A 57002-nucleotide genomic window follows, 5' to 3' on the forward strand; every position below is an offset into this window, starting at 1 on the left:
TGGAAATGCAAAGTCAGCGTGTTCTGGTGGACCAACGCTATTCTGGCCGTGCTCAGCCTGGCGATGTTCTTCCTGCCAATTCACGGCAGCGTCATTATGTTTATCTTCATCTTTGTTATCGGCGTACTGCATCAGCTGGTGACGCCAATTCAGTGGGTCATGATGTCTGACACTGTCGATTACGGAGAATGGAACGACGGCAAACGTCTGACCGGCATCAGCTTCGCCGGTACGTTGTTTGTTCTGAAGCTGGGCCTGGCACTTGCAGGCGCGATGATCGGCTGGATGCTGGCCGGAGCGGGTTATCAGTCCGGCGCGGCAACGCAAAATACCGCCACCATGACCTGTATCATTGCGCTGTTCACGCTGGTTCCCGCTATCTGTTATCTGCTGAGCGCCATCATCTGCAAACGCTATTACATTCTGCGCACACCGCTGCTGCGCCGCATTCTCGACGAAGTCGCACAGGGTATCCGCCGCAATCAGCAAGAATTCATGAAATAAATTGGGTTTAGAAGAAGTTTAAAAGGAGAACGACATCATGAAGATCAGTGATGGTAACTGGTTGATCCAGGAAGGTTTAGCACTCACTCACCCGCTACAGGTGTTTGAAGTGCAGAGATCCGGTAACGAGCTGGTGATTTATGCCGCGCCGAAAGATGCGTCAGAGCGCGCCAGTCAGCTTGATTCGCCGCTTTTTACGCTGCGCTTTTTCTCACCACAAACGGGCGTAATTGGCGTACGGATCACCCATTTTGACGGCGAAACTCACAAAGGCCCGCACTATCCGTTATTACAATCCGACACGCCGGAACTGCGCTTTGAGGACAATGACGACTTCGCAGCATTGCACAGCGGCGAGCTCAGCGTGCGCGTCACCAAAGGCAATGACTGGACGCTGGATTTCCTGCGTAATGGCCGCAGGATCACCGGCAGTGTTGCCAAATCTAACGGCTATGTGCAGGATTCGAAAAACCAGAAAAACTACATGATGGAACGTCTGGATCTGGGGGTGGGCGAAACCGTATACGGGCTGGGCGAACGCTTCACTGCGCTGGTCAAAAACGGTCAGACTGTCGAAACCTGGAACCGCGATGGCGGTACCAGCACTGAGCAATCCTACAAAAACATTCCATTCTACCTGACCAACCGCGGCTACGGCGTGCTGGTGAACCATCCGGAATGCGTGTCATTTGAAGTCGGCTCTGAAAAAGTTTCCAAAGTACAGTTCAGCGTGGAAGGCGAATATCTCGAATATTTCGTCATTGATGGCCCGACACCGAAAAAAGTTCTCGACCGTTATACCCGCCTGACCGGCCGCCCTGCGCTGCCGCCCGCCTGGTCATTTGGCCTCTGGCTGACCACATCGTTTACCACCAATTACGATGAGGCGACGGTCAACAGCTTTATCGATGGCATGGCCGAACGCCACCTGCCGCTGCACGTTTTCCACTTCGACTGCTTCTGGATGAAAGCTTTCCAGTGGTGTGATTTCGAATGGGACCCGCAAACCTTCCCGGATCCGCAGGGCATGTTGCAGCGCCTGAAAGCGCGCGGGCTGAAAATTTGCGTGTGGATTAACCCGTACATCGGGCAGAAATCGCCTTTGTTCCACGAAGGCAAAGAGAAAGGTTATCTGCTCAAACGGCCTGACGGGCGCGTATGGCAGTGGGATAAATGGCAGGCCGGAATGGGCATTGTCGATTTCACCAACCCGCAGGCCTGCGAATGGTATGCCGGTCATCTGAAACGTTTGGTCGATATGGGCGTGGACTGTTTCAAAACCGATTTTGGCGAGCGAATTCCGACTGACGTGGTTTGGCTCGACGGCTGCGACCCGCAGAAAATGCACAACCACTACGCGTTTGTGTACAACAAACTGGTGTACGAAACATTGCAGGACAAACTCGGCGCGTCCGAAGCCGTGCTGTTTGCCCGTTCAGCCTCCGTGGGCGCGCAGCAGTTCCCGGTTCACTGGGGCGGCGACTGTTACGCCACTTACGAATCGATGGCGGAAAGCCTGCGTGGTGGCCTTTCCATCGGGCTCTCTGGCTTTGGTTTCTGGAGCCACGATATCGGCGGTTTCGAAAATACTGCGCCGGCACATATCTACAAACGCTGGTGCGCCTTCGGCCTGCTGTCGAGCCACAGCCGCCTGCACGGCAGTAAATCTTACCGTGTACCCTGGGTTTATGACGACGAAGCCTGCGACGTGGTGCGTCAGTTCACACAGCTGAAATGCCGTCTGATGCCGTATCTGTATCCGGCGTCTGCGCAGGCCGCGAGCCACGGAACACCGGTAATGCGCGCCATGATGCTTGAATTCCCGGAGGATCCGGCCTGCGATTATCTTGACCGGCAGTACATGCTGGGCGATAACCTGCTGGTCGCGCCGGTCTTCAGTGAACAAGGCGACGTAGATTTCTATCTGCCGCAGGGCCGCTGGACACACCTGCTCAGCAACGATGTCGCCGAAGGCTCACGCTGGCACCGGCAGCAGCATGGCTTTGACAGCCTGCCGTTGTATGTGCGCCCGAATACGCTGCTGGCGCTAGGCAGCAACAGTGAAAAGCCGGATTACGATTACAGCGAGCGGCCGGAATTCCACCTCTTCGAACTTGAGGACGGGGCGGTGGCGCAAAGTGTGATCACTGACCTGAATGGGAAAGTCGTTTTCAGCCTGAAAGCCCATCGGGCTGAAGGGCTGATTACGATAACTCATGAGGGGCAGGCGCGGGGATGGACGCTGTGCTTGCGTAGCCTGAACACAGTCAGGGAAGTGAGCGGTGCGGCCCACAAACCGGTGGAGATGGGGCTGATGCTGACACCTTCAGCAGGTTCAGGCTCTCTGGTGATTACGCTGTAGTAAATCAACCAATATCGCTGTTATAGCTGCCCTGCTTAGAGATAAGCAGGGCATTTTTTATAGTCTGGTTACAGCTCCTGATAGACGCTTTCACCGTGAATACTGCGGTATTCTTTGGGCGTCATTTCATACCCTTTGCGGAAAACCGAATAGAAATATTGCAATGACGGATATCCGCACATTTGGGAGATCTCGTTAATTGAAATCGACGTGGCCGCCAGCAGATTACGGGCACGGTCGAGTTTTTCTTCGTGGATCACACCGTGAATCGTTTGCCCGGTTTCATCCTTAAAACGTTTCTCCAGGTTTGATCGCGACATCCCGATAGCATCGAGAACCTGTTCTACTTTGATGCCTTTGCAGGCGTGGTAACGGATGTAATGCATCGCCTGAATGACCGCCGGATCACGCAGTGAACGGAAGTCCGTTGAACGCCGTTCTACAACCTTAACCGGTGGAACCAGAATACGTTGCAACGGCAGGTCACGCTGGCCCAGCAACTGATGCAAAAGCTTTGCCGCGCGATAACCCATCTGACGAGTGCCCTGCACCACGGATGACAATGCCACGCGGGAGAGATAGCGGGTCAACTCTTCGTTATCGATACCAATGACGCTAAGTTTTTCGGGCACGGGTATGTTCAGGTGCTCGCAAACCTGCAATAAATGGCGGGCACGGGCATCAGTGACGGCGATAATTCCAGTTTGCTGCGGCAGGGTTTGCACCCAGTCTGCCAGCCGGTTCTGAGCGTGTTGCCAGTTCTCCGGTGCCGTTTCCATTCCCTGATATACGACGCCCTGATATTGTTCGGCAGATACCAGTTTCCGGAATGCAAATTCACGCTCCTGCGCCCAGCGTTTTCCGCCAGCATCCGGTAAGCCGTAAAAGGCAAAACGATTGATGCCCTTTTCTTTCAGATGCATAAAGGCCGCTTCCACCAGCGCGTAGTTATCCGTCGCAATGTAATGCACCGGCGGATAATCCTCTTCACGATGATAAGAGCCCCCTACGCCAACGATAGGGACATTCAGCCCTTTCAGTAAGGTTTCAATTTCCCGATCGTCAAAATCGGCGATCACACCGTCCCCTAACCAGTCTTTTATGTTGTCTATGCGGCAGCGAAAATCCTCTTCAATGAAGATATCCCAGTCACTCTGTGAGGCTTGCAGATATTCACCAACACCTTCCACCACCTGACGGTCGTAGACTTTGTTGGCATTAAATAACAGTGTGATCCGATAACGTTTTTCAAACATGCCTGTTTCTCACTGGTAATCAAATAAGCTAAAGCCTCATTCATTAAGGCAAATGAATGAGGCTGATTGCGTTGGTCAATAGCACAACACCGTGGCTGGCGTAGGTTTAGCATAGTGAATATGTGAGGATCCTCAGGTTTTCCTGGGGAACTGCCTATAAACACCTCACCTTTTGCCGGTTTTATGCCCGCCTTTTGGTTGCGGAATCCATCCACACTGCCAGCAATAAAATTGCGCCTTTTACGATGTACTGCCAGAACGTCGGGACATCCAGCATGCTCATGCCGTTATCCAGGGAGGCCATGATAAATGCCCCCATAACCGCACCCGCAACGCTACCGACACCGCCCGCCAGACTGGTTCCACCAATCACGCACGCAGCGATGGCATCAAGCTCGGCAATATTCCCGGCTGAAGGCGAACCTGCCCCCAGACGGGAGCTGAGGATCAGCCCGGCAATCGCCACCATCAGGCCATTAATAGCAAAAACAGCCAGCTTACTGCGCTCAACGTTGACACCTGACAGGCGGGCGGCTTCGATGTTGCCGCCAATGGCGTAGATACGTCGGCCAAATGCCGTGCGGGAGGCCATAAACATGCCACCCAGCATCAGCGCCACCAGAATCAGCACCGGCGTTGGTACCCCCCGGTAATCGTTAAGCAGGTATATGGCACCCAGCGCGATAACAGCCGTCAGTGCCTGACGGGTCACATCATTTCTGGCTGCACTCAGCGATAACCCCAGCGCTGCGCGCTGTTTACGACGACGCCATTGCCAGCCAATAAACAACACCAGCGCGAGAGCGCCGAGACCAAAACCGAACGAATCCGGCAGGTAACTTTGCCCGATTAATGACATCGCCGGAGTGGTCGGAGAAACCGTTGTGCCACTCGTAATACCGATCAAGATGCCACGAAACGCCAGCATTCCGGCCAGTGTCACGATGAAAGACGGCACTTTTCTATAGGCCACCCACCAACCATTCCAGGCCCCCAGCAACAGCCCAAGCACTAATGTCACCACAATAGTGAGCGGCAATGGCCAGCCCAGCCAGACATCAAAAATTGCCGCCACACCGCCCAGCAATCCCATCATTGACCCGACGGACAAATCGATTTCTGCTGAGATAATGACAAATACCATACCGACCGCCAGAATGCCGGTGATGGCCGTCTGACGCAGCAGGTTTGAAACGTTACGGGCGCTGATATAGGCACCTTCAGTGGCCATGCTGAAAAAGATAATAATCACGGCGATAGCCGCCAGCATGACGAAGACTTGCAGGTTTATGCTTTTAAGTTTCTCTACAGGCAATTTGGTATTGACCTCACCACCGTCTGCGGATGCCGGCGTAGCACCTGGCTGGGGAAATTTAGACATAATCTTCACTCCTCAAAGCGGCTTCCATGACCTGCTCCTGACTTAAATTGTTGTTATCCAGACAGGCTTTCACCTGCCCCAGATGCATTACTACTACCCGATCGCTGAGCCCCAGAACTTCCGGCAGTTCGGATGAAATGACGATAACCGCCATCCCCTGCGAGGCCAGTTGGCCAATGAGTTTGTAGATTTCATGCTTTGCCCCCACATCAATGCCCCGGGTCGGCTCATCAAGGATCAGAATTTTGGGGTTGAGTAGCAGGCAACGCGCCAGAATGGCCTTTTGTTGATTACCTCCGCTCAACCGTCCGATGGGCATTTCAGGAGTGGGTGTTTTAATTTTGAGCTGTTTTACTGATTCGCTGATGGTGTGTTGCTCCTGCGCTTCACGCAAAATACCCCCACCACTGAACTGGCTGAGTGCCGCCAACGTGATGTTGCTGCCTACCGCCATAACCGGCACGATCCCGTCGCGTTTACGATCCTCCGGCACCATCGCCAGCCCCTGACGCATCGCATCACGGCAATCCGTAATCTCTGTTTTGCGCCCTTCCAGCCAGATATCCCCGGACCAGCGCCCGGGATAGACGCCAAACAGGCACTCCATCGTTTCGGTTCTGCCTGCGCCGACCAACCCCGCTACGCCTAACACTTCGCCCTGGCGCAAGGTAAAACTGGCGTTATCCACACGCCGGATATGTCGGTTAACCGGATGCCATGCGGTAAGATTCTCAACACGTAAAATCTCCTCGCCGATCAGGCGTTCACGCGGAGGAAACAGCTCCGTCAGTTCACGGCCAACCATCATGGCGATAATCTCTTTCTCCGACGTACTGTCCGCACTACAGGTTGCAATTTGCCTGCCGTCGCGGATAACGCAAAGCTTGTCGGAAATGGCTTTAACTTCAGTGAGCTTGTGAGAAATATAAATACAGGCAATATCGTGATGCCGCAGGTCGCGGATAATATCGAGTAAAATGGCTGTTTCACTTTCCGTCAGTGATGCGGTCGGCTCATCCAGAATCAGCAGCCGGACCTGTTTGTTCAGCGCTTTGGCAATTTCAACCAGTTGTCGCTGGCCCAGGCCCAGGTCACCGACCAGGGTGTGCGGGTCAATATTGAGTTTTACTTGTGCCAACATACGCTGGCAGCGCAGGTACATTTTATCGGTATCGAGCATGCCATACCGGCCCCACTCGTTGCCCAGAAACATATTCTCCAGCACGCTGAGTTGCTTCACCAGAGCCAGTTCCTGATGAATAATTGCAATCCCTTTTTGTTCAGTGTCACGGATCCCTTTCGCAGTAAGCCTCTCTCCTGCAAAATAAATATCACCGTCAAAGGTTCCATGCGGGTAAATACCGCACAGTACTTTCATTAACGTTGATTTCCCTGACCCATTCTCCCCACACAGTGATAATACCTCACCGGCTGACAGCGTCAGGCTGATATTATCGACAGCTTTCACCGCACCAAATTTTTTGGTGATATTACGCATATCCAGCAAGGGTAATTTTTCATATTGTTCTGGCATTTTGACCTCCACCAGAAACAACACCTCGCATGGAAGTGTTGTTTCGGAAGAAAATATTGAAAAATTACAGATCAGTTTTCTTATGGAATCCGTCAGCCACCACGGTGCTTTCAATATTATTTTTATCAACCTGAATAGGCGTCAGCAAATATGAAGGCACTTCTTTTTTACCATTATTAAGTGTGGCATTCGATTTCGGTGTTTCGCCGTTTCCTAACTGTACGGCAATTTCTGCAGCGTCATTCGCCAGTTTTGTAATCGGCTTATAGACCGTCATCGTTTGTGTGCCAGCTTCAATACGCTTAATTGCAGCAAGGTCAGCATCCTGACCCGAAATCGCCACTTTACCCGCCAGGCCTTGCGCGGACAGAGCCTGAACGGCGCCACCGGCGGTGGCGTCATTTGAGGCCACGACGGCGTCGATCTTGTTGTTATTCGCGGTCAGCGCATTCTCCATGATTTTTAAGGCATTTTCAGGCAGCCAACCGTCCGCCCACTGATCGCCGACGACCTTAATTTTTCCGTCTTTAATTAGCGGGTTAAGAACTTTCATCTGACCTGCGCGGAACAACTTGGCGTTATTGTCCACCGGTGATCCGCCCATCAGGAAATAATTCCCCTGAGGGACCCGCTCAACCAGGCTTTTCGCCTGAAGTTCACCCACTTTTTCATTATCAAAAGAGATATAAAAATCGATATCCGCGTTATTAATCATACGGTCATAGGCCAGAACTTTGATCCCTTCCCGCTTAGCCTCCGCGATCACATTGCTCAGTACTTCACCGTTATAAGGAATGATCACCAAAACATCGACACCGCGGTTAATCATATTTTCGATTTGCGCCATCTGCGTTTCTTCGTTGCCGTTGGCGGATTGCACAAAAACATCTGCACCCAGCGTTTTGGCTTTAGCCACAAAGATATCGCGGTCTTTTTGCCAGCGCTCCAGGCGTAAGTCATCAATAGCCATACCAATTTTAATTTCTTTTGCAAACCCTGACTGGCTAAATAGCACTAATGCGGCACAGGCAGAAAGAATTATTTTATTCATTTTCATCATGTAGACCTTTTATAAGAATAAGTAGAGGCAGAGAAATTCGTACAGCAATGACACAAAGATTGTTGTCGCTGGGTAATTAATCGGCAATTGCAGATTTTAATCCCTGCATTACGATTTTTTGTTTATTTCAGGAACTATGATGGGGATCATGGTTTGATGTTAATACACACAGGATGAATACTTTTATTATCGAGACATCACGAAAAATGAATAAAAAATGGCAATAAAAAGGGGTATTTATGAGATCTGCCGCACACTTAATAATTCTATTAAATTGAGTGTGAAATAACGTAATTGTTAGATGAAACATCAACTCCGAAGATAGAGCCTCAGCCTCCCAGTCCCGCTGGGCCCGTTTTCAAGGAGTTTTCAATGCACGCATATTTCGACAAGCTCGACGCCGTTCGTTACGAAGGTGCTAACAGCACTAACCCGCTGGCATTCCGTCATTACAACCCTGAAGAAGTGATCCTCGGCAAAACCATGGCTGAGCATCTGCGTTTCGCCGCGTGTTACTGGCACACATTCTGCTGGAACGGTAATGATATGTTCGGGCCGGGCGCGTTTGTTCGCCCGTGGCAACAGCCTGGCAATGAACTCGAACTGGCAAAAAGCAAAGCTGACGTGGCTTTTGAGTTTTTCCAGAAACTGAATGTACCTTATTACTGCTTCCACGACGTGGATGTATCGCCTGAAGGCGCATCGATCAAAGAATATGTGAACAATCTGGCCGTCATGACCGACGTCCTGGCACAAAAGCAGGAATCCACCGGCGTTAAGCTGCTCTGGGGTACAGCAAACTGTTTCTCTAACCCACGCTTTGGTGCGGGCGCGGCAACGAACCCAAACCCGGAAATTTACACCTGGGCCGCCACGCAGGTGGTCAATGCGATGAATGCAACCAAACGCCTGGGCGGAGAAAATTACGTTCTGTGGGGCGGCCGTGAAGGTTACGAAACCCTGCTGAACACCGATCTGCGTCAGGAACGTGAGCAACTGGGCCGCTTCATGCAAATGGTCGTTGAACACAAACATAAAATTGGTTTCCAGGGGACATTGCTGATCGAACCTAAACCACAGGAACCGACCAAACATCAATATGATTATGATGTGGCCTCTGTGTACGGTTTCCTGAAACAGTTTGGGCTGGAAAAAGAAATCAAAGTGAATATCGAGGCAAACCACGCTACGCTTGCGGGTCATTCATTCCACCATGAAATTGCCAACGCAATTGCACTCGGAATCTTTGGTTCGGTCGACGCCAACCGTGGCGATCCTCAGTGTGGTTGGGATACCGATCAGTTCCCAAACAGTGTTGAAGAAAACGCATTGGTCATGTACGAAATCATTAAAGCAGGTGGTTTCACGACGGGTGGCCTGAACTTTGACTCCAAAGTCCGCCGTCAGAGCACGGATAAATACGACCTGTTCTACGGCCATATTGGCGGCATGGACACGATGGCTTTGGCCCTGAAAGTTGCTGCTCGCATGATTGAAAGCCGTGAGTTGGATAAAAACATCGCGCAGCGTTATGCCGGCTGGAATACAGAATTAGGCCAGCAAATTTTGCAAGGTAAAATGTCACTCGAATCCCTGAGCCATTACGCACAGCAAAATGCCATTAATCCTCAGCATCAGAGCGGTCAGCAGGAGCGTCTGGAAAATCTGGTTAACCGCTATCTGTTTGGTTAATTCGCAAAAATGTGTTTACGCCCTGCCCCGTCTGATGCGGATTTGCAGGGCGTAAATCGTTTAAAAAGACAGGTTGATAGATAAGGGAAACATCATGTATCTCGGTATAGATCTCGGCACCTCCGGCGTCAAAGCCATATTACTTAGCGAAGAAGGCCAGGTTGTTGCCAGCCACAGCGAGGCACTCACCCTTTCCCGTCCACATCCGCTGTGGTCTGAACAAAACCCTGCCGACTGGTGGGCTGCCACAGATCAGGCGATCTCTGCATTGGCACAACAATGTTCCCTGCAAAACGTCAAAGCGATTGGCCTGACGGGCCAGATGCATGGCGCAACGCTGCTGGATGCGCAACAACAGATTTTACGTCCGGCCATTTTATGGAACGATGGCCGCAGCTACAGACAGTGCCAGAAACTGGAAGCGACCGTTCCCGGTTCGCGCCAGATTACCGGCAATCTGATGATGCCCGGTTTTACTGCGCCCAAACTCCTCTGGTTAAGCGAAAATGAACCCGAGCTGTTTGCCAAAATCGACAAAGTTTTACTCCCAAAAGATTATTTGCGCTGGCTGATGACCGGCGTTTTCGCAAGCGATATGTCAGACGCGGCGGGGACGATGTGGCTTGATGTGGCTAAACGTGACTGGAGCGACGAGTTATTGCACGCAACCGGGCTGGCGCGCGCACAAATGCCAGCACTCTTCGAAGGCAACCAGATTACCGGTAATTTACTGCCTGCGCTTGCCTCGCGCTGGAACATGGATTCCGTACCGGTTATTGCGGGGGGTGGCGACAATGCTGCGGGCGCCGTGGGTGTCGGGCTTTATAAAACCGGGCAGGCGATGCTTTCGCTGGGGACTTCTGGTGTTTACTTTGCCGTCAGCGAGGGTTTCCTCAGTAACCCGCAACAGGCGGTGCACAGTTTCTGCCATGCCTTGCCGGATACCTGGCATCTGATGTCCGTCATGCTCAGCGCGGCCTCTTGCCTGGACTGGGCGGCGAAACTGACCGGCACTGCCACCGTGGCTGAACTGATCAATCTGGCTGAAAATACCCAACCCGCTGATTCCCCGGTCTGGTTCTTACCTTATCTCTCTGGCGAACGCACGCCACACAACAACCCGAATGCCAAAGGCACATTATTTGGCCTGACGCATCAACATGGCCCCGCAGATATTGCCCGTGCCGTGCTTGAAGGTGTCGGTTTTGCTCTCGCCGATGGAATGGATGTATTACACGCCACAGGTTTGAAACCTCATAGCATTACCCTCATTGGCGGTGGCGCACGCAGCCCTTACTGGCGACAAATGCTGGCCGATATCAGTGGGGAAACGCTGGAGTACCGTACTGGTGGTGATGTCGGGCCGGCACTTGGCGCAGCGCGGTTAGCACAAATCGCGATGAATGAAGACAGGCCGTTGTCGACATTTTTACCGCCACTGGAATTGGAACAGGTGCATAAGCCTGATGTGCAACGACATGCTGAGTATATGAAGCGGCGGGAAGTCTTCAGGGAATTGTACAAACGACTCGAAGATCTGATGTGAGAAGTGGTCTGTTTCGGGCTGGTTTTACTCCTTCACCAATGAGGGTGAAGGAGTAAAACGGTTCGGCAATTATTTAACGCTTGCCATCGGCGGATCGATCGCCACTTTGCCTTTCACCGCTTTGTTCTTCACTCTTCTCGACCACATAGCCGTCAAAATCGGCACTAATATCGATGTCACGATCACAGAGGTCGCGACCAGCGCAGTGGCGGCTGGAGCGATCGGCTTAAACTGTGGCACCATTTCTGCGATCAGCACCGGCGTCGCTACGGCAGCCCCTGCAGAGCTGGATGCTGCAATCCCTGCGGTACCATCACCGCCGCCGATGAATTTATCCGCGAGGATCAACGGAATGCCGGTGATGATAATAACAGCGACGCCCAGCATCACACCCAGCAGACCCGTTTGAGCAATCACACTCAGGTTGATGGTGTTACCCAATGCAAAGGCGAAGAATGGGATCAATGTTTGTACCGCTTTACTGAAGAATTCACGCAACTCGGGGTCCAGGTTCCCTAATCCAAAACCGACCAGGAATGGCAACACTGCGCCCACAAATACGTGGGGTTCGAAAGAAGCAATGCCAGCCGTGCCGAGAATGATCATCGTCATCAGCGGACCGGATTCCAGAGACATCAGCACGAATGCGCCCGCCTCTTCTTTCGTGCCGTACTGTTGCATGACCGAGGCATACAGGCCGCCGTTGGTCATATCCATTGCGGCGACCAGTGCCAGGACGGAAAGCCCGGCGAAGAAGCCAAACTCAACACCATTTTCGGGCATAAATCGCGATGCCACCGCGGCCACAACCCATGCAACGGCGATTTTAGTCACCACCAGCGTCCCGGATTTACGCAGCACAGTACCGGTGGCACTGAGCTTGATTGAGGCCCCCATGCAGAAGAACCAGACGGCCAGAATCGGTACAGTCCCGGTCATCAGCCCATTAGTGAATGAACCGAAATATTTACCCGAATCCGGCGCAAATGTATGGCACAGCGCACCAAGGAAGAGAGGGACTAACATCATTCCGCCAGGGATTCTTTCTATCGCTCGTTTAATGTGCATAATTTTTCACCTGATTTTAAAGTATAGGGCTTCTGAATTTCGCTACGATATCCATTTACCAGGTGTATAAAAGTGATCCGCTGCATAAAATGAAACGATGTTTCTATTTTTTAGATCTCCGGTTTTAATAAAAACCGCAGTCAATATTTAATTTCAGACCGAAATCACAATTCCGAATCATTTTCGGATTACACAGGCAAACTGCCTGAGCCATAAAACAAAAAACCCGCAACAGTGGCCTGTGCGGGTTAGGTAATATCCAGGGGAATATCAGTTGATAGACAGGCTGCTGAATGCCTGACGCCAGTCGGTATCAAATTTTTCCACTGCTGATTTTACTGCTGGGGTATCAAGCAGTTGCTCGGCAACATCAACAGGTAAAGTGATCGACTGGCAGCCCGTCAGCAGGCACTCAATCGCCTGACGTGGCGTTTTGAAACTGGCGGCTAACACTTTCGATTGCGGGGCATGCAGGCTAAGCAATGTCTGTAATTCCCTGACTGTGGCAATACCGTCCCCACCCTGCGCATCCAGACGATTCACGTAAGGGGCAACATACTCTGCACCGGCCAGCGCGGCTAAGAGCCCTTGTCCTGCGCCATAAACGGCCGTGCCCAGTGTCGGAATAGTCAATCCTTTTAATTTTTTTATCGCGGCCAGGCCTTCGCTTGTCACCGGGATTTTTACCACTAATCCGGGGATCCGCTGCGAAAGCAGCAAAGCCTCCGCGACCATTTGCTCAGCATCAGAAGCCATCACTTGTGCAAATAATTTGCCGTGACCGCCCAGAGCATCGCGCAGCGCAGGCAGTACTTCCCATAACGATTTCCCCTCTTTAGCGACAATACTCGGGTTAGTCGTCACGCCTTGCAGCGGCAGGATGCGTGACAGACGTTTTACCGCAATAACATCGGCAGTATCGAGATACAGCTCCATAACTCTCTCCCGGAAACTTGTGAGTGAATGCAAAGTTCAGAGAGTGTACGCCTGCAAGCCCGTTGTTTGTTGATCGCTGTCAAAATCACTTTCATATGAAAGAATATAAATTACGAAGGAAGAAATCTAAGAAAGGACTTCAAAATGATATTTAATGTGCAGCGTTATTCCACCCATGACGGCCCGGGGATCCGCACTGTCGTATTCCTGAAAGGATGTTCTCTTCGCTGCACGTGGTGCCAGAACCCGGAAAGTCAATCGTTAGCACCTGACGTACTCTTTGATTCCCGTCTGTGTACTCCGGGGTGTAGGGAATGCGCAATACACTTCCCACATGCCGTCACCTCAGAAAACAACGGGATCCGGATCCATCGGGAAAAGCTTCTTGTGAGCGATTTGTGTCAGATAGAACAAACCTGCCCGGGCGGCGCGCTCAGTGTTTGTGGTGATGAGACGGAAATGGGCTCACTCATGCAGCAAATTTTACGCGATACCCCCTTTTATCAGCGCACAGGCGGCGGTGTAACGCTCTCAGGTGGCGAACCTTTCATGCACCCACAAACGGTGCTGGCGTTGTTGCAACGTTGCCAGCAGGCAGGGCTGCATACTGCCGTGGAAAGCTGTCTTCATGTGCCATGGAAATATATCGCGCCTTCTCTTGGCGCACTGGATTTACTGCTGGCGGATTTAAAACACGTCGCCGATAAGCCTTTCAAACGCCTGACCGGTGGTTGCGCAAAACGGGTAATGGACAATTTTCGCCGTCTTGCCGCTGCCGGGCAAAAGCTCACCGTTCGCGTCCCGCTGATCCCCGATTTTAATGCAGACCGGGCTTCAATCCGCCAGATCGTCGATTTTGCCGCTAATGAAACCGGTTGTGAGGACATTCACTTTTTGCCCTACCACACACTCGGCATCAATAAATATGTCCTGCTTGGGCAACCCTATCTGGCTCCGCGCCAGCCATTAAATGACCCCGACCTGCTGACGTTCGCCGAAGAATACGCCATCGGAAAAGGGCTCCGTGTACAGCTAAAAGGATAAAAACATGACCCTGCTGAATCTCAATACCCTGTCTGCGCGCATCCGGTCACACAAAGAGGCCCTGATTCATATTGTGAAACCGCCGGTATGCACCCAGCGGGCACAACATTACACACACATTTATCAGCAGAATGCCGACAAACCGCTGGCTGTGCGCCGGGCACTCGCGTTGGCGGAGCATCTGAGTAAACGCACTATTTGGATCAAACACGATGAGCTGATCGTCGGTAACCAGGCGAGCGAAGTGCGGGCCGCGCCCATTTTCCCGGAATATACCGTCGGGTGGATTGAAAGTGAGATTGACGCGCTTGCCGACCGTCCGGGCGCAGGCTTTAGCGTCAGCGAAACCAACAAAAGCATTTTGCATGAAATCTGCCCGTGGTGGCGCGGGCAAACGGTGCAGGATCGCTGTTACGGGATGTTTACCGACGAACAGAAAGCCCTGCTCGACAGCGGTATTGTGAAAGCAGAAGGTAATATGACGTCCGGCGATGCACATCTGGCCGTCAATTTCCCGCTGTTGCTGGAGCTGGGATTAGATGGCCTGCGCGATAAAGTTGATGAACGCCGCAATCGTATTCAACTGACCGACTGGGAGGATTTGCATAAAGAGCAACTGCTGAAAGCCATCGATATCACTCTGTCAGCCGTCAGCGACCACATTGCCCGTTTCGTGCAGCTGGCAAGAGAAATGGCTCAAACAGAAACACGCGAAAAACGCAGGGATGAGCTGCTGGCGATGGCTGCAAACTGTGAAGTGATTGCTCATCAGCCACCAGAAAATTTCTGGCAGGCATTGCAGTTGTGTTATTTCATTCAGCTGATATTGCAGATCGAATCCAACGGTCACTCTGTCTCATTTGGCCGCATGGATCAGTATTTGTATCCTTTCTACCGCCGTGACGTGGAACTTGAGCAGACGCTTGAGCGCGACCACGCCGTTGAGCTGTTACAAAGCTGCTGGCTGAAATTACTGGAAGTGAACAAAATCCGTTCCGGCACACACTCCAAAGCATCCGCAGGCAGCCCGTTGTATCAAAACGTCACCATCGGTGGCCAGTGTTTGCATAACGGCGTGGCGTCTGATGCCGTGAATCCGCTTTCTTACGCTATTCTGGAATCGTGCGGTCAGTTGCGCTCTACCCAACCGAACCTCAGCGTGCGGTATCACGCTGGCATGAGCAGTGATTTTCTGGATGCCTGTGTGCAGGTGATCCGCTGCGGCTTTGGGATGCCCGCGTTTAATAACGATGAAATTGTCATTTCGGAATTCATCAAGCTTGGGGTAGAAAAACAGGATGCCTATGACTACGCGGCCATCGGTTGTATCGAAACGGCCGTCGGCGGCAAATGGGGTTATCGCTGCACCGGGATGAGTTTCATCAACTTTGCCCGCGTGATGCTGGCGGCGATGGAGCAAGGCCGGGACGCAAAAAGTCAGTCCCGCTTCCTGGCGCAGGAACGCGGTTTGTCACAAGGAAATTTCGAAAGTTTCGAACAAGTCTTTGCACAATGGGATGCGCAGATCCGCTATTACACACGTAAATCCATCGAAATTGAATGTGTCGTCGACACCGTGCTGGAAGAAAATGCCCCCGATATTCTGTGTTCTGCGCTGGTCGATGATTGTATTGAACGCGGAAAAACCATTAAGCAAGGTGGTGCAAAGTATGACTGGGTTTCCGGCTTACAGGTCGGGATTGCCAACCTCGGCAATAGCCTTTCCGCAGTGAAAAAACTGGTTTTTGATCAGGGGATTGTCGGGCAGCAGGAACTGGCCGCCGCGCTGGCATCAGATTATGCCGGGATAGACGGCGAGCGGTTGCGTCAGCGCCTGATTAATGGTGCAGAGAAATACGGTAACGACCATGACGAAGTCGATCACCTGTTGGTTCGCGCCTATCAGTGTTATATCGACGAATTATCAAATTACCACAATACTCGTTTTGGCCGCGGTCCGGTCGGCGGAACATATTACGCGGGCACATCGTCTATCTCTGCGAATGTCCCCTTCGGGGCGGCCACTACCGCCACACCGGATGGCCGCAAGGCCTTTACACCCCTGGCAGAAGGTGCCAGCCCGGCTTCGGGTACTGACCATCTCGGGCCGACAGCGGTCTTTAACTCACTGGGCAAATTGCCGACTGAAGCCATTCTCGGCGGCGTATTGCTGAACCAGAAGCTCAATCCGGCGTCATTGGAAAATGAAGGTGACCGTCAGACATTAATGTTGATGCTGCGGACATTCTTTGAACATCATCACGGCTGGCATGTGCAGTACAATATCGTTTCTCGCGAAACGTTACTAAAAGCGCGCAAAGAACCCCAAAACTATCGCGACCTCGTGGTGCGTGTGGCGGGGTATTCCGCGTTCTTTACGGCCTTATCGCCGGAGGCGCAGGATGATATTATCGCCCGCACTGAACATTCGCTTTAATGTTCGCATCTGACATTTACCTTTAAGGGCGGTTCTGGCCGCCCCTCTTTTCAGGCAATCATGAACGACAGACAGCAAATTATTCTGCAGTGGGTTAACGATAAACAACGGATCAGCGTCAGCGAGTTGTCACATATTTGTCAGGTTTCTGAAGTCACAATCCGGCATGACCTTAACCTGCTGGAACAGCGGCATTATCTGCGCCGGGCGCACGGTTTCGCCGTCGCAATTCAGACCGATGATGTTGATACCCGAATGATGTCGAATTTTGCACAAAAGCAGAAACTGGCTAAGTTTGCTGCCTCGTTAATTCGCGACGGAGAAACGGTATTTTTCGAAAGCGGCAGCAGCATCGCTCTGCTCGCGCAATATCTCGCCGACAAAAAAAACCTGACGGTGATTACCGTCAGCAGTTATGTGGCATCGCTACTGAAAAGCATGCCGTGTGAGGTCGTACTGCTAGGTGGAATGTACCAGAAAACCAGCCAGACCGTGGTCGGCCCGCTGACAAAACTGTGTCTGCAGCAAATGAATTTCAGCAAGGCCTTCATGGGGATTGATGGTTTTACCGATACCACCGGCTTTACCGGGCGTGACATGCTGCGTGCGGATGTCGTCAATTCGGTTGTCGCAAAAGGGGCAGAAAATATTGTACTAACGGATTCATCAAAGTTCGGCCAGATTAACCTCAATCCGCTTGGACCTGTCAGCGCATTCAACCATGTGATTACCGATGACAGGCTCCCAAATGAATATCAGCGGCAGCTGGAAGCCGCGGGTATGAAAGTCAGCCTGGTTGGCTGACTGCCTCATTTTATCCTCTGCGTGCCGCTTGGATTACTGGCCGTAGTAAGCATTCTTGCCGTGTTTGCGAAGGTAATGTTTATCCAGCAACTGCGGCTGCATATCCGGTAATTGCGGTGTCAGTTGGCGGGAGAATATCCCCATATAAGCGATTTCTTCCAATACCACGGCATTATGCACCGCATTCTCCGCATCTTTTCCCCAGGCAAAAGGGCCGTGCGAATGAACCAGAACCGCAGGGATATCCGCAGGCGACAGATTCCGCTCTGCAAACGTTTTGACAATCACTTCTCCGGTTTCCCATTCATAACGACCTGCAATTTCCTCGTGGGTCATCAGGCGTGTGCAAGGAATGTTACCGTAGAAATAATCGGCATGCGTTGTGCCCCACGCAGGTATGTCTAATCCCGCTTGTGCCCAGATGGTCGCGTGTCGCGAATGGGTATGCACAATGCCACCAGCCTGCGGGAAATTCAGGTAAAGCACACGATGGGTATCGGTATCAGAAGACGGCTTTTTACTACCTTCAACAATTCTGCCGGTTTCCAGCTCCACCACCACCATATCGTCCACGCCCATATGATCGTATTCAACACCAGAAGGTTTGATAACAACCAGCCCTTGCTGACGATCAACCGCACTGACATTCCCCCAGGTAAAGGTCACCAGATTGTGGCGCGGCAATGCCAGATTGGCTTCCAATACCTGCTCTTTCAGTTGTTTAAGCATCTTGGTTCCCTCTTTTACGATGCTTTATTGTCTGGTCGGCGGAAGATCGCAGGTATGGGGCAAATCGCTAAAGAGTGCGTACAGATCTGCTGCAAACGTAAAAGTGCCCATTCATCCCACAAACAGTGAAATGCCTGCCCGGCTTTTTAGTTTTTTGTGTGGTGAGAAGACGGGCTCGTGGTGAATTAAGATTATTCACCTAGTGAATGAATATCAATTTCACTATTTTTAATTAACGGATGCACAACTGCGTCTGGATAGGAGAAACATAATGATGATTGTAAATAAACGCGTTGCCGGTATTGCACTGGTTCTGACTTTGGCGATGTCTGTTACCGCTTGTGGTAATTGGTCTAAACGTGACCGTAATACCGCAATTGGTGCCGGTGCCGGTGCGCTGGGTGGTGCAGTGCTGACGGACGGCAGCACGTTAGGGACATTAGGTGGTGCGGCTGTCGGTGGTATTATCGGGCACCAGGTCAGTAAATAAAACGGCCGGTGATAATAAGTTCTATTGAGTCGCATCAAAAACGTCAGCGTAAGCAACGAATAAAGCTAAAAATAGGATTTGGCAGTTTTTCAGGTCAACTTTATTGCCATGGAATGAATGGCAAACAACGTAAGTTAGCGTTGTGATATCTCGAAAGGTAAAGCAAGATGCTGCACCGTCATGGATGCAGCATCTTATTGTTTATAGCCAACGTCCAATAAATAAATCAGCCACCCGCAAGTTTGACTTTCATCCCTTTGGCTTCAAGCAGTTGTTTCAGCAAATCACGCTTATCACCCTGGATTTCAATCACGCCCTCTTTCACCGAACCACCGCAGCCGCATTTCTTTTTCAGTTCAGCAGCCAGTTTATCCAGCGCCACGTCGTCAAGATCAACACCGGCGATCAGACACACGCCCTTGCCTTTTCGTCCGCTGGTCTGGCGCTGAATACGAACAATGCCGTCGCCTTTCGGGCGGGCCACAATCGCTTTCGGCTCGTCAATTCTGCCCGTGTCGGTCGAATACACTAAGCGGCTGTTGCTGTCATTATTCATGCATTTATCCTCAATCGCGCAAAGAGGCACGGATTTCACGCAAGGTTTGCGCCGGTTCGGCTGATTGCGTAATAGGACGTCCAATCACCATGTAATCTACGCCTGCGGCCAATGCTTCCTGCGGCGTCATCACACGGCGCTGATCGTCAGCTTTACTGCCTGCAGGGCGGATACCCGGCGTCACCAGTTTGAACTCCTGCCCCAGCGCTGATTTAAAGCGCGTGGCTTCCTGTGCGGAACATACAACGCCGTCCAGCCCGCAGTCACGGGTCAGGCGCGCCAGACGTTCGGCGTAATCTGCCGGAGATAAAGTGATGCCCAGATCCGCCAGATCGCTGCCTTCCATGCTGGTCAGCACGGTGACGGCAATCAGTAACGGCGCGTCTTTACCAAACGGTAGCAACGCTTCTTTGGCCGCCGACATCATGCGCGCACCACCGCTTGCATGAACGTTCACCATCCAGACTCCCAGATCAGCTGCGGCCGCGACAGCGCGCGCCGTGGTATTCGGGATATCGTGGAATTTCAGATCCAGGAAGACATCAAAACCACGTACCTGCAGATCTTTAACCATCTGCGGACCAAAATGGGTAAACATCTCTTTACCAATTTTCAGACGGCAATCGCGCGGATCAATTTTATCTGCAAATGCCAGCGCCGCTGACTTATCCGCGTAATCTAACGCGACAACAATAGGTGATGAACTTAAGTCTTTATTGTTAATTTTATTTTCGGACTTCATATCGTCAGCCTCGTGTCAGTTTCAATTCAGGAAGGGGAAATATTTTTTTGCCGCCCGCATTTTACATGGCAAGTCACCGAATTCACAGCTACACATAATGTGACAGTTTTATTAAATTTTTATTAAGCACTAGACGCCGATACAACGCTGGCATAACTTGTAAATTTACTCTAAGGAAAGGCTGAAAAATGAGTGAGATAACAACGCTGACCGTCAAAATTCCGGTCGAATTAAAAGAATTGATCAAAAACGCCGCCGCCGAAGCGGAACATTCATTAAGTGCAGAAGTGGCAGCACGCCTGGAAGAGAGTTTTAATCCTACAGCGCCGAAAGGTAAAAAAGCAGCAAAAGCCATCGAAGATGAAATTGACAATCAACATCTTGCAGAAGACTCTGAACCCGCGCTGACAGCAAAAGAGATTAAGAAATTGCGTACTTTGCTGAATGCCCGCAAAACCAGCAGTAAGAAGAAGTAATATTGCGTAATTTCCCCCTGATAATTCAGGTTACAGGGGGAAGTTATTGACCATCTAATCCACGTATTGGTTTTATCGTCGCCCAGCCACGGCAAGATGGGCAATGCCAGTACAGCGAGTGCGCCGTAAAACCACATTTATGACAGCGATAACGGGGTTTGGTACGAATTTGTTCGCCCACCATATCCCGCAGTAAGACCAGACTCTCTTTCGCACGCCCTTCTTCTGCATCCGCCAGATGGTAATCCATCAGGTGATGGAACACGCGCATGGTCGGATGGCGCTGAAGCTGACGATTAATGTAGTTCTGCGCGGTTTCCCGGCCTTCCTCGTCATGGATAATTTCAGCCAGCATCAGTTCTGCGGTAGCGCCGGTATTTTCATCAACGCAGCGTTTGAGGAACTCGGCCCACGCCAGCGTATCACCCAAATTCTGATAGCACTCCTGCAGCATCGGCAACGCTTCGCTGACCAGCTCTTTGTCCTGTTCCAGTACACGCTGTAACGCATCAACCGCTTTACGATATTCCCCCTGCGCCAGGAAAATACGCCCCTGCATGACAGACACGCGGGCACAGAGCTTATCAGCCGCCGCTGCTTTTTTCAGCAGGCCGGTAGCCTTATCGAAATCATCGGAAACCATGGCCTGCAGCGCCAGTTCACACCAAAAGTGCGCGATTTCTTTGCGGCGGTTTTCTTTGCCCAACTTGACCAGACGTTCAGCCACATCAATGGCGTTCTGCCAGTCACTGGTGGCCTGGTGAATGATGAGTAACTGTTCCAGAGCAAACAACTGGAAATCTTGTTCTTTCACCAGTTGATTAAACATATCTTCCGCGCGGTCATAAAAACCGGCAGCCATGTAATCACGCCCCAGTTGCTGCACGGCCAGAAGCCGCTGCTCAAAAGTCAGTGAGGCACTTTCCATCAGTGACTGATGAATACGTATTGCGCGATCAACTTCACCACGTGAACGGAACAGATTGCCCAGAGTCAGATGCGCTTCGACTGTACTGCTGTCCTCTTTCAACATTTCAAGGAACAGGTCGACCGCTTTATCCTGCTGGTTGGAAAGCAGGAAGTTAACCCCTGCGACGTATTCACGAGACAGGCGGTTAGCATTTTCCTGTTTATCCTGCTGAGAACTTCTGCGCCCCATGTACCAGCCATAGGCTGCCGCAACGGGCAACAACAGAAACAGCAGTTCTAACATAGAGGGTTATTCCTTGCTGACATCATAAGAGGCGGCTGGCGGCGTAACGGCGGCCGTGGGTGCAATTTGCTGCTCGAGACGCTTGATTTTGCGCTGTGCCCGGCCCAGTGACAAACGAACCCGAAGGTAAAACAGACCACAGATCACCCAGCCAAGAATGAAACCCGTGGCAAACAAGACGGCAAGCAATGTTGAGACGCGATAATCACCCTGTGCCAGCAAATAATTGAAGGTCACAGTCTGATCGTTATGGGCCCCCAAAGTGATAGAAATCACAACGATGACCAGTAAAAATAAAAAAATCAGCAGATATTTCACATTCATTCCTGTAATGCCGGATGTACCGGATGAATTATGCCAAAAACTCTCGTCCCGACCTAATAAGTTAGCATTTCCGAACAAAGCAGGGAAACATTGCGGTGGCTTTAAATGCACTCAGCAGAAACTTCATACGCCATGTGTGTGGTGTAACAAGCGCTGCTGTAATTTGGCCTATGGATGATAGATGGGGATGAAAAGCACTAAATTAAAGGGGTTCAGTAAGAACCCGCATTAATTCAGATGGATACCCTTCACTCACGCTCGGTGATTTCTTGTTTTTCAGCCGGTGGAGGCGTAAGTGATCCGATATAACGCTGCGTGAACCAGCAGGCTACTGTCACCAGGATCCAGCTAATCCCAACGGATGCCATCAAATCGCGTGGCCAGTGCATCCCCAGAACCAGACGGCTTCCCATGACGGTAACCGCCCACACCATCAGCACGCAGACCGTTTTGTAGTGTTTACGGCGCCACAGTAACCCGACGCCTAACAGTGCCCAGGTTGCGGCAAACATGGTGTGTCCCGAAGGAAATGCGTAGCCGGTATCATCCTGCCAGCTTTTGTTCAGCCAGTGCGGGATTTGCGTGTCACTGGCTAAAATCTCTTTAACTTGTCCGCTGCGCGCTTTGTTTTTGAGTGCATAAAACGCATCAACATTCATCTGATGTGAGGACCCCAGCCAGGCAACATAGGGCCTGGGTTCGCGCACATCATTTTTAATAATATCTTTAGCAAATTGCCCGACCAGTACCGCCACGGTAATGATAATGATTAACCCAATCGCCGGTTTAATCCGAAAACGCAGACACCAAAGGAACCATGCGCAAAGGATTACCGTCGTGATGATCCCCCATGGCTGACTCACCGTTTCAGTCACCCAGTAAAGCGGGCGCAGCAGGGTCGGGTTTTGCCCCGGCGTCCATAACCAGCCACTCACCCAGACGACTGCCGGCATCAATATTAAAAGAACCGCGCCGAATGCGGTGCGTTTGGCGATATCAAACATAGTCGTCCCTTCAGTCATTCGTAAAAAGAGTTGGAGTGTACCAATGTTGTTATGGCTTCACATTCCTTAAGCACCGGTTGTTGAGGAAACGGTGACATACCGTAATAGTGCCGGCGCGCGGACAAAGCTAACGCGCCAGCGACTTGAAATATGAAGGGGATCGTTCATAACTAATGAACGAGTTGTTCTAATATTCCCGCTAAAATATGAACCAAACTGTGGCAAAATAGTGCCCTGCTTTCATGGAAAGGCACCGATTCCCTATCCTGAGGCCGCATCTGAACGTAGGATGCGCAACAACAAGTAAAATACTCACTGTAAATAAAGACTATTTGTGGTTTTTTTGGAGCGTAAAATGCAGCTGAAACGGGTGGCAGAAGCCAATCTGCCAACACCTTGGGGCGATTTCCTGATGGTGGGTTTTGAAGAATTGGCCACCGGGCACGACCACCTGGCGTTAGTTTTTGGCGACATCTCCGGCGAAACACCTGTCCTCGCGCGTGTTCATTCTGAGTGTCTGACAGGTGATGCCTTATTCAGCCTGCGCTGTGATTGTGGTTTTCAGCTTGAAGCAGCACTGAATCATATTGCCGAAGAAGGTCGCGGGATCCTGATGTATCACCGTCAGGAAGGCCGCAACATTGGTTTGCTCAATAAGATCCGCGCTTACGCCTTGCAGGACAAAGGCTACGATACCGTTGAAGCTAACCATCAGCTTGGGTTCGCCGCCGATGAGCGTGATTTCACGCTGTGCGCCGATATGTTCAAACTGCTTGGCGTTGATTCTGTCCGCCTGCTGACCAACAACCCGAAAAAAGTCGAAATCCTGACTGAAGCCGGGATCAACATCACCGAACGTGTCCCGCTGATCGTTGGCCGTAATCCGGAAAACGAACGTTATCTGTCGACCAAAGCCGCCAAAATGGGCCACCTGCTCGATAAGTAACTTTTTCAGGATATTACAAAAATATTAAGGGCACCTTAACGGTGCCCTTTTTCATGGCTTTTTGGCAGGAAACGGATTCAGAGCATTTTGCGGATCACGTAATGCAGAATGCCGCCATTCTGGAAATACGTCAGCTCGTTGCCCGTATCAATACGGCAGCGCGCATTCACAATTTCCGCACGTCCGTCAGCAAAGGTGATATGTACTGCGACGTCCTGCCCCGGCGTCAGGCTTTGCAAACCGCGCACGCTTACCTGCTCATCACCGGTCAGTTTCAACGTTTTTCGCGTCACGCCCTGAGGGAATTCCAGCGGTAAAATCCCCATGCCGATCAGGTTGGAGCGGTGAATACGCTCGAAGGATTCGGCAATCACAACGCGTACACCCAGCAAACGCGGCCCTTTGGCTGCCCAGTCGCGACTGGAGCCTGAACCATACTCTTTACCCGCAATCACCGCCGTCGGGACATTTTCGTGCTGATAACGCATTGCGGCGTCATAAATGGCCAGCGGATCCTGCGACGGAATATGGCGGGTATAGCCGCCCTCAACGCCCGGCACCATTTCGTTCTTGATACGGATATTGGCAAATGTCCCGCGCATCATCACTTCATGATTACCGCGTCGCGAACCGTACGAGTTAAACGCCTTCGGTTCCACGCCGTGCTGTTTCAGATACAATCCCGCCGGGCTTTCAGCTTTAATATTCCCGGCGGGAGAGATATGGTCGGTGGTGACGGAATCCGCCAGAATCGCCAGAATACGCGCGTCTTTAATATCTTCCAGCGCATCAGGCTCTGCTTTCATGTCGCTGAAGAACGGCGGATGGCGGATATAAGTGGAATCCTCCTGCCAGGTGTAAGTCGGCGTGCCTTCCACCTGAATAGCCTGCCAGGTCGCATCGCCGTTGAATACTTCGGCATATTCCTTGTGGAACATAGCCGTTGTCACCTGTCCGACCGCATTGGCAATCTCTGCCGATGATGGCCAGATGTCTTTCAGATAAACCGGTTTGCCGTCAGCATCTTCACCCAACGGGTCGTGTGACAGATTGACGTTCATATTCCCGGCCAGCGCATATGCTACCACCAGCGGCGGCGACGCCAGCCAGTTGGTTTTGATCAGCGGATGAATGCGTCCCTCAAAATTGCGGTTACCAGAAAGCACCGCACCAACGGTCAAATCACCGGCTTTGATCGCCGATTCAATCGGTTCTGGCAGTGGCCCGGAATTACCGATACACGTTGTACAGCCGTAGCCCACCAGATTGAAACCCAGTTTCTCCAGCCAGGGCATCAGGCCAGCCGCATTAAGATAATCGGTCACCACTTTGGAGCCCGGCGCTAATGAAGTTTTCACCCAAGGCTTGCTGGTCAGCCCTTTTTCTGCGGCATTTTTAGCCAGCAAACCCGCAGCCATCAGCACAGTGGGGTTGGAAGTATTGGTACAGGAGGTAATCGCCGCAATCACCACCGCGCCGGTCGTGAGCGTGTCATGCTGGCCTTCCAGCGTGAAGCTTTCTTTGTCGCTGCGCCCCGGTTTGCCGTTGCTCAACTCAAGCTCGGTTGCCGCTTTAAAGGCTTTCGGCACATCGTGCAGCGTTACCCTGTCCTGCGGGCGTTTCGGCCCGGCAAGGCTTGGCTCAACGCTGCCCATATCCAGCGACAGCGTGCTGGTGAATACCGGCTCGTCGCCGGCATTGCGCCATAATCCTTGTACCTGCGAATAAGCTTTGACCAGTTCGATTTGCTCGTCGCTGCGCCCGCTGAGTTTCATGTAGCCGAGTGTGACGTCGTCCACCGGGAAGAACCCGCAGGTTGCCCCGAATTCTGGTGACATATTGGCGATTGTTGCGCGATCTGCGAGCGGTAAATCGGATAATCCGTCACCATAAAACTCGACGAATTTCCCGACGACGCCGTGCTTACGCAGCATCTGAGTCACGGTCAGAACCAGGTCCGTCGCGGTAATACCTTCACGCAGCTTGCCCGTCAGTTTGAAACCCACAACGTCAGGGATCAGCATAGAGACTGGCTGACCAAGCATCGCCGCCTCAGCTTCGATACCACCGCAACCCCAGCCTAAAATACCCAGACCGTTGATCATGGTCGTATGGGAGTCGGTGCCGACTAACGTGTCAGGATAGGCAATGGTTTTACCATTCTGTTCTTCGTGCCAGACGGTTTGCCCAAGATATTCAAGGTTAACCTGGTGGCAGATACCCGTGCCGGGCGGCACCACGCGGAAACGGTTGAAGGCTTTTTGCCCCCATCGCAGGAACTGATAACGCTCGTTATTACGCTCCATTTCCAGCCGGACGTTCTCGTCGAATGCCTTAGTGTCACCAAACTCATCAACCGTCACCGAGTGGTCGATAACCAGATCGACGGGTGACAACGGGTTCACCTGTTCGACTTTACCGCCAAGTCGCTTCACGGCCTGGCGCATGGCGGCCAGATCCACCACCGCAGGCACACCAGTAAAATCCTGCATGAGGACGCGTGCCGGGCGGTAGGCAATTTCACGGTCTGCATGACCCGTTTTTTGCCATGAAACCAGTTCTTGCAGATCACTTTCCGTGACGGTGTCACCATCAACGTGACGTAGCAAATTTTCGAGTAATACCTTGAGGGATTTGGGCAAGCGCTGGATGTCTCCCAGCGTTTTGGCCGCGAGTGGCAGGCTATAGTAGTGAAACTCCTTCTTCCGGACTGCCAGTTTATCCAGACTTCCATTACGAATATCGGACGACATAGCTTCTCCTTTTACTGCTTATTTCTTATACCAGTGTGGATTATGTAGGAATAACCCGCTGGCTTATAAGTTCATCTATAAAGATAACACAAAATATTGTTAACAATTTCATAACAGCCCAAAGTGATCATCAAACAAAAAAAATCCCCCAGAACCGGATGCCGGAACTGGGGGATAGACGCCCGCAACGTGATATGACGCTTTATTTTGTCGGCAATTTGATGTCTTTAAACATCTCTTCGATATCTTCGTTGGAACGCAGGGAAATCGCGGTATCGACCACATCGCGTGTCAGATGCGGCGCGAAACGCTGGATGAAATCGTACATATAGCTGCGCAGGAACGTGCTGCGGCGAAAACCGATTTTCGTGGTGCTGTACGTGAAGATATCCCGTGCATCGACCGTGACTAAATCTGGATCCTGAACCGGGTCGACTGCCATGCTGGCAATAACGCCCACCCCCAGGCCGAGACGAACATAGGTTTTGATAACATCAGCATCCGTCGCGGTGAAAACAATTCGCGGCGTCAGGCCTGCGCGGTTAAACGCAGTATCCAGCTCTGAACGGCCCGTAAACCCGAAGGTATAGGTAACAATCGGATAGGCGGCCAGCTCCTCGATGGTGACTTTTTCTTTACCTGCCAGAGGATGATCCGGCTGAACCACCACGGCGCGATTCCAGTGGTAACAAGGCAGCATAATCAGGTCGTCATAAAGATGCAGCGCTTCGGTTGCGATCGCAAAATCCGCGTTACCTTTTGACACGGCTTCAGCAATTTGTGTCGGAGACCCCTGATGCATGTGCAGCGAAACGCGCGGGTATCGCTCGATAAAGCCTTTAATCACATTCGGCAAGGCATAGCGCGCCTGTGTGTGCGTCGTCGCGACGTAGAGCGAACCTTTATCCGGATAAGTGTGCTCACCGGCAACAGCTTTGATGGCGTCCACTTTAGAGAGCACTTCACGGGCAATACGAATAATCTCCTGCCCTGCGGGGGTGACCTGTGTCAGATGTTTTCCGCTGCGCGAAAAAATCTGGATCCCGAGTTCATCTTCCAGCATTCGTACTTGTTTGCTGATCCCTGGCTGCGACGTGTACAGGCCTTCTGCCGTTGAACTGACGTTCAGATTGTGATTAACAACCTCCACGATGTAGCGCAGTTGCTGCAATTTCATATGTCATACCACCCTGGTTTCAAACCCTGTCACCATCCCTGTTCATCCGTTGGCTGAACAGACTGGAAATGATTTTTATTGAATGCCCGAAGTCAGTAATACATCGCTTTATGTCTCTGATGTATTAGCTTATTACATATATGAATAAAAACAAATTTCATATAACAATTATATCAAGAACTGACACATTGTATAGCCAGATAACATAAGGATTACAGCAGGCGGCAATACCCTGAGAAGATATTCGCGAGAAACCTGTCGATGATAGATCTTAATGCAATAAAAAAACCAGCCCGGAGGACTGGTTTTTTACAATCAAATAACAACAGGTTTCAGCGGGCTTCGACTAAATGATTCACGTTGCGCGAAGGCGGCAACCCGAATCATGGCAAAACTACTTCTTGCCTTCGACCCATTTGCCGTCAACATAGAACGCTGTCCAGCCAGTGGCTTTGCCGTCTTTTTCTGAAGACACGTACTGCTGCTTCGTTTTACGGCTGAAACGCACCATCGATTTATTGCCTTCCGGATCAGCAACTGGCGCATCGGCCAGATAGCTCAGTTTCTCCGGCAGACGATCTTTGAAACGCTTCAGTTCTTCCACCAGCGGCGCACGGGTTTCGCGCGATTTAGGGAAAGTATTGGCCGCCAGGAAAACACCCGCCGCGCCATCGCGTAAGACGAAATAAGCGTCAGATTTTTCACAAGGCAGCTCCGGCAACGGAACCGGGTCTTCTTTCGGCGGCGCGACGTCACCGTTACGCAAAATCTTACGGGTATTTTTGCACTCGTCGTTGGTACAACCCATGTACTTACCGAAACGTCCCATTTTGAGGTGCATCTCAGAACCACATTTTTCACACTCAACGATCGGGCCGTCATAGCCTTTGATGCGGAACTCGCCTTCTTCGATTTCGTAGCCATCACATTCCGGGTTATTACCACAGACGTGTAATTTGCGCTGGTTATCGATGAGGTAGCTGTCCATCGCCGTACCGCATTTGCCGCAACGGCGTTTAGCACGCAGAGCGTTAGCTTCCGCTTCATCACCTTCAAGAATGTTGAGAACTTCAGCATCCGCGATCAGGTTGATGGTGGTTTTGCAGCGTTCTTTCGGCGGCAACGCATAACCGGAACACCCGAGGAATACGCCGGTACTGGCTGTACGGATACCCATCGGGCGGCCACAGGTCGGGCATTCGATGCTGGTCAGAACCATCTGATTCGGGCGCATACCGCCTTCTTCAGGATCCTTCTCTGCGGTTTCCAACTGCTTGCTGAATTCGGTGAAGAATTCATCCAGCACTGCTTTCCACTCCGCTTTGTTGTTCGCGACCTGGTCCAGCCCGTCTTCCATGCGTGCGGTAAAATCGTAATTCATCAGTTCGCGGAAATTGTCTTCCAGACGATCCGTGACGATTTCACCCATTTTTTCCGCATAAAAACGGCGGTTTTCAACGTGTACATAGCCCCTGTCCTGAATGGTCGAAATGATCGACGCATAGGTAGACGGGCGACCAATGCCACGTTTTTCCAACTCTTTCACCAGTGACGCTTCGCTAAAACGTGCAGGCGGTTTGGTGAAGTGCTGGGTTGGCAGCAGTTGCTGCAACTCAAGATCGGTACCTACTTCAATTGCCGGCAGCGTTCTGTCTTCGTCGCCTTTACGCAACGCTGGCATGACTTTCGTCCAGCCATCGAAACGCAGCGTACGGCCTTTGGCGCGCAGGGAATAATCGCCCGCTTTCACCGTCAGCGTGGTCGAATCGTACTGCGCCGGTGTCATCTGGCAGGCCACAAACTGGCGCCAGATCAGCTGATACAGACGCTGCGCATCCGCTTCCATATCTTTGAGTTGCTCAGAAACAACAGCAACGTCAGAAGGACGGATCGCTTCATGCGCTTCCTGAGAGTTCTCTTTGTTGCTGTACTGCAACGGCGCTTTAGGCAGGTATTTATCGCCAAAGTTTGTGCCGATGTAGCCACGAACCATTTCTACAGCGTCCTGGCTCAGGTTGGTGGAGTCAGTACGCATATAGGTAATGTGACCGGCTTCATACAGACGCTGCGCCATCATCATGGTTTTCTTTACGCCAAAGCTCAGACGGGTACTTGCCGCCTGCTGCAACGTGGAGGTAATAAACGGTGCGCCCGGCTTGCTGCTGGTCGGTTTATCTTCACGATCCACTACGGTGTAACGCGCTTTCTCAAGCAGCGAAACCGCCGCGTGAGTTTGCTCTTTATTCACCGGTTTGAACGGTTTATCGAGGTGGTGCGTCACTTCCATTTGCAGAGCGGTTTCTTTCTTCGCCAGCAAATCAGCGTGCAATTCCCAGTATTCTTCCGGCACGAACGCTTTGATTTCTTTTTCGCGCTCAACCACCAGACGAACTGCCACGGACTGAACACGGCCAGCGGATAAACCACGGGCAATTTTCTTCCACAACAGCGGGGAAACCATGTAACCCACCACGCGGTCCATAAATCGACGCGCCTGCTGGGCATTAACACGATCGATATTCAGCTCGCCCGGTTCTTTAAACGCATTCTGAATCGCGTTCTTGGTAATTTCGTTAAATACGACGCGGCTGAAACGTTTGTCATCACCGCCAATCACTTCCCGCAAATGCCAGGCAATCGCCTCTCCTTCGCGGTCAAGGTCGGTTGCGAGATAGATGTGGTCAGCTTTTTCCGCTAACGCTTTTAACTCAGCAACCACTTTTTCTTTACCGGGAAGTATTTCGTATTGCGCTTCCCAACCATGATACGGATCGACGCCCATGCGATTAACCAGCGCCGTTTTCTCATCCTTTTTTACTTTTTTCTTTGTTTTTTCTTCGGCTGAGTCGGTGGTTTTTTTTGCAGCGGATCCACTGGTCGGTAAATCGCGGATATGACCGACGCTGGACTTAACCACGTAGTCATTTCCTAAATATTTATTAATCGTTTTGGCTTTTGCCGGGGACTCAACTATTACGAGAGCTTTGCCCATAATTACCTTTACCTGAATGATTCTTCATCATCTGAAGAAGATTTTGTCTAGTTATGCCGCGGCACAATATCACGTCTTTTTTTATATTGCGGCAGTGAGTCAGAACGTCAACTCATTTCTTTTAAAGAAGGAGCGAACTGACTTCCAGAGGTTCAAAACACTGATTCTGCGAGGGATTAACCAGACAGGGCTCAGCAGAATGTGCCCGTTTTTACGTCAAATAATGACCAAGCGTAAACAAAACATTCCACCTGAAGCCACAAAATCCCACACTCTACCTGATAAAAATCGTCACGCAAACTAATTAACACGTAAACGCCCTTTTCGCCAATGCGCTCAAAATATAAGCGAAAGGCAAAATGGATTACCCCCAGCAGATTTGCGGTTTTGTAAGCAGCAGGATTACAATAACGCCAGCAATTATAGTGGGGAGTAAATATCATGCACGAAAATACATCGGCAATTAGTCGCGAAGCTTTACTGACCGAGGCGAATAAGGTTATCCGTGAGCACGAAGATTTCATACACGGAATGCTGGCGACAGAAGTTGAGCAAAATGGCAATGTGCTGGTTTTCCGCGGGGAGTTCTTCATGGATCAGGACGGTTTACCCACCCGAAAAACCACCGCAGTGTTTAATATGTTTAAGCACCTGGCCCATCTTTTTTCAGAAAAATACCATCTCGAAGATTGAGATAAAAAAGCCGCAATAAAAGAAGGCGCAACCGGTTAGCTTTCGGAGTAAACCGAGCCGATAAAAAAAGGGACCGAAGTCCCTTTTTCTTTACGCGTTTAATGAGGTAAAGCGTTTACACTAACGGCTTCTGACTGCGCTGCAACCAGCGCAGGAACAGACGGTCTGCACTTTCAGCCGCGCTGCCGGTGAATCTGTCCATCATGCGTTTCCGACGGGCATAACGCACAGCAATCACTTCATGATTTTTCATTTCTGCAATCAGTAAATCATCACTGGTGCCGATGGCATCAATCAGGCCGTTTTCGCGTGCCTGCGTGCCAAACCAATGTTCACCGGTTGCCACAGCATCGATATCCAGCGACGGACGATTCTGATGCACAAACTCTTTGAACAGAACGTGAGTTTCATTCAGGTCTTCGCGGAATTTCTCGCGCCCTTCTTCGGTGTTTTCACCCAACAGCGTCAGGGTACGTTTGAATGCCCCCGCCGTATGCAGTTCGATATCAATATCGTTCTTTTTCAGTAAGCGGTTAAAGTTAGGGATCTGCGCAACCACGCCAATCGAACCGATAATAGCAAACGGCGCGGCGACAATGCGGTCAGCCACGCAGGCCATCATATATCCGCCACTGGCGGCAACTTTATCCACCGCCACCGTCAGGCGGATCCCGCTCTGACGCAAACGAACCAACTGTGAAGCCGCCAGGCCGTAACCGTGAACCACGCCGCCCGGGCTTTCCAGGCGCAACAGCACTTCGTCTTCCGGCGTGGCCACCGCGAGTACCGCAGAGATTTCTTCGCGCAGCGAAGTCACTTCATGCGCATCCATACTGCCTTTGAAATCGAGAACGTACAGGCAAGGTTTAGCCTTCGAGCCGCCAGCCTTTGCCTGCAACTTTTTCTGTTTGGCTTCGACTTTATCTTTTTTCTTCAGTTCTTTGCTGTGTAATTTCAACTCAGCCGGATTCATGCGTGCACTGCGCATTTCGCGCTGCATCTCACGGTACTGCTCCCCTAAATCGACCAGACGCAACTCCCCTTTATCCTGAGATTTGCGATGACGAAGACCAACCACCAATATCACCAGCGCGCCGATCGCGATCACTACGGTCACAACTTTGGCCAAAAACAGCCCGTAAAGAGAAAGTAAATCCACAAAAACCGCCTTTTCACTGTGGTCAGAAAGATGCTGAACATTCTAGACAATCGCCGCTGCGGCGTCTTGTTTGAATATGACATTGTCAATCGTACGTAAATCTGAGTGCGTCTGTGTTCCAATTTTGTTACAAAAGAGCTGTCCGTTTTGGGGTTAATCATTGAAACTCCTGCCCATTTAAGGCATATAACCGGTGATCAATTCCGAAACACCCCCAATTCACGCCAAAATGCCGGAAGGTGGTTGAGCGCAATTTCTCCCCCATCCTGCATTTTTGATACTCAGAGCGCCCGATGTGATGCCGGCCATTGCCGCCACATCTGGCCCGTATATAAGGACCGACCATGCACTATCATCCGAAATCTGATTTGCTTAATCACCGTATTATCCTGGTCACCGGCGCTGGCGATGGTATTGGTCGGGAGGCGGCGCTGACGTATGCCCGCTTTGGTGCGCAGGTGATTTTACTCGGACGTACCGAAAGTAAACTGGCCAGCGTTCAGCAGGAAATTACCGCCAGAAACCTGCGTCCCGCGTACATTTATGCACTCGATTTACTGAGCGCCAGCGAACATGATTGCCAGCGCGTCGCCAGCCAGATTGCCGAATGGGTGCCGCATCTCGACGGCGTTTTACACAACGCGGGGTTGCTGACGGAAATCACGCCAATGGCTGACATTCAGTTGCAGGACTGGATGAACGTTATGCAGGTGAACGTTAACGCGACGTTTATGCTGACGCAGGCATTGCTGCCGCTGCTGCTCAAATCGGCCAGTGCGTCACTGGTATTCACAACGTCCAGCGTCGGGCGCGAAGGCCGCAGTGGCTGGGGTGCCTACGCGGTATCGAAATTCGCGACCGAAGGCATGATGCAGGTGCTGGCGGAAGAACATAAACACACCGGATTGCGGGTGAACTGCATTAATCCCGGCGGTACGCGAACCAGCATGCGTGCCAGCGCGTTCCCGGATGAGAACAAAGACAAACTTAAGACACCGGCTGATATCATGCCGCTGTACCTCTATCTGATGGGTGATGACAGCCGTCGGAAAACCGGTACCAGCTTTGATGCCCAGCCTGGCCGTAAAGCCGGTCCAGCAGAGTAACGGAGCCGAATATGACTGAAGATCGCCACAAGCAGCGCCAGCAAAAGCTGAAAGAACAGGTTGATGCGCGCATTGATGCCGCAAAAGAACAGCGCGGCATTTTGATTGTGTTTACCGGCAACGGCAAAGGCAAAACCACCGCCGCTTTCGGGACGGTGACCCGCGCGGTCGGGCACGGAATGCGTGCGGCGGTGATCCAGTTTATTAAAGGTGAATGGCCGAACGGCGAGAAAAATCTTATGGAACCACACGGCGTTGAGTTTCAGGTGATGGCAACCGGTTTTACCTGGGAAACACAGAACAAGGAAACGGATACCGCTGCCTGTCAGGCCGTCTGGCAGCATGGGAAGCGCATGCTGGCCGATATCTCACTCGATCTCGTCGTGCTCGATGAACTGACGTACATGGTCAGTTTCGGTTATCTGGATTTGCAGGAAGTGGTTGATGCGCTGAACGCCCGTCCGGCGCACCAGACGGTGATTATCACCGGCCGTGGCTGCCACCGTGATCTGCTGGAACTGGCCGATACCGTCAGCGAACTGCGTCCGGTGAAACATGCTTTTGATGCGGGCATTATGGCGCAGCAGGGTATTGACTGGTAACACCCTGCTTTTCTTTAAAGCGTCAATCTCAGAGCGTGATCTGACACTCCTCCAGCGTCGCCATTTCATTATGAATCGCGCAGGCGGCATCAATCAGCGGTAATGCCAGCGCAGCGCCGCTGCCCTCACCCAGACGCAGGTTCAGGTCAAAATACGGCTGCAAACCCAGCGCCACAAGGGCTATTGTCGCGCCCTGCTCGGCCGAAAGATGTGACGGAATAAGATACGGTTTCAGCGCCGGTGCCATCTGACAGGCCGCCAGTGCCGAGGCGTAAGACAGGAAACCGTCCAGCACCACCGGAATTCCCGCCGCCGCCGCACCGATCATTGCGCCCGCCATACCGACAAGTTCAAACCCGCCGACTTTCGACATGACATCCAGCGCATCCGAGGCGTCCGGCTGATTCACCGCGATGGCTTTTTCCACCACGCTGATTTTATGGGCCAGCCGCTCCGGCGGAAGATTTGCGCCCAGTCCGACCGTTTGCGCAGGGGCTGCGCCGGTGAGCACCGCCACCATTGCTGCCGCTGGCGTGGTGTTTGCCATGCCCAGCTCACCGACAGCCAGCAGGGACAACCCGCTTTCCGCTTTCGCAATCACGCGCTCTGCGCTCCAGACCAGCAATGATTCCGCCTGTTCACGGGTCATCGCCGGGCCGGCTGCAATATTGCCGGTGCCTTGCGCGACTTTGTGGTTCAGCGTGCCGGGAATGTCCGGGCCGAGTATCCCGCAGTCGACCAGCGTCACCTGTGCTCCGGCGTTACGCGCCAGCACGGAAACCCCGGCTTTTCCCTGGACGATATTGATGGCCTGAATTGCGGTGACGACCTGCGGCGAAGGCGTTACGCCTTCGTGCCAAACGCCGTGATCGGCGGCCATCACAAGAATTTCTTTGCTGGGGAATTTCAGCGGTGCTTTGCCGCGAATCGACGCCAGCTGGATAGCCAGCTGCTCCAGACGCCCGAGACTGCCCAGCGGTTTAACCAGGCTGTCCAGACGTTCTGCGGCAGCCCGTGCGGCCTCTGCGTCGGGTTCAGCAATCTGACGGATGATATTTGTCAGCGAAGCCATCGGTGTTCCTTATCGTGATCAAAAAGTTAAATACCGCTGTCGTTGAAACGTTGGATAACACAGGCGCCCGGGCTTAAATCGATTTCGCACAGACAGCCTTGTTTAAACGGAAAGCGCCACATGTCAGCGGGCGCGAGTTTGAGCATCATCGCCAGCAACAGGCTGAGCGAACCCTGGTGCGCCACAATAGCCACGCGGTTTCCCTGCGGACGCAGGTGAATTTGCTGCAACGCCTGACGGATCCGCCCGGTGAATTCGGTGAAGGATTCGCCCTGAGGCACTGCCGCTTTTTGCCAGTCCTGACACCACTGCTGATAACCTTCTGCCTCCGAGGCTTCCAGCTCTTTGTGATGGCGCATTTCCCATTCGCCAAATCCCATTTCCCGGAGCAGAGGCTGGCTTTCTACAGCGATTTCACGCCCTTTAACGATAAATTCAGCCGTGGCCAGGCTGCGCCGCATGCCGGAGTGGATCACACAATCGAGCGGTGTTTCCGCCAGTTGGCGAGCGACGTGCTGCGCCTGCGTTTCACCCTGCGCGGTCAGCGCGATATCGCTGCTGCCGCAGAAAACGCCATCAACGTTAGCCTGAGTTTGTCCGTGTCGTATCAGATATAGCTTCATTATGTTGCCTCAGCGCCACAACAGGAAAAACAGGAATACCAGCTCGCTTAATTCACACGCGGCACCCAGCGTATCACCGGTTTGCCCGCCTATACGGCTGGCGACAAAACGGCGGAAGGCGAAGGTAAAACACAGCGTCATCAGCAGGGCAAACAGCGATGAAAAACCGGCGATGCACAGAACCAACGCGGCCATCAGCAGTAACGTGATATAAAAACGCCCTTCGCTGATTTTGCCGATAAACAGATTGCCCATGCCCGATTCACGGGCGTAAGACTGCCGGAACATCATGACGGACATCATTCCCCGCCCGATAACCGGCGCCACAATAAGAGCGGCAAACACCGCCAGACCGTCAGCGCTTATCTGATAAATCAGCGCCGTACGCAGCAAAATAGCGACAATCAGCGCCAGTGCACCGTTGGTGCCAATGCGACTGTCGCGCATGATTTCCAGAATACGCTCACGGCTGCGAACCGAAAACAGCCCGTCGCAGGTGTCCGCCAGCCCGTCAAGATGCAGTGCGCCGGTCAGCATAATGTGAGCGATAACCGCGGCAACCGCCGCCGGAAATGCGCCGACGTGCGGAACCAGAATTCCCCAGACCAGCGCAGAAAGCAGGCCGACAACCAGCCCGGCGAAAGGGAAACACACAATCCCGCGCGGGTAATCTTTCATTTCAACACCGTCACACCAGCGTTCTTTGACCGGAATGCGGGTGAGGAACTGCAACGTCGCGAGAAACAGACGCCATGTCATCATCGTAAGATCCTTTTTTACGCAGACGTTTTTACCGGCACCGGGATCCCGGAGACCACCAGATAAACGTCATCTGCCGTTGCCGCCAGTTGCTGATTCGCCCGACCGGCGATATCACGAAAACGCCGTGCCAAAAGATTATCGGGGACAATCCCCATACCGACTTCATTAGTAACGATAATCACTTCCGACTCAGAATGCAGAGCCGCATCCGCCAGCTGAGTGATTTGCGTCAAAATATGCTGTTCGATAGCGGTGAAATCCATCGCTTCCGGCTCTGCTTCACCGGCCATATCAAACAGCAGATTCGTAATCAGCGTGGTGACGCATTCAATCACGATCGTCGGGAATTCAGCTTGCTTCAACCGCACCACGTCGCCTAAATCACGTTGGCTTTCAAAGGTATGCCAGTGCGACGGGCGTTGCTGCTGGTGAAAGCGGATCCGCTCAGCCATTTCTGCATCGGTCACCGCAGACGTGGCGATATACAACACGTCTCCGCCACGTTTTTCGGCGATCTGTTCGGCAAAACGGCTTTTACCGCTGCGCGCGCCGCCGGTAATCAGCATCATAATCGGCTCCCTTTAAGTTGAGCGAATAATCACGTTCCGCCCTGATTTTTGAGCAAAAAAAACCGCAGCCGGTGAGAGCTGCGGTTTATGAGCATAACGGTTAGCGGTTCGCTTGTCAGCGATTAACCCCGTTTTGCCGGGCCAGTGGTGCGACGGGCTGGCGCCACCGCCGTATGGCGTTTCACGGCACGGCGGATCTGGTTAGCTTTGACACGACGACGATCGCGCTCAACCGGCAGTTTGCTGACGGTTTCTTCGGTCATATCGACCAGTGTGCGCAGATAGTTGATATCCGGCAGATCCAGCTCTTTATAGCCGCCGCGAGGCAGGCCTTTCGGCAGGTTCAGATCACCATAACGCACGCGGATCAGACGGCTGACCTGGACGCCAACGGCTTCCCAAAGACGGCGAACCTCACGGTTACGCCCTTCGGTCAGGGTCACGTTGTACCACTGGTTCAGGCCTTCGCCACCCTGGAATTTGATGGAGCGGAAAGCGGCAGGGCCGTCTTCCAGCTGCACGCCACGGCTCAGCTGTTTAATCTTTTCATCATCAACCTGACCGAATACGCGTACCGCATACTCACGTTCCACTTCACGGCTCGGGTGCATCAGGCGGTTAGCCAGTTCACCATCGGTGGTGAATAACAGCAAGCCAGAAGTGTTGACGTCCAGACGACCGACTGCAATCCAGCGTGAACCGCGCATTTTCGGTAAACGGTCAAAGACGGTCGGACGCCCTTCCGGATCACTGCGCGTACACAGTTCACCTTCCGGCTTGTAGTACGCCAGCACGCGGCAGACGGTGTCCTGAGATTCCATCACTGACAGAATGTGGCCGTCGAGACGAATTTTTGTCCCGCCGGTCACTTCAACACGATCGCCCAGCGTCGAGATTTTACCGTCAACGCTGACGCGGCCAGCCTGGATCATCGCTTCCACTTCACGACGTGAACCATGGCCCGCACGTGCAAGCACTTTCTGAAGTTTTTCTGTTTGCCCTTCAGTGCTGTCCAGCGCGTTTTTCGGCTTCTGGTACTTCACTTCTTCTTCATCACTGTTTTCATCAAACAGGTGTTCAGCTTTAGGCTTAGTGCCACGCGGTTTCAGCGGACGCTTTTTATCATCGCGCGCATTGTCCGGGCGTGCCGGTTTGCCCATGCGGGGTTTTTCAATGCGGGAATCAGAACGTGAATCGCTGCGACCTGCATCTGCACGCGGTTTATCGGTACGCGGTTTGTCAGAACGTGGCTTATCGGTACGTGGCTTTTCACCACGTTTTTCAGCCCGCGACGGTTCCGGACGGCTTTTCGCTGCGCCGGAATTTCTGCCGCTTTTAGGCTTGTCACCAGACGAACGTGCCGGTTTGGATTTGTCGCTGGTGTGCTTCTGGGAATTATACTTCTCGCTCATTGAGCAGCCTCATTTGTCGCCTTCACAGGCGTCGGGGGGAGCCGGCAGCACAATGTGACCCATTGCCTGCCCGCCAAAATTCGTTTATTACGCTTGAATACAACGACTTACAAAAAAGTCAGCCCGCCATTATACACATTTATCCCCAATTTGTATCCTGCTAAGGGATTTACGGGCTGATTATTTTTCAAACAGCAGTTACCGGAACGGTGCCGGATCACCTGCGCCTTCACGTACCACTTCCGGCGTTGACTCCGTCAGGTCGATTACGGTGGTCGGTTGTTGTCCCAGCGAACCGCCGTCAATAACCAGATCGACCAGTTTACCGAGGCGATCTTTGATGTCTTCCGGATCAGATTCTGCAAAGTCATTACCCGGCAGCATCAGCGTGGTGGACATCAGCGGTTCACCCAGCGCGTCGAGCAGCGCAATCGCAATCGGGTTGGACGGCACGCGTAAACCGATAGTCTTACGCTTTTCGCTCATCAACCGGCGCGGCACTTCTTTCGTCGCTTTCAGGATGAACGTGTAGTTGCCCGGCGTGTTATTTTTGATCAGCCGGAAGGCCGAATTATCAACGTAAGCATAGGTGGAAAGCTCAGACAAATCGCGGCAGACCAGCGTGAAATTGTGGTTGCCGTCCAGCTGACGGATACGACAAATACGCTCCATCGCGTTCTTCTCTTCCAGGCGACAACCCAGCGCATAACCCGAATCCGTCGGATAAACGATCACATTCCCTTTGCGCAGCAGTTCAACAGCCTGACTGATCAGACGCGGCTGCGGATTTTCAGGGTGGATATAAAAATATTGACTCATTGTTCCCTCTCAATGCTTTTCAGACCTGCCATTCGCCACAGCCACTCGAAACTTTGTGACAAAAATGCATCAGGCCCCTTCAATTTCAGGCACTTTCCCGGCCACTGGCCAGTGTTGCCACACAGGTTCCACGCCTGCGGGAAGCCAAAGTTTGCGCCCCAGCTCGATCCAAGAACAGGGCTGATGAAAATCGGAGCCCTGTGAAGCCAGAAGCTGATAATCGCGGGCGTATGCGGCAAGCTGCGTTCGCTCATGCGGCCCCTGCTGACATTGGGCAACTTCCATTGCATCCCCCCCCAGCTCAGCAAAGAACGCAAGCAGGCGTTTCAGCCATTTGGTCGACAGGTCATAACGCCCCGGATGGGCGACAACAGCCTGCCCGCCGGACTGATGAATAGCTTCAATCGCTTGTTCTATTGTACACCACTGCGGAGGAACGTAGCCGGTCTTGCCCTTCGCGAGGTATTTTTTGAAGACCTGCGCGATATTGTCAGCCGCGCCGAATTCCACCAGATAGCGGGCGAAATGTGCGCGCGTGACCGCCCCGCCTTGCGCCAGATGCAACGCACCTTCCCATGCCCCCTCAATGCGCGCTTTCGCCAGACGACGCCCCATTTCCTGAGCACGCTGCTGACGTAGTTCGGCCTGCGAACGTAATAAATTCACCATCGCAGGATGCGCCGGATCGATACCCAGCCCGACGATATGAATTTCATGGTTTTCCCACAATGTGGAAATTTCGACACCGTTTATCAGCTGCAACGGCAACTGATTGTCCGCGATCGCCTGCGCCGCACGCGCCAATCCTTCCGTACTGTCGTGATCGGTAATCGCCAGAACCCCCACGCGCATTTCGACCGCGCGGGCGACCAGTGCTTCAGGCGTCAGATAGCCGTCAGATGCGGTGGTATGACTATGAAGATCATAGAGAGTAAATGCAGTGCTGGGTATCGGGTCATCTGCTGAAGGCGAAGTATTTATGGGTAAAGTCATCGTCACGTGGGGAATTAACCTGTTTCTGAATGCGGTGCATATCATAACGCGTTAACCCGGTGCACGTCAGGGATGATTTCACGCAGCCTTGCGCACTGTTACGGTGCTATGACGATACGCCCGCACTAAAGGTGTGAAATTGGGCAAAAAGAGGGTTGACTTTGGCTTCATGAACTAGTTTACTAGTACGCAAGTTCACGGAGTCGTTCACAAACGAACAACGTGACAAACCGATTCAGAAAGCATACGTTTTTTAAACGATGACTTTCACAATAAACATAAGAGTGTCTGATGATGAAAACTCACATGATGGCGGTTCTCAGCTGGTGGCGTACTTCCCCTTGTCGGGCGGAGTAATCACGCATAGCTGTCATCAGACGCTGCAAGATTTCCGAAGCCCGCTTAACGCGGGCTTTTTTGTGGCCGTCTATTTGAAAATGTTCAGAAAATTTCAGGAAGCAAAATGACTATTCAAAAACCACGTTTAGAATTGCTGACCGCACAAGGATGTTACCGTGGCGACCCGACGGCCATCTTCCATCAGCTGTGCGGCGCGCGTCCGGCAACCCTGTTGCTGGAATCCTCCGAAGTGACCAGCAAGGAAAACCTGAAGAGCCTGTTGATTGTCGACAGCGCCCTGCGCATCACCGCGCTGGGTTCCCGGGTTTCCATTCAGGCACTGACCCCGAACGGTGCGTCTTTGCTGCCGCTGATTGACAGCGCGCTGCCGTCTGAAATCCGCAATGACGTTCGCCCGAATGGCCGTGAACTGACTTTCCCGTCCATCGACCAGATGCAGGATGAAGATGCCCGTCTGCGTTCCCGCTCTGTTTTCGACGCACTGCGCAGCATTCTGACTTCGGTTGAATCCCCGGCAGATGAACGCGAAGCGATGTTCCTGGGCGGGTTGTTTGCCTATGACCTGGTCGCCGGTTTTGAAGATTTACCGCAGTTAGCGTCTGACCAGCGTTGCCCGGATTTCTGTTTCTATCTGGCAGAAACCCTGCTGGTGCTCGACCACCAGAACCGCACCTGCCGTTTGCAGGCAAGCCTGTTTACGCCGTCTTCTGAGGAAAAACAGCGTCTGCACGAGCGTCTGGAACAGCTGCAACATCAGCTGCAATTGCCGCCACACGCCATCCCGCACCAGAGCGTGCCGGAAATGCAACTGAGCGTGAACCAGACCGATGAAGTGTTTGGTGCCGTGGTTGAGAAAATGAAAGTGGCAATCCGCGCCGGTGAAATTTTCCAGGTTGTGCCGTCACGCCGTTTCTCCCTGCCATGCCCTGCTCCGCTGGCGGCCTACGAAACGTTGAAAAACAACAACCCAAGCCCGTACATGTTTTTCATGCAGGACAACGATTTCACGCTGTTCGGCGCGTCACCGGAGAGCGCACTGAAATACGATGCCACCAACCGCCAGATTGAAATTTACCCGATTGCCGGTACCCGCCCGCGTGGCCGCCGTGCTGACGGCTCGCTGGATTTGGATCTCGACAGCCGCATCGAACTGGAAATGCGCACCGACCATAAAGAGCTGGCCGAACATCTGATGCTGGTAGATTTAGCGCGCAACGATCTGGCGCGTATCTGCGAACCGGGCAGCCGTTATGTCGCTGACCTGACCAAAGTTGACCGCTATTCCTTCGTGATGCATCTGGTGTCCCGCGTTGTCGGCACGCTGCGCGCCGACCTCGACGTTCTGCACGCTTATCAGGCCGTCATGAATATGGGCACGCTGACCGGTGCGCCGAAAGTCCGCGCCATGCAGCTGATTTCAGCGTCTGAGCAAACCCGTCGCGGCAGTTACGGCGGCGCAGTCGGCTACTTCACCGCACACGGTGATCTGGATACCTGCATCGTTATCCGCTCCGCGTATGTGGAAGACGGCATTGCCACCGTTCAGGCGGGCGGCGGCGTGGTGCTCGATTCCGTACCGCAAGCCGAAGCTGACGAAACCCGTAATAAAGCCCGTGCCGTGCTGCGCGCCATCGCCACTGCCCACAATGCGAAAGAGGTATTTTAAGATGGCCGACATTTTACTCATCGATAACGTGGATTCCTTTACGTACAACCTGGTCGATCAGTTGCGTTCCAGCGGCCATAACGTGGTGATTTACCGCAATCAGATCCCGGCTGACGTGATTATCGAAAAACTCAGCCAGCTGGAAAAACCGGTGCTGGTACTTTCTCCCGGCCCGGGCACGCCGTCTGAAGCAGGCTGCATGCCGGAGTTGCTGAAACGTCTGCGCGGCCAGTTGCCGATTATCGGTATCTGTCTCGGACATCAGGCGATTGTGGAAACCTACGGCGGTTTCGTCGGCCAGGCGGGTGAAATCCTGCACGGTAAAGCCTCTTCTATTACCCATGACAACGAAGCGATGTTCGCGGGCATGAATAACCCGCTGCCGGTGGCGCGTTATCACTCACTGGTTGGCAGCCAGATCCCGGAAGGGCTGACCGTTAACGCCCGCTACGGCGATATGGTGATGGCGGTGCGCCATGAAGAAGATCGCGTTTGTGGCTTCCAGTTCCACCCGGAATCCATTTTAACTTCACAGGGCGCACGTCTGCTTGAGCAGACACTGGCCTGGGCTTTGGCGTAAGGAGAACTGTCATGAAAACGCAAACTATCCCCGGCATTCTCGAAAATCTGTATCAGGCTCAGGCGATGACACAGGAAGAAAGCCAGCAGTTATTTACCACCATCGTGAACGGTGAGCTGGAACCCGCGCAGTTAGCGGCGGCGCTGATCAGTATGAAAGTGCGCGGCGAGCAGCCCGCTGAAATAGCCGGTGCCGCAAAAGCGTTACTGGCACACGCCGAACCGTTCCCGCGCCCTGATTATCCGTTCGCGGATATCGTCGGCACCGGCGGCGACGGCACCAACAGCATCAATATTTCCACCGCCAGCGCCTTTGTGGCAGCGGCCTGTGGCGCACGCGTGGCGAAACACGGCAACCGCAGCGTATCCAGCCGTTCAGGTTCATCGGATTTACTGGCCGCTTTCGGCATTCGCCTGGATATGCCTGCGGAAGAGTCCCGCGCAGCGCTGGACGACTTGAACGTATGTTTCCTGTTCGCACCGCAATACCACACCGGTTTCCGCCATGCGATGCCGGTGCGCAAAGCGCTGAAAACCCGCACGCTGTTCAACGTGCTCGGCCCGCTGATTAACCCGGCGCGTCCGCCACTGGCACTGATTGGCGTGTACAGCCCGGAACTGGTGAAGCCGATTGCAGAAACCCTGCGTGCGCTCGGTTACCAACGCGCAGCGGTGGTTCACGGCGGCGGAATGGATGAAGTGGCGATTCACTCGGCGACACAGGTTGCTGAACTGAAAGACGGTGAAATCACCACCTATGAAGTGACGCCGCAGGACTTCGGGCTGGACAATTATCCGATCGAATCCCTGCTGGGCGGCGAGCCGGAAGAAAACCGTGACATTCTGGCACGCTTATTACAAGGTAAAGGTGATCCGGCCCATGAAGCCGCGGTAGCCGTCAATGTGGCGATGTTACTGCGTCTTTTCGGTCAGGAAGATTTGAAGCAAAACGCTCAACAGGCTTTAGATGTCATGCGCAGCGGTGAACCCTACCAGCGCGTGACTGCATTGGCAGCAAGAGGATAAGTGATGCAGCAGGAAACCGTGCTCCACAAGATTGTTCGCGATAAGGAAGTTTGGGTCGCGGCACGCAAAGAACAACAACCGCTGGCCAGCTTTCAGAACGAAATAACTCAGAGCCAGCGTAGTTTTTATCACGCGCTTCAGGGCGCAAGAACGGCTTTTATTCTTGAGTGCAAGCAGGCTTCCCCTTCCAAAGGAAAGATCCGCGATAACTTTGATCCGGTAGAAATTGCTGGTGTTTACAAAAACTATGCATCGGCCATTTCCGTTCTGACGGACGAAAAATACTTCCAGGGCAGCTTTGATTTTCTGCCGCTGGTGAGCAAAACCGTCACGCAACCGGTGCTGTGCAAAGACTTTATTATCGACCCGTATCAGATTCATCTGGCGCGCTTTTATCAGGCCGATGCCATTTTGCTGATGCTGTCCGTGCTCAACGATGAACAATACGTGCAGCTCGCCGCCGTCGCGCACAGCCTGAATATGGGCGTGCTGACCGAAGCCAGTAATGAAGAAGAGCTGGAACGTGCGGTCAATCTGAAAGCCAAAGTCGTCGGCATCAACAACCGTGATTTACGCGATCTGTCGATTGACCTGAACCGCACGCGTGAACTGGCCCCGCGCGTGCCACATGGCGTCACGGTCATCAGCGAATCCGGCATTAATACCTACGGCCAGATCCGCGAACTCAGCCGTTTTGCGAACGGTTTCCTGATTGGCAGCGCGCTGATGTCAGAGCCAGACCTGAACACCGCCGTCAGCCGTGTGCTGCTTGGCGACAACAAAGTGTGCGGCCTGACCCGCGCGCAGGATGCGAAAGCCGCGCATGACGCCGGAGCGATTTACGGCGGGCTGATTTTTGTCGAAGCCTCCCCGCGCTTCGTAACGCAGCCGCAGGCGAAAGAAGTGCAGAACGGTGCACCGCTGAAATACGTTGGCGTATTCCGTGATGCGCAGCTGACTGACGTCGCGCAAACGGCTCAGGCACTGAACCTTACCGCCGTACAGCTTCATGGCGATGAAGATCAGGCATATATCGACGCCCTGCGCAGCGAGTTGCCTTCTGCGGTGCAGATCTGGAAAGCGCTGAGCGTGAAAGACACCTTACCGGCGCGCAATCTGAATCACGTCGACCGTTACGTTCTCGATAACGGCAAAGGCGGAACCGGCCACCGTTTTGACTGGAGTAAACTGGCCGGACAAGACCTGAGCAATGTTCTGCTGGCCGGTGGCCTGAGTGCTGATAACTGCGTCGAGGCCGCGCAACTTGGGTGTGCGGGTCTGGATTTCAATTCAGGCGTCGAGAGCGCACCGGGCATAAAAGATGCGGGTAAAATTACCGCCGTATTCCAGACATTGCGGGCATATTAATTCCCCGCAATGCCGCAAAAATTGACAGACAGGATGGAATCACATGACTTTACTTAATCCCTACTTCGGCGAATTTGGCGGCCAGTACGTCCCGCAAATTCTGATGCCTGCGCTGGCGCAGCTGGAAGAAGCTTTTGTCAGCGCACAGCGCGACCCGGCGTTTCAGGCTGAATTTATCGATTTGCTGAAAAACTATGCAGGCCGCCCGACGGCGCTGACGTTGTGTAAAAACCTGACCGCTGGCACCAAAACCAAGCTATACCTCAAGCGTGAAGACTTGCTGCACGGCGGCGCGCACAAAACGAACCAGGTGCTGGGCCAGGCGTTGCTGGCAAAACGCATGGGCAAAACTGAAATTATCGCTGAAACCGGTGCCGGTCAGCACGGTGTAGCGTCCGCTCTGGCCTGTGCCCTGCTCGGCCTGAAATGCCGCATCTATATGGGTGCGAAAGACATTGAACGCCAGTCGCCGAACGTGTTCCGTATGCGTCTGATGGGCGCTGAAGTGATCCCGGTTCACAGCGGCTCTTCCACGCTGAAAGATGCCTGTAACGAGGCACTGCGCGACTGGTCTGGCAGCTACGAAACCGCTCACTATATGCTGGGAACCGCTGCGGGTCCGCATCCGTATCCGACGATTGTGCGTGAATTCCAGCGCATGATTGGCGAAGAAACCAAAGCGCAAATGCAGGAACGCGAAGGCTGTCTGCCGGACGCCGTGATCGCCTGCGTCGGCGGTGGCTCTAACGCCATCGGCATGTTTGCTGATTTTATCGATGACACCAGCGTGAAGCTGATTGGTGTTGAACCGGGCGGCCTGGGTATCGAAACCGGACAACACGGTGCGCCGCTTAAACACGGACACGTCGGCATCTATTTTGGGATGAAAGCCCCGATGATGCAGACTTCAGAAGGCCAGATTGAAGAATCTTATTCCATTTCTGCCGGTCTGGATTTCCCGTCTGTCGGGCCGCAGCATGCTTTCCTGAACAGCATCGGCCGCGCGGAATATGTGTCGATTACCGATGATGAAGCGCTGGACGCCTTTAAAGAATTGTCCCGCCATGAAGGGATTATTCCGGCACTGGAATCTTCACACGCGCTGGCTTATGCGCTGAAACTCATCAAGGAAACGCCAGAGAAAGAACAAATTCTGGTGGTGAATCTTTCTGGCCGCGGCGACAAAGATATTTTCACCGTACATGACATCCTGACTGCCCGGGGAGAAATTTAATGGAACGTTATCAGCAATTATTTAAGCGTCTGGAAAGCAAGAAAGAAGGTGCCTTTGTTCCCTTCGTGACGCTGGGCGATCCGGGCGTTGAGCTGTCGCTCTCTATTATCGACACGCTGATTGAAGCCGGTGCCGACGCACTGGAGCTGGGCATTCCGTTCTCTGATCCGCTGGCCGATGGTCCGACGATTCAGAACGCCAACCTGCGCGCGTTTGCCGCCGGTGTCACGCCAACGCAATGCTTCAATATGCTGGCGCGCATTCGCGAAAAACATCCGGATATTCCGATTGGTCTGCTGATGTATGCCAACCTGGTGTTCCATAACGGTATCGAAACTTTCTACCAGCGTTGCGCCGAAGTGGGTGTTGACTCTGTGCTGGTAGCGGATGTGCCATTTGAAGAATCTGCTCCGTTCCGCGCGGCGGCGCTGCGCCATAACATCGCGCCGATCTTCATCTGCCCGCCAAATGCGTCAGACGATTTGCTGCGCGAGATTTCCTCTCATGGCCGTGGTTACACCTATTTGCTGTCACGCGCAGGCGTGACCGGGACGGAAAAACGCGCGCTGACGCCGCTGAATCATCTGGTGGATAAACTGCGTGAATATAACGCAGCGCCGCCTTTGCAAGGCTTCGGTATCTCTGAGCCATCGCAAGTCAAAGAAACACTGGCCGCAGGCGCTGCGGGGGCGATTTCCGGCTCTGCTACCGTACGCATTATCGAAAATAATCAGCACCAGCCTTCCGAAATGCTGGCTCAGCTTTCCCGTTTCGTCAGTGAAATGAAAGCCGCCACCCGCGCGTAACCCGGTTCGTTCTTTATCTCAAACGGCACCTTTCATAATTTAGGTGTCGTTTGTTTTTAATTTTTATGATTATTTCCCCGCTGGTTTGTATAAAAGCCACCAATACACCAAACTAAAATAGCTCATCAGGCTCATGATAATCCGGCAGTTGTGACTACCGATGGCATGAGTCTTTCCGAGGTTGTCAATTTTGGTTTTATAACAAAGCATGGAGAGTTATTTATGAAGCTATTCAAGACATTGTCCGCATTCTGCATGGCAGCCGTTGTGGTCATGGCCGTTGCAGCCTGCGCACCCACAAAAAAATCAGAAGGAACCGGTGGTTACATCGATGACACCGTGATCACCACCAAAGTAAAATCAGCATTGCTGGCCGATAAAACCATCAAATCCACTGAGATCAGCGTCGAAACCTTTAAAGGTCGCGTACAACTGAGCGGCTTTGTGACGTCGACGGCGGATGCTAATCGTGCCGTTCAGGTAACACGCGGCGTTGCTGGTGTGCGTTCGATTGAGAACGACATGCGGCTGAAATAATCCCATCGGGATGAAATGCGAAGAGGCGCCAGAGCGCCTCTTTTTTTATACCGTCTTTCTGAAAATCAGAAACGATAGCCGACGCCAAACATAAAGACCCACGGGTCAATCCGGGTGTTGATGTTTTGCTGCTCACCACCGGCTTTGAATTTAACTTCGGTATCAATATCCATCCACCAGACAGACATGTTGATTAGCCAGTTATCATTCAGGTTGTAATCTAAACCGGCCTGCGTCGCCACACCCCAGGAATCTTTAACACTCAGATCAGAGAGCCCTGCGTCACGTCCGGTCTGGTTGAAATTGGTGTCAAAGAAGGTGGTGTAGTTAATACCCACACCGAGGTATGGGCGCAGTTTGTCCTGCTTATCCCCAAAGTAATACTGCGCCATCAATGACGGCGGCAACTGCTTCACTTCAGCGATAGTTCCGGTGCTTTTCAACCCGACTTTGTGCTGGAACGGGGTCGCAGCCAGCAACTCCATCCCGATATTGTCGGTGAACATATACCCGAGAGTTAACCCCATCTGGGTGTTGTTATTGATGTTAAAAGACCCCAGTCCCAGCACATTGTCAGAACCTTCGGTTGGACGAACGGTGGCTGTCCCTACGCGAAAAATCACATCTCCTGCCTGATGTGCGCTCGCTACTGCCGGAAATGCCGCTGCCGCAACTAATGCCCAATACGCTGCTTTCATTATCCCTTCCCTTTGTATGGATTAAGTATAAACCGCGTGAATAATACCTACTCTTTGGTAGGGTTTGATCTACGCGGGATCACATCTTTAAAACAATTTTCGAGAAAATGCATCTTTAGCAATTAGATCTAAATCTATAAAAACAAAGGAATTGATCTAAATCAAAAACGAGGGAATTTGGTTGTTTTGTGAAGAACTGAAATTTCAGTTGCTAAAAAAAATACCGCTGAGTAATTTGCTTGCTCAATGTTAGTTTTGGTTTAGTGCCGTAAGGAGTCGGTAGCTTCCCAAGATGAGCGAAATTAACAATCCTTGCATGACCTGTGGCGCATGCTGCGCCTATTTCCGTGTTTCATTCTACTGGGCTGAATCTGACGAGTCAGGCGGTGTGGTTCCGCAGGAATTAACAGAACAGGTCACTCCGTTTCTAAGTTGTATGCAAGGCACGAACAGCAAATCGCCGCGCTGTGTCGCACTGGAAGGAGAAGTGGGTCAGTCAGTTTCATGCTCTATTTATCTTAACCGCCCGACACCTTGCCGCGAGTTTGATCAGTCCGGGCTCAATGGCAATGCCAATCAGGCCTGCGACAGGGCCAGGGCACGTTATGGGTTGCCGCCGCTGGATATTGATTTAGCTACGATTGATCTCAATCACCTCAGTTGCGTGTAAGCAGAGATTGATCAGGCGAATTGATAGGAAATCAGCGCAAAACTATCGGCGGGATACATTTAAAGGGTACAATCCCCGCCTTATTGATTTTTGCTTGTTTGCCAAGGAGCGTCCATGTCTATCACGGCCAGTACGTTGTACCGTGACAGTTATAATTTTATGCGTAATCAGTTGAGTAGCGTATTTTCGCTCTCCCTTCTGGCCGCATTGGTTACCGTCATTTTAAGCTGGATTTTAAGCCCCTCGGCTGAGCAGGTTGATGCAATCGGGCAACTGATGAGCAATATGACCAGTATGAGCCCCGCCGATATGATGGGCTATCTCGAACAACAAATTACGCCGGAGCAACAAAGTGCTGTCTTCCATTACAGCATCGCGGCTTTATTTTCGACGCTGGCAGGAAATGTCCTTTTGGTCGGCGGCGTTTTAACGCTTATCCAGTTAGTTTCGCAGGGTGTACGCGCCAACGTGATGCAAGTGGTGAGTGCTTCGCTACCCGTATTACCTCGCCTGGCTATTCTGCTCTTAATTTGTAGCATCCTGTTTCGCTTCGGTCTGGCGCTGCTCTTTGTCCCTGCGTTCCTGATTGCCATTGCCTGGGCCATGTCACCCATTATTGCCTGTAAAGAGAATGTGGGCGCCTTTAAAGCAATGCGGCTGAGCACGCGACTGTCATTCAGCAATCTCCGTCTGGTTGCACCGGCAGTGATGCTGTGGATTGTGGCACAAGTCGTACTGATGCTCTTTGTCGGAGTACTGAGCGCATTGAGTCCGATGATTGGCGCGGTGATCCTCAGTGCGTTAAGCAATATGATCAGCGCATTTATGCTGATTTATCTGTTCCGCCTTTACATGAAATTACATGTCTAATATAGACATAACTTTTTCAAGGGCGCTCAGGCGCCCTTTTCTTTTGTCCACGAAATGATTCCGGTATAGTCATCCCATACATAAAACATGGAATCAAGCATGAAGCAGCTCCTCGATTTTCTTCCCCTGATTGTCTTTTTTGTAGTTTATAAGCTTTATAATATTTTTGTCGCTTCGGGTGCGCTCATTGCCACCACGGCATTGGCACTGATTCTCACCTGGGTGATATATCGTAAAATTGAAAAGATGACGTGGATTACTTTCGCCATGGTCACGGTATTTGGCACCCTGACATTGGTCTTCCACAATCCTGAATTTATTAAATGGAAAGTGACTGTTATCTATGTTGTGTTTGCTGGCGCATTGTTGGTAAGCCAGATCATTCTGAAAAAACCCCTGATCCAACGGATGCTGGGTAAAGAGCTGACGCTTCCAGACGCCGTGTGGAACAAACTGAATGTCAGCTGGGCGATCTTTTTCCTGCTGTGCGGGTTGGCAAATATCTACGTAGCCTTCTGGTTACCGATGGACACCTGGATCAACTTCAAGGTCTTTGGCCTCACGGCGCTGACGCTGGTATTTACCCTGCTGAGCGGTGTGTATATTTACCGGCATATGCCGGATGAAGAAAAAAAATAAGCATTCTTCTGCATGGGCTTTCGTTGAAAGCCTTCGTCGTTTTGAATAAAAACATTGATCACTGTGAAGCAATCAAATATGAACGAGAAACAGAGTTTACCCAATGGTGAAATGGTGTTACGTACGCTGGCAATGCCTGCAGACACCAATGCAAACGGCGATATCTTTGGCGGATGGCTGATGTCACAAATGGACATGGGCGGTGCGATTCAGGCGAAGGAAATCGCCAAAGGCCGCGTCGTCACGGTTCGGGTAGACGGCATGACGTTCCTCAAACCCGTTGCCGTCGGTGACGTCGTGTGCTGCTACGCACGCTGTATCCGTACGGGTAACAGCTCTATCACGATTAACGTAGAAGTCTGGGTGAAGAAAGTCTCTTCTGAACCCATCGGGCAACGCTACAGAGCGACTGAAGCGGTATTTACCTATGTTGCTGTGGACGATGAAGGGAAATCACGCCATTTACCTGACGGTCGCAGCAATTTCAGCGTCGATGCCGACGGCGTTTCTCAGGATTAACCCGCCATTTAAATATATTAAAATGCAAAAAGGTCGCCTTCAGGGCGACCTTTTTATTGAGACAAAAATGCGGTGCTTACCGTTTATTCTACGCTGCTGCCGCCTTTGATCCTGAACACCAGATTGACGATTAAGTTGCTGGCTGCTTTAGGTTCATAACGCCATTTGCTCATCGCCTGCTTCACCTCACGCTCAAACATGTTGCGCGGCTCAGCGGACATGATTCGGATATTTTGCACACGCCCGTCACTGTCTACATCAAACTGCACACGCACACGCCCTTCAATACGAAGCGCCAGCGCACGCGCCGGGTATCCTGGCTGACCACGTTCCAGAGGTCGCGGCCCGGTGTTGTTCTGCGCATTGGTTGACGCTGGCGGCTGGCTCACGGGCTTGGTAACAGGCTGATTGCTGGTGACCGGTGCGGTTTGTACCGTCTGCACCGGTTTTTCTGCCGGACGCTCTACAGGTTTAACCTTCGGTTTTACCACGGGCTTTTTCACCGGTTTTGGCTTCGGCTTTGGCGGTTCCGGGATCACAACAGCTTCCGGCGGTGGCGGCGGCTCAGGTGCCACTACGGGCTCAGGTTCAGGCTCCGGCGGTGTCGGTTCCGGCTGTGGAGGCGGCGGAGGTGGCGCAAAATCGGCCGGATTGACCATCGTCACGCTCATGACTTTTTGTTCCTGCGCGGGCAGCTTTATTGACTCGCCCACTGTCATATATAAAACGCCAGCAATGACAGCAACATGCAAACTGACAGCAAGGGCGACAGGCACTGTAACCTTGCGGATAAATCTAAACTTTTTTAGCGGCATAATGATTCATTTTCCCCGTGAAGCCGCAAGTTTAAATGTAAATAGCAATCATATTCAACACCGAGATGACAACTATTCTCAAATAACCTTTGCTTTGATCCGACTCAAAGCACTTTCCCCGCGCTTCAGGTTTAGCTATGGTAGCCTGGCAAAAAGTCCGGCAGCCCTTAGCGGCCAAAACTTGTTCAGTAAAACCTCATTTTAAAGGTGACTCATGCTTTACGTTATTTATTCTGAAGATGTTTCCGATTCACTGGAAAAACGTGCAGCGGCGCGCCCTGCGCACATTGAACGTTTGAAAAAATTGCAGGAACAAGGCCGTGTTTTAATCGGCGGGCCAACTCCGGCTATCGACAGCGAAGATCCGGGCGCTGCGGGAATGACCGGTTCACTGCTGGTCGTCGAATTTGAAACACTGGAAGACGCTAAAGTCTGGGCCGATGCTGACCCTTACGTCGAAGGCGGCGTCTATAAAGCGGTCACCGTAAAACCGTTCAAACGCGTTTTCTGATTGCCGACGGGCAGTATCAGGCTGCCCGCCTTCTGCTTATCCGCGCTTCATCCCTGCCACTGCCCTTCATTTAACCAACTTTACTTTTGCTTACAACAATTGATTGTCTAAATATCCGGTTACCTGAACATTCACTGCATCACTTATTAATCAATACCGAGCGGAGAGCCCGATATGCAATGTCCTGTATGCAAAGAAAGTCAGCTGGTTATGTCAGAACGTCAGGGTATAGAAATCGACTATTGCCCGGACTGCCGTGGCGTCTGGCTCGACCGGGGAGAGCTGGATAAAATCATCGAGAAGTCCGCGGTGATTCAGCAAACTGAACGTCCTTCCGCTCCGCGCTATGAAGAACCCGCGCGCCGCGACGATCATCGTCATCACAGCGGACATGACAGCCGCGGGCACTATTCCTCGCAAAAGCCGTATAAAAAGAAGAGTTTTCTTTCAGAACTTTTCGACTGAGTAACGGAAAGTGCGCGCCGTAGCAGAAACGCTCTGGCGCTATTTCCCCAAAGCCGTCACATTGCTTTCATCCGTTGTGTGTTAGGATGCCTACCCCTGCCCACGAGGTAAGCACTATGTCATTCTTCGACGGATTGAAGTTTCTAACCAGTACGACCACGAAGGTCACCTGCCCGGAGTGCGGTTATATCTCTGAACAGATGAGCGCCAAGGTACGCAAAAACTCCACGCTGGTGTGTAAAAAATGTGGCGCACTATTTCACCCTAAATCACGCTAATCACGAATTCCATTCGTAGTTCACCGCATACAGTGACAAACGCTGGTGCTGTTGATGGTGAATCTGGCGAATGCGGTAGATATGACGATAACGTCTCGACTGCCCCTCAAGCCAGCGGCTTCTCCGGCGCTGAGTCTGGCGTAACATACGCCACCGGCCGACTTCATTTTTACTGCGTTTCATTCACTTGTGTCCCGTAATGCCCGTCGCTGCTTCTTTAAAGGAAGAGTTTCTTTTACAGAAAGTGTATTTAGCGGAAAAACTGCGGTGACATTATAGGCCGATGACGTTGTGAGCCAAGTCTTGTTTTTGCCCTTGTTCGCCGTTATCAGCTAACCTTGATGTCATAAGGATGACAATTTTATTAACCGGATACAGATTTAAGAGGTAGCCGATTGATTGGTAGAATAAAGTTAGCTAAAAGATTTCCCTTTTCACCTACACTCACGCCGATGGCTTGCGAACAGGATTTTTCGCCTTTATGACAACATTCTATACGGTAATCAGCGGGCTACTGGTTTTCGGTTACTGGTTACTGATTGCCGGCGTTACTCTGCGCATTTTGATGAAACGACGTGCGGTGCCTTCCGCCATGGCCTGGTTGCTGATCATCTATATCATCCCTCTGGTGGGCATCATTGCTTATCTTTCCTTTGGTGAACTGCATTTAGGAAAACGCCGCGCAGAGCGGGCAAAGGCGATGTGGCCTTCAACAGCCCGCTGGCTGAATGATCTTAAAGACTGCAAACGTATCTTCGCCACCGAAAACAGCGAAATTGCCGCGTCATTGTTCCAGTTGTGCGAGCGCCGCCAGGGCATTGCGGGGGTGAAAGGTAACCAGCTGCAACTGCTGACCACGAGTGATGATGTACTGCACGCGATGATGCGTGATATTGAGCTGGCTCGCAGCAACATCGAAATGGTGTTTTATATCTGGCAACCCGGCGGGCTGGTGGATCAGGTGGCAGAATCGCTGATGGCGGCCTCACGCCGTGGTATTCACTGCCGTCTTATGCTGGATTCCGCAGGCAGCGTTGCGTTCTTCCGCAGCCCTTATCCCGCAATGATGCGCAATGCCGGTATCGAAGTGGTCGAGGCACTGCAGGTCAATCTTTTCCGTGTATTCCTGCGCCGTATGGACTTACGTCAGCATCGGAAAGTCGTATTAATCGACAATTATGTCGCCTATACCGGCAGCATGAATATGGTGGATCCGCGCTTCTTTAAACAGAATGCCGGTGTGGGCCAGTGGATTGACCTGATGGCACGTATGGAAGGCCCGGTGGCTACAACGATGGGGATTGTGTATTCCTGTGACTGGGAGATTGAAACCGGTAAACGCATTCTGCCACCAGAACCGGATCTCAACCAGATGCCGTTCGAGCAGGAAAGCGGCCATACGATCCAGGTTATTGCCTCCGGCCCGGGCTTCCCGGAAGATATGATCCATCAGGCGCTTCTGACAGCGACCTATTCGGCACGCGAAAGGCTGGTCATGACCACACCTTATCTCGTCCCAAGCGATGATTTGCTGCACGCGATTTGTACCGCAGCACAGCGCGGTGTAGATGTCAGCATCATCCTGCCCATGAAAAATGATTCGATGATGGTGGGCTGGGCAAGCCGGGCTTTCTTCGGTGAGTTACTGGAGGCCGGTGTCAAAATCTATCAGTTTGAAGACGGTCTGCTGCACACCAAAAGCATTCTGGTTGACGGCCAACTCAGTCTGGTCGGCACAGTAAATCTTGATATGCGTAGCCTGTGGCTTAATTTTGAAATCACGCTGGTGATTGATGATGCCGGTTTCGGTGATGATTTAGGGAGAGTGCAGGACGATTACATCGCACGCTCACACCTGCTGGATGTTGAAGCCTGGCTTAAACGCCCCTTCTGGCATCGTATCGTAGAACGTTTGTTCTACTTTTTCAGTCCGCTGCTGTAAAAGCCGCGTCGGGCGTGGTGTAATACACACAGTACCGGCTTGTATGAGCCTGAACACATTCATCTGTAAACGAGAATTAATATGGACCTGAATAATCGCCTGACCGAAGACGAAACGCTTGAACAAGCTTACGACATCTTTCTGGAACTGGCCGGAGATAACCTTGATCCGGCAGATATCCTGATCTTCAATCTGCAATTTGAAGAACGCGGCGGCGCTGAATTATATGATCCGGCGGAAGACTGGGTTGAGCATGTTGATTTCGACTTAAACCCGGATTTCTTTGCTGAAGTCGTCATTGGACTGGCAGATGCCGAAGACCAGCCGATTAATGATATTTTCGCGCGTGTTTTATTGTGCCGCGAGAAAAATCATAAGCTGTGTCACATCCTCTGGAAAGAATGATTTGTCACTCCGGACGAAAAAAAACCTGCCAATGGCAGGTTTTTTTATGCGTCAGTTTTGGCGCCTGGTCATCAGAGCGGATCTACTTTCAGGCAGGAAACCGCATGGCGGAAACTGCCTTCCAGCAACGGACGGGTTATCGCACATTCCGGTCCGGCAATCGGGCAGCGCGTACGGAACACACAACCGGATGGCGGGTTGATCGGCGAAGGTAACTCCCCTTCCAGCAGTTGGATGGTTTTGTTGCGCTCTTTGTCCGGGTCCGGAACCGGCACCGCAGACATCAGCGCGCGGGTATACGGATGCTGAGGATTGTTATACACCTCGTCATACGTTCCCAGCTCAACCGCATGGCCCAGATACATCACCAGAACACGGTCAGAAATGTGTTTAACCACCGCCAGATCGTGCGCAATGAAGATCAGTGACAGGCCCATTTCACGCTGCAATTGCTGCAACAGGTTGACCACCTGCGCCTGAATGGAAACATCCAGCGCCGAAACCGGTTCGTCACAGATAATCAGTTTTGGCTCAAGGATCAGCGCCCGGGCAATGCCGATACGCTGGCACTGGCCGCCCGAAAATTCGTGAGGATAGCGGTTGATCAGGTTAGGTAATAACCCGACCTTCAGCATCATAGCCTTCACTTTTTCTTTCACCTCGGAACGAGGCATTTTCGGGTTATAGGTTTTCAGCGGCTCGGCGATGATTTCGCCGATAGTCATACGCGGATTCAGGGACGCCAGCGGATCCTGGAAAATCATCTGGATATCGCTGC

The 57002-nt window shown here is 52.2% G+C and carries 54 protein-coding genes, 1 pseudogene and 1 other annotated feature (2 of these 56 cut by a window edge); of the genes and pseudogenes, 28 read left to right on the forward strand and 27 right to left on the reverse strand.

From position 1 onward, the window contains the following. Positions 1-504, forward strand: partial view of a glycoside-pentoside-hexuronide family transporter gene (locus tag CWS43_RS10350; RefSeq protein WP_101076856.1) — the final stretch only. The gene continues 864 nt to the left of window position 1, outside the view; 504 of the gene's 1368 nt are visible here — the last part of the coding sequence; its start codon lies off the left edge, out of view; its stop codon occupies positions 502-504. Positions 505-541: 37 nt separating this feature from the next. Continuing rightward, complete coding sequence (gene yicI / locus CWS43_RS10355) at positions 542-2866, forward strand: alpha-xylosidase (protein WP_101076857.1); 2325 nt, start codon at positions 542-544, stop codon at positions 2864-2866. A 68-nt stretch (positions 2867-2934) separates the two neighbouring features. Here the strand turns inward: yicI and xylR are convergent, their stop codons facing one another. From xylR to xylF, 4 genes are all read right to left on the reverse strand, one after another. Continuing rightward, positions 2935-4122: a D-xylose utilization transcriptional activator XylR gene (gene xylR / locus CWS43_RS10360; RefSeq protein ID WP_101076858.1), complete on the reverse strand. Its 1188-nt coding sequence runs from the start codon at positions 4120-4122 to the stop codon at positions 2935-2937. A 181-nt stretch (positions 4123-4303) separates the two neighbouring features. After that, entirely contained in the window at positions 4304-5503 is a 1200-nt protein-coding gene (xylH, locus tag CWS43_RS10365) for a xylose ABC transporter permease XylH (RefSeq protein ID WP_101076859.1), read from the reverse strand. Beyond that, positions 5496-7037, reverse strand: a complete 1542-nt coding sequence (locus CWS43_RS10370) for a xylose ABC transporter ATP-binding protein (protein ID WP_101076860.1) — start codon at positions 7035-7037, stop codon at positions 5496-5498. Before CWS43_RS10370 ends, xylH begins: the two co-directional genes overlap by 8 nt. Before the next feature lie 64 nt (positions 7038-7101). Then, positions 7102-8094 carry a D-xylose ABC transporter substrate-binding protein gene (gene xylF / locus CWS43_RS10375; RefSeq protein ID WP_101076861.1) on the reverse strand — a complete coding sequence of 331 codons (993 nt, stop codon included), beginning with the start codon at positions 8092-8094 and terminating at the stop codon, positions 7102-7104. A gap of 375 nt (positions 8095-8469) precedes the next feature. Here xylF and xylA point away from each other — a divergent pair, with 375 nt between their 5' ends. Together xylA and xylB are read left to right on the forward strand one after the other, a co-directional pair. Next, positions 8470-9789 (forward strand): xylose isomerase, encoded by a 1320-nt coding sequence (gene xylA, locus CWS43_RS10380; protein WP_101076862.1) that lies wholly within the window; start codon positions 8470-8472, stop codon positions 9787-9789. 94 nt (positions 9790-9883) lie between these two features. Further along, a complete protein-coding gene (xylB, locus tag CWS43_RS10385) occupies positions 9884-11335 on the forward strand; it encodes a xylulokinase (protein WP_101076863.1) in 1452 nt (483 codons plus the stop codon). A gap of 69 nt (positions 11336-11404) precedes the next feature. On the opposite strand, the gene kdgT is transcribed toward xylB, so the two are convergent. Next, positions 11405-12403, reverse strand: coding sequence for a 2-keto-3-deoxygluconate transporter (gene kdgT, locus CWS43_RS10390; protein ID WP_101076864.1), 999 nt, complete (start codon positions 12401-12403; stop codon positions 11405-11407). 270 nt (positions 12404-12673) lie between these two features. Further along, positions 12674-13339 carry a fructose-6-phosphate aldolase gene (gene fsa, locus CWS43_RS10395; protein WP_101076865.1) on the reverse strand — a complete coding sequence of 222 codons (666 nt, stop codon included), beginning with the start codon at positions 13337-13339 and terminating at the stop codon, positions 12674-12676. 144 nt (positions 13340-13483) lie between these two features. Here fsa and CWS43_RS10400 point away from each other — a divergent pair, with 144 nt between their 5' ends. From CWS43_RS10400 to CWS43_RS10410, 3 genes are read left to right on the forward strand one after another with little or no spacing between them, the layout of a single operon-like run. Beyond that, a complete protein-coding gene (locus tag CWS43_RS10400; RefSeq protein WP_101076866.1) occupies positions 13484-14383 on the forward strand; it encodes a glycyl-radical enzyme activating protein in 900 nt (299 codons plus the stop codon). A gap of 4 nt (positions 14384-14387) precedes the next feature. Further along, positions 14388-16820, forward strand: a complete 2433-nt coding sequence (locus CWS43_RS10405; RefSeq protein WP_101076867.1) for a formate C-acetyltransferase/glycerol dehydratase family glycyl radical enzyme — start codon at positions 14388-14390, stop codon at positions 16818-16820. 60 nt (positions 16821-16880) lie between these two features. Beyond that, positions 16881-17624 (forward strand): DNA-binding transcriptional regulator YciT, encoded by a 744-nt coding sequence (locus CWS43_RS10410; protein ID WP_101076868.1) that lies wholly within the window; start codon positions 16881-16883, stop codon positions 17622-17624. Positions 17625-17657: 33 nt separating this feature from the next. Here the strand turns inward: CWS43_RS10410 and araD are convergent, their stop codons facing one another. Further along, positions 17658-18353 carry an L-ribulose-5-phosphate 4-epimerase gene (gene araD, locus CWS43_RS10415; RefSeq protein WP_101076869.1) on the reverse strand — a complete coding sequence of 232 codons (696 nt, stop codon included), beginning with the start codon at positions 18351-18353 and terminating at the stop codon, positions 17658-17660. Between the two features lie 271 nt (positions 18354-18624). On the opposite strand from araD, the gene osmB reads away from it, so the two are divergent. Then, on the forward strand, positions 18625-18843 hold the full coding sequence (gene osmB / locus CWS43_RS10420; protein ID WP_101076870.1) for an osmotically-inducible lipoprotein OsmB: 219 nt from the start codon (positions 18625-18627) through the stop codon (positions 18841-18843). A 226-nt stretch (positions 18844-19069) separates the two neighbouring features. On the opposite strand, the gene yciH is transcribed toward osmB, so the two are convergent. After that, entirely contained in the window at positions 19070-19399 is a 330-nt protein-coding gene (yciH, locus tag CWS43_RS10425) for a stress response translation initiation inhibitor YciH (RefSeq protein ID WP_101076871.1), read from the reverse strand. Positions 19400-19409: 10 nt separating this feature from the next. Then, complete coding sequence (pyrF, locus tag CWS43_RS10430; protein WP_101076872.1) at positions 19410-20141, reverse strand: orotidine-5'-phosphate decarboxylase; 732 nt, start codon at positions 20139-20141, stop codon at positions 19410-19412. 188 nt (positions 20142-20329) lie between these two features. On the opposite strand from pyrF, the gene CWS43_RS10435 reads away from it, so the two are divergent. Then, complete coding sequence (locus CWS43_RS10435; protein ID WP_101076873.1) at positions 20330-20617, forward strand: Arc family DNA-binding protein; 288 nt, start codon at positions 20330-20332, stop codon at positions 20615-20617. Positions 20618-20660: 43 nt separating this feature from the next. Here the strand turns inward: CWS43_RS10435 and lapB are convergent, their stop codons facing one another. The 3 genes from lapB to pgpB all read right to left on the reverse strand — a co-directional run bounded on the left by lapB (position 20661) and on the right by pgpB (position 23158). Beyond that, positions 20661-21830, reverse strand: coding sequence for a lipopolysaccharide assembly protein LapB (gene lapB, locus CWS43_RS10440; protein ID WP_101076874.1), 1170 nt, complete (start codon positions 21828-21830; stop codon positions 20661-20663). A 6-nt stretch (positions 21831-21836) separates the two neighbouring features. Next, on the reverse strand, positions 21837-22148 hold the full coding sequence (locus CWS43_RS10445; protein ID WP_101076976.1) for a LapA family protein: 312 nt from the start codon (positions 22146-22148) through the stop codon (positions 21837-21839). Between the two features lie 254 nt (positions 22149-22402). Beyond that, a complete protein-coding gene (gene pgpB / locus CWS43_RS10450) occupies positions 22403-23158 on the reverse strand; it encodes a phosphatidylglycerophosphatase B (RefSeq protein WP_101076875.1) in 756 nt (251 codons plus the stop codon). A gap of 355 nt (positions 23159-23513) precedes the next feature. On the opposite strand from pgpB, the gene ribA reads away from it, so the two are divergent. Continuing rightward, positions 23514-24104 carry a GTP cyclohydrolase II gene (ribA, locus tag CWS43_RS10455; RefSeq protein ID WP_101076876.1) on the forward strand — a complete coding sequence of 197 codons (591 nt, stop codon included), beginning with the start codon at positions 23514-23516 and terminating at the stop codon, positions 24102-24104. 77 nt (positions 24105-24181) lie between these two features. Here ribA and acnA read toward each other — a convergent pair whose 3' ends face one another. The 3 genes from acnA to topA all read right to left on the reverse strand — a co-directional run bounded on the left by acnA (position 24182) and on the right by topA (position 31026). After that, complete coding sequence (acnA, locus tag CWS43_RS10460; protein ID WP_101076877.1) at positions 24182-26857, reverse strand: aconitate hydratase AcnA; 2676 nt, start codon at positions 26855-26857, stop codon at positions 24182-24184. 202 nt (positions 26858-27059) lie between these two features. After that, positions 27060-28034 carry an HTH-type transcriptional regulator CysB gene (gene cysB, locus CWS43_RS10465; RefSeq protein ID WP_095921674.1) on the reverse strand — a complete coding sequence of 325 codons (975 nt, stop codon included), beginning with the start codon at positions 28032-28034 and terminating at the stop codon, positions 27060-27062. A gap of 394 nt (positions 28035-28428) precedes the next feature. After that, entirely contained in the window at positions 28429-31026 is a 2598-nt protein-coding gene (gene topA, locus CWS43_RS10470) for a type I DNA topoisomerase (RefSeq protein WP_101076878.1), read from the reverse strand. Between the two features lie 441 nt (positions 31027-31467). On the opposite strand from topA, the gene CWS43_RS10480 reads away from it, so the two are divergent. Beyond that, positions 31468-31719 carry a YciN family protein gene (locus CWS43_RS10480; protein ID WP_101076880.1) on the forward strand — a complete coding sequence of 84 codons (252 nt, stop codon included), beginning with the start codon at positions 31468-31470 and terminating at the stop codon, positions 31717-31719. 115 nt (positions 31720-31834) lie between these two features. On the opposite strand, the gene sohB is transcribed toward CWS43_RS10480, so the two are convergent. Next, entirely contained in the window at positions 31835-32878 is a 1044-nt protein-coding gene (sohB, locus tag CWS43_RS10485; protein ID WP_101076881.1) for a protease SohB, read from the reverse strand. A 344-nt stretch (positions 32879-33222) separates the two neighbouring features. On the opposite strand from sohB, the gene CWS43_RS10490 reads away from it, so the two are divergent. Both CWS43_RS10490 and cobO read left to right on the forward strand, forming a co-directional pair. Next, positions 33223-33984, forward strand: a complete 762-nt coding sequence (locus tag CWS43_RS10490; protein ID WP_101076882.1) for a YciK family oxidoreductase — start codon at positions 33223-33225, stop codon at positions 33982-33984. Between the two features lie 11 nt (positions 33985-33995). Continuing rightward, positions 33996-34586, forward strand: a complete 591-nt coding sequence (gene cobO / locus CWS43_RS10495; protein ID WP_101076883.1) for a cob(I)yrinic acid a,c-diamide adenosyltransferase — start codon at positions 33996-33998, stop codon at positions 34584-34586. A gap of 28 nt (positions 34587-34614) precedes the next feature. Here the strand turns inward: cobO and cobT are convergent, their stop codons facing one another. The 7 genes from cobT to CWS43_RS10530 all read right to left on the reverse strand — a co-directional run bounded on the left by cobT (position 34615) and on the right by CWS43_RS10530 (position 40836). After that, on the reverse strand, positions 34615-35658 hold the full coding sequence (gene cobT / locus CWS43_RS10500; protein ID WP_101076884.1) for a nicotinate-nucleotide--dimethylbenzimidazole phosphoribosyltransferase: 1044 nt from the start codon (positions 35656-35658) through the stop codon (positions 34615-34617). Positions 35659-35684: 26 nt separating this feature from the next. Continuing rightward, a complete protein-coding gene (gene cobC, locus CWS43_RS10505) occupies positions 35685-36281 on the reverse strand; it encodes an alpha-ribazole phosphatase (protein ID WP_101076885.1) in 597 nt (198 codons plus the stop codon). A gap of 9 nt (positions 36282-36290) precedes the next feature. Further along, on the reverse strand, positions 36291-37043 hold the full coding sequence (cobS, locus tag CWS43_RS10510) for an adenosylcobinamide-GDP ribazoletransferase (protein WP_101076886.1): 753 nt from the start codon (positions 37041-37043) through the stop codon (positions 36291-36293). 14 nt (positions 37044-37057) lie between these two features. After that, positions 37058-37612: a bifunctional adenosylcobinamide kinase/adenosylcobinamide-phosphate guanylyltransferase gene (cobU, locus tag CWS43_RS10515; RefSeq protein ID WP_101076887.1), complete on the reverse strand. Its 555-nt coding sequence runs from the start codon at positions 37610-37612 to the stop codon at positions 37058-37060. Between the two features lie 122 nt (positions 37613-37734). Continuing rightward, positions 37735-38655, reverse strand: coding sequence for a 23S rRNA pseudouridine(2605) synthase RluB (gene rluB, locus CWS43_RS10520; protein ID WP_232776879.1), 921 nt, complete (start codon positions 38653-38655; stop codon positions 37735-37737). A 567-nt stretch (positions 38656-39222) separates the two neighbouring features. After that, positions 39223-39843 carry an L-threonylcarbamoyladenylate synthase gene (locus CWS43_RS10525; RefSeq protein ID WP_101076889.1) on the reverse strand — a complete coding sequence of 207 codons (621 nt, stop codon included), beginning with the start codon at positions 39841-39843 and terminating at the stop codon, positions 39223-39225. A gap of 69 nt (positions 39844-39912) precedes the next feature. Beyond that, on the reverse strand, positions 39913-40836 hold the full coding sequence (locus tag CWS43_RS10530) for a PHP domain-containing protein (protein ID WP_101076890.1): 924 nt from the start codon (positions 40834-40836) through the stop codon (positions 39913-39915). Between the two features lie 318 nt (positions 40837-41154). Beyond that, positions 41155-41257, forward strand: a sequence feature (Trp leader region). Positions 41258-41299: 42 nt separating this feature from the next. On the opposite strand from CWS43_RS10530, the gene CWS43_RS10540 reads away from it, so the two are divergent. The 6 genes and pseudogenes from CWS43_RS10540 to CWS43_RS10570 all read left to right on the forward strand — a co-directional run bounded on the left by CWS43_RS10540 (position 41300) and on the right by CWS43_RS10570 (position 48412). Then, entirely contained in the window at positions 41300-42862 is a 1563-nt protein-coding gene (locus CWS43_RS10540) for an anthranilate synthase component 1 (protein ID WP_101076892.1), read from the forward strand. Position 42863: 1 nt separating this feature from the next. Further along, positions 42864-44467, forward strand: a pseudogene (gene trpD / locus CWS43_RS27520) (bifunctional anthranilate synthase glutamate amidotransferase component TrpG/anthranilate phosphoribosyltransferase TrpD). A gap of 3 nt (positions 44468-44470) precedes the next feature. After that, a complete protein-coding gene (gene trpCF, locus CWS43_RS10555; RefSeq protein ID WP_101076893.1) occupies positions 44471-45835 on the forward strand; it encodes a bifunctional indole-3-glycerol-phosphate synthase TrpC/phosphoribosylanthranilate isomerase TrpF in 1365 nt (454 codons plus the stop codon). A gap of 43 nt (positions 45836-45878) precedes the next feature. Beyond that, positions 45879-47069: a tryptophan synthase subunit beta gene (gene trpB / locus CWS43_RS10560; RefSeq protein WP_101076894.1), complete on the forward strand. Its 1191-nt coding sequence runs from the start codon at positions 45879-45881 to the stop codon at positions 47067-47069. Continuing rightward, entirely contained in the window at positions 47069-47875 is an 807-nt protein-coding gene (gene trpA, locus CWS43_RS10565) for a tryptophan synthase subunit alpha (RefSeq protein WP_101076895.1), read from the forward strand. The genes trpB and trpA overlap by 1 nt, the downstream gene beginning before the upstream one ends. A 222-nt stretch (positions 47876-48097) precedes the next feature. Further along, positions 48098-48412, forward strand: a complete 315-nt coding sequence (locus CWS43_RS10570) for a BON domain-containing protein (protein WP_101076896.1) — start codon at positions 48098-48100, stop codon at positions 48410-48412. Between the two features lie 65 nt (positions 48413-48477). Here the strand turns inward: CWS43_RS10570 and ompW are convergent, their stop codons facing one another. Beyond that, on the reverse strand, positions 48478-49110 hold the full coding sequence (gene ompW / locus CWS43_RS10575) for an outer membrane protein OmpW (protein WP_101076897.1): 633 nt from the start codon (positions 49108-49110) through the stop codon (positions 48478-48480). Between the two features lie 292 nt (positions 49111-49402). Between ompW and CWS43_RS10580 the strand changes: the two genes are divergently transcribed. The 4 genes from CWS43_RS10580 to yciA all read left to right on the forward strand — a co-directional run bounded on the left by CWS43_RS10580 (position 49403) and on the right by yciA (position 51808). Beyond that, positions 49403-49780 (forward strand): YkgJ family cysteine cluster protein, encoded by a 378-nt coding sequence (locus tag CWS43_RS10580; protein WP_101076898.1) that lies wholly within the window; start codon positions 49403-49405, stop codon positions 49778-49780. A 114-nt stretch (positions 49781-49894) separates the two neighbouring features. Beyond that, positions 49895-50650, forward strand: coding sequence for a YciC family protein (locus CWS43_RS10585; protein WP_101076899.1), 756 nt, complete (start codon positions 49895-49897; stop codon positions 50648-50650). A 99-nt stretch (positions 50651-50749) separates the two neighbouring features. Next, complete coding sequence (locus CWS43_RS10590) at positions 50750-51289, forward strand: septation protein A (RefSeq protein ID WP_101076900.1); 540 nt, start codon at positions 50750-50752, stop codon at positions 51287-51289. A gap of 78 nt (positions 51290-51367) precedes the next feature. After that, positions 51368-51808 carry an acyl-CoA thioester hydrolase YciA gene (gene yciA / locus CWS43_RS10595; protein WP_101076901.1) on the forward strand — a complete coding sequence of 147 codons (441 nt, stop codon included), beginning with the start codon at positions 51368-51370 and terminating at the stop codon, positions 51806-51808. A gap of 83 nt (positions 51809-51891) precedes the next feature. Here the strand turns inward: yciA and CWS43_RS10600 are convergent, their stop codons facing one another. Further along, on the reverse strand, positions 51892-52623 hold the full coding sequence (locus tag CWS43_RS10600) for an energy transducer TonB (protein WP_101076902.1): 732 nt from the start codon (positions 52621-52623) through the stop codon (positions 51892-51894). Between the two features lie 214 nt (positions 52624-52837). On the opposite strand from CWS43_RS10600, the gene CWS43_RS10605 reads away from it, so the two are divergent. The 3 genes from CWS43_RS10605 (at position 52838) to CWS43_RS27525 (ending at position 53877) form a co-directional block, all read left to right on the forward strand. Beyond that, positions 52838-53134, forward strand: a complete 297-nt coding sequence (locus CWS43_RS10605; protein ID WP_101076903.1) for a YciI family protein — start codon at positions 52838-52840, stop codon at positions 53132-53134. A gap of 174 nt (positions 53135-53308) precedes the next feature. Continuing rightward, positions 53309-53599 carry a zf-TFIIB domain-containing protein gene (locus CWS43_RS10610; protein WP_101076904.1) on the forward strand — a complete coding sequence of 97 codons (291 nt, stop codon included), beginning with the start codon at positions 53309-53311 and terminating at the stop codon, positions 53597-53599. Positions 53600-53715: 116 nt separating this feature from the next. After that, positions 53716-53877: a transposase gene (locus tag CWS43_RS27525; protein WP_232776847.1), complete on the forward strand. Its 162-nt coding sequence runs from the start codon at positions 53716-53718 to the stop codon at positions 53875-53877. Here CWS43_RS27525 and CWS43_RS10615 read toward each other — a convergent pair whose 3' ends face one another. Next, positions 53878-54060 (reverse strand): YciY family protein, encoded by a 183-nt coding sequence (locus CWS43_RS10615; protein WP_101076905.1) that lies wholly within the window; start codon positions 54058-54060, stop codon positions 53878-53880. Positions 54061-54358: 298 nt separating this feature from the next. On the opposite strand from CWS43_RS10615, the gene cls reads away from it, so the two are divergent. Further along, positions 54359-55819 carry a cardiolipin synthase gene (gene cls / locus CWS43_RS10620; protein ID WP_101076906.1) on the forward strand — a complete coding sequence of 487 codons (1461 nt, stop codon included), beginning with the start codon at positions 54359-54361 and terminating at the stop codon, positions 55817-55819. Between the two features lie 75 nt (positions 55820-55894). Then, positions 55895-56224 (forward strand): HI1450 family dsDNA-mimic protein, encoded by a 330-nt coding sequence (locus tag CWS43_RS10625; protein WP_198555816.1) that lies wholly within the window; start codon positions 55895-55897, stop codon positions 56222-56224. Positions 56225-56295: 71 nt separating this feature from the next. On the opposite strand, the gene oppF is transcribed toward CWS43_RS10625, so the two are convergent. Continuing rightward, positions 56296-57002: the 3' portion of a murein tripeptide/oligopeptide ABC transporter ATP binding protein OppF gene (gene oppF / locus CWS43_RS10630; RefSeq protein WP_101076978.1), read on the reverse strand. 298 nt of this gene lie beyond the right edge of the window; 707 of the gene's 1005 nt are visible here — the last part of the coding sequence; the start codon falls outside the window, past its right edge — the gene reads right to left on this strand; its stop codon occupies positions 56296-56298.

This window comes from Rahnella sp. AA (assembly GCF_002834385.1).
In the GTDB taxonomy this organism is placed as follows: domain Bacteria; phylum Pseudomonadota; class Gammaproteobacteria; order Enterobacterales; family Enterobacteriaceae; genus Rahnella.

Excerpts from the sequence above, each read along its gene's own strand:
- CWS43_RS10590 (WP_101076900.1), top strand. The coding sequence starts at position 50,750 with ATGAAGCAGCTCCTCGATTTTCTTCCCCTGATTGTCTTTTTTGTAGTT.
- CWS43_RS10370 (WP_101076860.1), bottom strand. The coding sequence starts at position 7,037 with ATGCCAGAACAATATGAAAAATTACCCTTGCTGGATATGCGTAATATC.
- CWS43_RS10540 (WP_101076892.1), top strand. The coding sequence starts at position 41,300 with ATGACTATTCAAAAACCACGTTTAGAATTGCTGACCGCACAAGGATGT.
- cobT (WP_101076884.1), bottom strand. The coding sequence starts at position 35,658 with ATGGCTTCGCTGACAAATATCATCCGTCAGATTGCTGAACCCGACGCA.
- ompW (WP_101076897.1), bottom strand. The coding sequence starts at position 49,110 with ATGAAAGCAGCGTATTGGGCATTAGTTGCGGCAGCGGCATTTCCGGCA.
- trpA (WP_101076895.1), top strand. The coding sequence starts at position 47,069 with ATGGAACGTTATCAGCAATTATTTAAGCGTCTGGAAAGCAAGAAAGAA.
- CWS43_RS10605 (WP_101076903.1), top strand. The coding sequence starts at position 52,838 with ATGCTTTACGTTATTTATTCTGAAGATGTTTCCGATTCACTGGAAAAA.
- cobS (WP_101076886.1), bottom strand. The coding sequence starts at position 37,043 with ATGATGACATGGCGTCTGTTTCTCGCGACGTTGCAGTTCCTCACCCGC.
- xylB (WP_101076863.1), top strand. The coding sequence starts at position 9,884 with ATGTATCTCGGTATAGATCTCGGCACCTCCGGCGTCAAAGCCATATTA.
- acnA (WP_101076877.1), bottom strand. The coding sequence starts at position 26,857 with ATGTCGTCCGATATTCGTAATGGAAGTCTGGATAAACTGGCAGTCCGG.
- kdgT (WP_101076864.1), bottom strand. The coding sequence starts at position 12,403 with ATGCACATTAAACGAGCGATAGAAAGAATCCCTGGCGGAATGATGTTA.
- CWS43_RS10585 (WP_101076899.1), top strand. The coding sequence starts at position 49,895 with ATGTCTATCACGGCCAGTACGTTGTACCGTGACAGTTATAATTTTATG.
- araD (WP_101076869.1), bottom strand. The coding sequence starts at position 18,353 with ATGCTTAAACAACTGAAAGAGCAGGTATTGGAAGCCAATCTGGCATTG.
- CWS43_RS10405 (WP_101076867.1), top strand. The coding sequence starts at position 14,388 with ATGACCCTGCTGAATCTCAATACCCTGTCTGCGCGCATCCGGTCACAC.
- fsa (WP_101076865.1), bottom strand. The coding sequence starts at position 13,339 with ATGGAGCTGTATCTCGATACTGCCGATGTTATTGCGGTAAAACGTCTG.
- CWS43_RS10600 (WP_101076902.1), bottom strand. The coding sequence starts at position 52,623 with ATGCCGCTAAAAAAGTTTAGATTTATCCGCAAGGTTACAGTGCCTGTC.
- cls (WP_101076906.1), top strand. The coding sequence starts at position 54,359 with ATGACAACATTCTATACGGTAATCAGCGGGCTACTGGTTTTCGGTTAC.
- pgpB (WP_101076875.1), bottom strand. The coding sequence starts at position 23,158 with ATGTTTGATATCGCCAAACGCACCGCATTCGGCGCGGTTCTTTTAATA.
- CWS43_RS10570 (WP_101076896.1), top strand. The coding sequence starts at position 48,098 with ATGAAGCTATTCAAGACATTGTCCGCATTCTGCATGGCAGCCGTTGTG.
- cobU (WP_101076887.1), bottom strand. The coding sequence starts at position 37,612 with ATGATGCTGATTACCGGCGGCGCGCGCAGCGGTAAAAGCCGTTTTGCC.
- yciA (WP_101076901.1), top strand. The coding sequence starts at position 51,368 with ATGAACGAGAAACAGAGTTTACCCAATGGTGAAATGGTGTTACGTACG.
- CWS43_RS10480 (WP_101076880.1), top strand. The coding sequence starts at position 31,468 with ATGCACGAAAATACATCGGCAATTAGTCGCGAAGCTTTACTGACCGAG.
- ribA (WP_101076876.1), top strand. The coding sequence starts at position 23,514 with ATGCAGCTGAAACGGGTGGCAGAAGCCAATCTGCCAACACCTTGGGGC.
- trpB (WP_101076894.1), top strand. The coding sequence starts at position 45,879 with ATGACTTTACTTAATCCCTACTTCGGCGAATTTGGCGGCCAGTACGTC.
- xylR (WP_101076858.1), bottom strand. The coding sequence starts at position 4,122 with ATGTTTGAAAAACGTTATCGGATCACACTGTTATTTAATGCCAACAAA.
- yicI (WP_101076857.1), top strand. The coding sequence starts at position 542 with ATGAAGATCAGTGATGGTAACTGGTTGATCCAGGAAGGTTTAGCACTC.
- osmB (WP_101076870.1), top strand. The coding sequence starts at position 18,625 with ATGATGATTGTAAATAAACGCGTTGCCGGTATTGCACTGGTTCTGACT.
- yciH (WP_101076871.1), bottom strand. The coding sequence starts at position 19,399 with ATGAATAATGACAGCAACAGCCGCTTAGTGTATTCGACCGACACGGGC.
- xylH (WP_101076859.1), bottom strand. The coding sequence starts at position 5,503 with ATGTCTAAATTTCCCCAGCCAGGTGCTACGCCGGCATCCGCAGACGGT.
- CWS43_RS10580 (WP_101076898.1), top strand. The coding sequence starts at position 49,403 with ATGAGCGAAATTAACAATCCTTGCATGACCTGTGGCGCATGCTGCGCC.
- trpCF (WP_101076893.1), top strand. The coding sequence starts at position 44,471 with ATGCAGCAGGAAACCGTGCTCCACAAGATTGTTCGCGATAAGGAAGTT.
- CWS43_RS10490 (WP_101076882.1), top strand. The coding sequence starts at position 33,223 with ATGCACTATCATCCGAAATCTGATTTGCTTAATCACCGTATTATCCTG.
- CWS43_RS10530 (WP_101076890.1), bottom strand. The coding sequence starts at position 40,836 with ATGACTTTACCCATAAATACTTCGCCTTCAGCAGATGACCCGATACCC.
- CWS43_RS10610 (WP_101076904.1), top strand. The coding sequence starts at position 53,309 with ATGCAATGTCCTGTATGCAAAGAAAGTCAGCTGGTTATGTCAGAACGT.
- xylF (WP_101076861.1), bottom strand. The coding sequence starts at position 8,094 with ATGAAAATGAATAAAATAATTCTTTCTGCCTGTGCCGCATTAGTGCTA.
- CWS43_RS10435 (WP_101076873.1), top strand. The coding sequence starts at position 20,330 with ATGAGTGAGATAACAACGCTGACCGTCAAAATTCCGGTCGAATTAAAA.
- xylA (WP_101076862.1), top strand. The coding sequence starts at position 8,470 with ATGCACGCATATTTCGACAAGCTCGACGCCGTTCGTTACGAAGGTGCT.
- topA (WP_101076878.1), bottom strand. The coding sequence starts at position 31,026 with ATGGGCAAAGCTCTCGTAATAGTTGAGTCCCCGGCAAAAGCCAAAACG.
- CWS43_RS10400 (WP_101076866.1), top strand. The coding sequence starts at position 13,484 with ATGATATTTAATGTGCAGCGTTATTCCACCCATGACGGCCCGGGGATC.
- lapB (WP_101076874.1), bottom strand. The coding sequence starts at position 21,830 with ATGTTAGAACTGCTGTTTCTGTTGTTGCCCGTTGCGGCAGCCTATGGC.
- cysB (WP_095921674.1), bottom strand. The coding sequence starts at position 28,034 with ATGAAATTGCAGCAACTGCGCTACATCGTGGAGGTTGTTAATCACAAT.
- cobO (WP_101076883.1), top strand. The coding sequence starts at position 33,996 with ATGACTGAAGATCGCCACAAGCAGCGCCAGCAAAAGCTGAAAGAACAG.
- CWS43_RS27525 (WP_232776847.1), top strand. The coding sequence starts at position 53,716 with ATGTCATTCTTCGACGGATTGAAGTTTCTAACCAGTACGACCACGAAG.
- pyrF (WP_101076872.1), bottom strand. The coding sequence starts at position 20,141 with ATGAAGTCCGAAAATAAAATTAACAATAAAGACTTAAGTTCATCACCT.
- CWS43_RS10410 (WP_101076868.1), top strand. The coding sequence starts at position 16,881 with ATGAACGACAGACAGCAAATTATTCTGCAGTGGGTTAACGATAAACAA.
- CWS43_RS10525 (WP_101076889.1), bottom strand. The coding sequence starts at position 39,843 with ATGAGTCAATATTTTTATATCCACCCTGAAAATCCGCAGCCGCGTCTG.
- CWS43_RS10615 (WP_101076905.1), bottom strand. The coding sequence starts at position 54,060 with ATGAAACGCAGTAAAAATGAAGTCGGCCGGTGGCGTATGTTACGCCAG.
- cobC (WP_101076885.1), bottom strand. The coding sequence starts at position 36,281 with ATGAAGCTATATCTGATACGACACGGACAAACTCAGGCTAACGTTGAT.